Below are 56,703 nucleotides of genomic sequence, written 5' to 3'. Positions count from 1 at the left end.
GCGCGGCGGTCTTCCAGATGATGGGCTTGTGCCAGATGCTGCGGGATGGGGTCATCCCGCCCAACCGCAGCCTGGATTGCGTCGACGACGAGCTGGCCGGCGCGGCGCACTTCGTCTGGCTACGGGACACGCTGCGGCTCGGCGGGAAGTTCCCGCTGAAGGCCGGCATGTTGACCAGCCTCGGGTTCGGTCACGTGTCGGGTTTGGTGGCGCTGGTGCATCCGCAGGCGTTTATCGCCGCGCTGGACCCGGGTCAGCGGGCGGACTACCAGCGGCGTGCAGACGCGCGTCTGCTGGCCGGTCAGCGGCGTCTGGCGGCGGCGATCGCTGGCGGTGCGCCGATGTACGAGCGGCCACCGGACCGTCGCTTCGACCACCACGCGCCGGAGAAGCTGCAGGAGGCGGCGATGCTACTGAATCCGGCCGCCCGGCTGGGTGACGGCGAGGCCTACATCGGGATCGGTTAACGTGGCGACCCATGGGCATCGTCGGCGTGGGGATCGATCTCGTCTCCATCCCTGATTTCGCCGAGCAGGTCAGCCAACCGGGAACGGCGTTCTCGGCCACCTTCACCCCCGGTGAGCGTCGGGACGCCTCGGACAAGAGTTCGTCGGCGGCGCGTCACCTGGCGGCCCGGTGGGCCGCGAAGGAAGCGGTGATCAAGGCGTGGTCAGGATCGCGGTTTGCCCAGCGGCCGATGCTGCCCGAAGACATCCACCGCGATATCGAGGTGGTCACCGACATGTGGGGACGTCCGCGGGTCCGGCTCACCGGAGCCATCGCCAAGCATCTGGCGGATGTGACGATCCATGTATCGCTGACACACGAGGGGGACACTGCGGCCGCGGTGGCGATCCTCGAGACTGCCGATTAGCGCCGAACGTGGGCCTTATGGACGAATTCACGCCAGTTTTTATACCTAGCCCCCACACTCGGCGCTCGGGGACACCGGCGTGACTGACCTAGCCCAGCGTGTTCGCGAAGTGCTGCCGTCGGTGCGGCGCGACCTTGAGGACTTGGTGCGGATCGAATCGGTGTGGGCCGACCCCAGCCGGCGGAATGAGGTGCACCGCAGCGCGCAGGCGGTCTTAGACCTGTTGTCGCAGGCAGGTTTTGACGATGTGCGGATCGTCAGCGAGGGCGGCGCACCGGCCGTCATTGCTCGGTATCCGGCGCCACCGGGCGCGCCCACCGTGTTGCTGTATGCCCACCATGACGTCCAGCCGGAAGGTGACCGCGACCAGTGGGCGTCGCCACCTTTCGAGCCCACGGAACGCGATGGGCGACTCTACGGCCGCGGCAGCGCCGATGATAAAGCAGGCATCGCAACGCATTTGGCGGCGTTCCGGGCGCATGGCGGCCGACCGCCGGTGGGTGTGACGGTCTTCGTGGAGGGCGAAGAAGAATCCGGATCGCCGTCGCTGGGCAGGTTGCTGGCCGCGCACCGCGATGCGTTGGCTGCTGACGTGATCGTCATCGCCGACTCGGACAACTGGAGCACCGATGTCCCCGCGCTGACGGTGTCGCTGCGCGGCTTAGTCGATTGCGTCGTTGAGGTCGCCACACTTGACCACGGGCTGCATTCCGGCTTGTGGGGCGGCGTGGTGCCGGACGCGCTGAGCGCATTGGTGCGGCTGCTGGCTAGCCTGCACGACGACGACGGCAACGTGGCCGTGGCGGGTCTACATGAAAGTACTGCCGCCGACGTGAACTATCCGCCCGAGCGGGTCCGAGCTGACTCTGGCTTGTTGGGCGGAGTGTCAGAAATCGGCTCGGGTTCAGTGCCGCAGCGGCTATGGGCCAAACCGGCGATCACTGTGATCGGTATCGACACCACATCCGTTGCCGCAGCCTCGAACACGCTGATCCCGCGGGCCCGAGCCAAGATCAGCATGCGGGTCGCGCCGGGCGGTGACGCCGCGGCGCACCTGGACGCGTTGACCGCGCATCTGCAGCGGCATGCCCCGTGGGGCGCCCACGTCAACGTTATCCGCGGCGAGGTAGGCGAACCGTACGCCATCGAGGCCAGCGGCGGCGTTTATGACGCCGCACGGACGGCGTTCCGGCAGGCGTGGGGCGCTGATCCGATCGATATGGGGATGGGTGGCTCGATCCCGTTCATCGCCGAGTTCGCCGCTGCGTTCCCGCAGGCGAAGATCCTAGTCACCGGCGTCGAAGACCCCGCAACACAAGCACACAGCGTCAACGAGAGCTTGCATCTGGGTGTGCTGGAACGCGCGGCGGTCGCCGAAGCACTGCTGTTGGCTAACTTGGGCTGAGTAGCGTTTAGACCGACAAGTCGCGCCGAAGTTTGGCGACATGGCCCGTGGCCTTGACGTTGTACTGCGCGACCGCGATTCTGCCCTTGTCGTCGACCACAAATGTGGAACGGATCACACCCTGGACGGTCTTACCGTACATCTGCTTTTCGCCGTAGGCGCCCCAGGCCGACAGCACCTTGCGGTCGGGATCGGATAGCAGCGGAAACGTCAGCCGTTCGGCGTCACGGAATTTAGCCAGCTTGGTCGTTGGGTCGGGGGAGATCCCGACCACATCGAGCCCAGCATCGTTGAGGTCATGCAAATTGTCTCGAAAATCACATGCCTGTTTGGTGCATCCCGGTGTCAACGCCGCCGGGTAGAAATACACGACGACGCGCCGTCCCCGATAGTCGGCCAGCGAAACCGTCTTGCCGTCGGCGTCAGGCAGGCTGAACGCAGGCGCTTGGTCGCCGGGCGCCAGCCGTGTGGTCTCGGTCAACGTGGGTCCTTTCTGCTCACCGGCGCGATGGGATCAGGGCCAGCTGATCTAGGGTAGTGCCTCAGGTGCATCAGGCAGGACACCGGAGGACTTGGAGGACAGAGACGTGGCGGACCGGCATCCCGACACCATCAAGCAGGAGATCGACGTCGCCCGCGAACAGCTCGCGGCGACCGTCGACTCGCTTGCTGAGCGTGCCAACCCCCGCCGCCTCGCCGATGATCTCAAGGCCCGGGTGGTCGAGTTTGTGAAAAAGCCGGTGGTGATCGCCTCGCTGGTGGGGATCTCCTCGGTCGTCGTGGTCGTGCTGGTCCGCCGGATCAGGAATCGCTGAGTCAGGACGAAACTGGTTGCAGCGCAGGGGATTCCTTGACTGCACTGGCCCATGCCAGCGGGTTGAGTTTGCGGAAGGGGTCGCCTCCGCGGATCGCCAACAGCTCGCAGAGGACCATTTCGAGCGATTGTTGGGTGCTCTTCTTGACCGACGCCACCCAATCCTGTGTCGAGATGCGGGCCGGCATCCCCGTGTCGATCGGTTCCCCGAAACGCAGGTACATGCGTTGCGGACGCAGTATGAGGGTCGGGCCGATGCCGCGCATCAACGGCATCGCCATGTCGGCACGGCCGGTTAGTTTCGCGCTGATGGCTTGGCTGAGCCGACCCAACACACTGTCGCGGGTGACCACGCTCTTGTAGACGTCGTCGCCGCCGACCAGGCCTACCGGCACGATCGGATACTCGTTTTCCACCGCGATCCGGGCGAATCCAGCACGGCCATTCCAACTCAGCCGGTACTCCTCGCCCTTGAACTTCGCGATCTCGCGGCCCCCGCCGGGAAAGACCAGGATGGTTTCGTTGTGCCGCATGAGCTCTCGCGCCGTCTCCGGGGCGCCGACGACACCGCCGTAGGCGGTCATCAGGTCGCGGCCAAACCCCCGCTGCTGCCCGAACCGGCGATCAGCCAGCGGCCGCACCCGGACGCCGATCGCGCGACGCACGAAGTGGGGAATCAACAACACCTCGCCGCCGACAAACTGAGTGTGGTTGCCCACCAACAGGAACCGGCCATCGGCCGGCAACTTGTCCAGACCGCTCACATACGGGCGGGAAAGGTCGATGACGGGCGCAATCCCGTCGTGCATCTTGTCGAGTGCCCCGCGCAAGCTTTGGACACGGCGGGAATGGTTCATCACTGCATCGACATCGATTGGCTCGCTCACGGGATCCTCGCCTAGGCGTCAGGGTGGTGTGCCACCACCCTACCAAACGAACTAGTTCGTGCGGATATGCTTTTACAGTGCGAACCACGACCGAACTGCGCGACACGATCCTGAGCGCTGCGCGGTCGGAGTTCGCACAATATGGGCTGGCCGGGGCCCGGATCGACCGCATCGCCCGCGCTGCCGAGGCCAGCAAGGAGCGCCTTTACGCCCACTTCAAGGACAAGGAGGCGTTGTTCCGCAGTGTGGTCGCCGCCGACATGGCCGAGTTCTTCGCTGCGGTCACGCTGCGCCCGGACGCGGTAGCGGAGTTTGTCGGCGACATCTACGACCTGGCCTGCCGGCGACCCGAGCACCTGCGCATGATCACCTGGGCGAACCTGGAAGGCTTGGCGCTCGACCCCATCGAGGATCTGGAATCAATCCAGGCCCGCGACATCGGGGTTATCGAGGCCGCCCAGGCCGCGGGTCACGTCGATGCGGCCTGGCGTCCGATGGATCTGCTGGTGATCTTGTTCGGCGTCGGCTTGGCGTGGGCGCAGTCGCCGCATCCCGACGCCAGTACTTCCGATCCGACGATCATTGCCGCGCGCCGCACAGCCGCCGTAGCGGCAGCACGCCGCATCGTGGCACCCGCAACCTGAAAGATGGGTGCGCCGTCAGGGTTTCGAACCCCGGACCCGCTGATTAAGAGTCAGCTGCTCTACCAACTGAGCTAACGGCGCCTTGATCGACCCAGCGAAGAATCGACCCAGCCAAGGCACACTAACAGGCTCTGCGCTGTGAGGCGAAATCTCGCCGGTGAACCCGGTGCGAGCTTCCCGGCGCCGCCGCCTATCTGGCCCTAGACTACTGCCGAGTCTACAAGCTCAGCCTGAGTGCGAGGTGGGTGTGGGTGGAGGGAGGAGGTGAGATAAGGATGCGAAACGTGGCCGGTGCGGCCCGTCGGGTTCGGCTCAAAGCGTGGCGAGCGCGGCTAGCGTTGCTGATGATTCCGGTCGCTGTGTTCGCCGTCGCCTGCGGCGGGGGCGGCGGCACCGCACCGGTGAACGTCATCGGCGATAAGGGCACGCCATTTGCCGATCTGCTGGTCCCGAAGCTCACCGCCTCGGTGACCGACGGTGCCGTCGGTGTCACCGTGGATGCGCCAGTCACGGTGACCGTCGCTGACGGTGTGCTGGCGGCGGTCACCATGATCAACGACAACGGCCGGACGATTACTGGTCAACTTAGCCCCGACGGGCTGCGCTGGTCGACCACCGAGCCGCTGGGCTTCAACAGGCGCTACACGCTGAGTGCGAAGGCGCTCGGGCTAGGTGGGGCGGCGAACCGCCAGATGACCTTCCAAACCAGTTCTCCCGCGCACCTGACGATGCCTTACGTCAATCCAGGTGACGGCGAGGTGGTGGGCATCGGGGAGCCGGTGGCGATCCGGTTCGACGAGAACATCGCAAACCGCGCCGCCGCGCAGAAGGCCATCACCATCACCGCCAACCCGCCCGTTGAGGGTGCGTTCTACTGGCTGAATAACCGCGAAGTGCGTTGGCGTCCTGAGCATTTCTGGAAGTCGGGGACAGCTGTTGATGTGGCGGTCAACACGTACGGCGTCGACTTGGGCGACGGGATGTTCGGCGAGGACAACGTGAAGACACACTTCACCATCGGCGACGAGGTCGTCGCGACTGCTGACGACACCACCAAGATGCTGACCGTGCGGGTCAACGGTGAAGTGGTCAAGACCATGCCAACATCGATGGGCAAGGACAGCACCCCAACAGCCAACGGCATCTACATTGTCGGCGCGCGGTATAAGCACATCATCATGGACTCGTCGACCTACGGAGTTCCCGTCAACTCGCCCAACGGATATCGCACCAATGTCGATTGGGCTACGCAGCTGTCCTACAGCGGCGTCTACGTGCACTCCGCGCCGTGGTCGGTGGGCGCCCAAGGCCACACCAACACCAGCCACGGGTGTTTAAATGTGAGCCCGAGCAATGCGCAGTGGTTCTACGACCACGTCAAGCGCGGCGACATCGTCGAAATCGTCAACACGGTGGGAGGTACCCTGCCCGGCGCCGAGGGCCTCGGGGACTGGAACATTCCCTGGGCGCAGTGGAAGGCGGGCAACGCCAACACCTGACGCTCCGCGTCGCGATCTGACCTGTGGGGTGAGTGACGGGACTCGAACCCGCGACACCCAGGATCACAACCTGGTGCTCTACCAACTGAACTACACTCACCATGGCCGCCGGCCGGCCCTAGCAGGGTCAACGAGCGGCGCTGTTGATATTAACCGCTCGGACGCTCGTCGGCCGAATCGATATCTCCTGGCGTGGCGGGCGCGCCGGAAAGATCGGCGACTATTGCCGCGATTTCGCTGGTAGACGGCCCGGGCGGGGGCACAAAGGCGGTGCGGCGGTAGAACTGCAGCTCCCGGATGGATTCGTGAATGTCGGCCAGTGCCCGATGCGTGAGCCCTTTGGTCGGCTGGCCGAAATAAATGCGTGGGTACCAGCGCCGGCAGAGTTCTTTAATCGAGCTGACGTCGATCATCCGATAGTGCAGGAACGAGTCCAGAGTGGGCATGTCGCGGGCGATGAACGACCGATCGGTGGCGATCGAATTGCCCGCCAGCGGAGCCGTCTTCGGTTGCTTGACGTGGTCGTTGATGTAATCGAGCACTATCGTCTCGGCGGTCGCCAGGTCGACGACGGATGCCTCCACCTCGCTGATTAGTCCTGACCGCGAGTGCATCTCAGCGACCACGTCGATCATTGACGAGAGCGCGTCGCTGTCGGCGTGGATCACCACATCGACTCCGTCGCCGAGGATGTTCAGCTCGGCATCGGTGACTAGGGCTGCGATCTCGATCAACTTGTCCGAACCCAGATCCAGCCCGGTCATCTCGCAGTCAATCCACACTAATTCGTCGCGCACAGCGCTCTACAGTAGGCGCACGTGAGACCTGCCTCGGTCTCCCCCCGGCAAGTAGTGTGATGGTTTGCCGTACTGCATGGGGAATCACGGGGGACAGGGGGCACGATGAGCACCGAACCAGCGGCCAGCGTGCCGGCGATGCGGATCGCGAGCGGTTATGCCGTCGCAGGCCAGGCGCTGGAATTGGGGACCGTCGTCGTCGACGGCGAGGTCGATCCGACCGCGCAGATCCGCATTCCGCTGGCCACGATCAACAGGCACGGCCTCGTGGCCGGCGCGACCGGGACGGGTAAGACCAAGACGCTGCAGCTCATCGCGGAGCAGCTCAGCGTTGCGGGTGTGGCTGTGCTGATGGCCGACGTCAAGGGCGACCTGTCCGGTCTGGTCCGGGCGGGGGAGGCCAACGATAAGACCGCCGTGCGGGCTAAGGACACCGGGGACAACTGGGCACCGACCGGATTCCCAGTGGAGTTTTTGTCGCTCGGCACCGACGGAATTGGCGTGCCGGTGCGCGCTACCGTTGCCAGCTTCGGCCCGATTCTGTTATCAAAGGTGTTGGGGCTCAATGCTACTCAAGAATCGACGCTGGGTCTGATCTTCCATTGGGCCAAGGATAACGACCGTCAGTTGGTCACCCTCGACGATCTGCGTAGGGCCATCAGCCACCTGACCACCGACGAGGGCAAGGCCGACCTGAAATCCCTCGGCGGGGTGTCCTCGACCACGGCGGGCGTCATCCTGCGGGCGCTGGTCAATCTGGAAGCCGAGGGCGGAGATACGTTCTTCGGCGAGCCGAAGCTGGACCCGCAGGATCTGCTGCGCGTCGATGACCAAGGTCGCGGCATCATTTCGCTGCTCGAATTCAGCGGTCAATCGTTGCGTCCGGTCATCTTCTCCACCTTCCTGATGTGGGTGCTGGCCGATCTGTTCACCGTCCTGCCTGAGGTCGGCGATGTGGACAAGCCCAAGCTGGTCTTCTTTTTCGACGAGGCGCACCTGCTGTTCACCGACGCCTCGAAAGCGTTCCTCGAGCAGGTCGAGCTGACTGTAAAGCTGATTCGCTCCAAGGGCGTCGGGGTATTCTTTTGCACCCAGTTGCCCACGGACCTGCCCAACAATGTGCTGTCCCAGTTGGGTGCCCGTATCCAGCATGCCCTGCGGGCGTTCACCCCGGATGACCATAAGGCGCTGTCCAAGACTGTGCGCACCTATCCGAAAACCGATGTCTACGACTTGGAGTCGGCGTTAACGTCGTTGGGAATCGGTGAGGCCGTCGTCACGGTGCTGTCCGAGAAGGGCGCACCGACACCCGTCGCGTGGACGCGCATGCGGGTGCCGCGGTCGCTGATGGGCGCCATCGGCACCGACGAGATTGCCGCCGCGGCCAAATCCAGCTCGCTGCACGCCAAGTACGGCCAGACGATTCAGCGGCCATTGGAACCTCAAGTGCCCCAACCGAAAGGACCGCCGCAGCAGACGCCGCCGCGCGGGAAGTACGACCCCCTGCCTTGGCCGGACGAGATCGACGTGCCACCCATGCCCGCGCCCGCTACGCCGCAAGGCCCGGCCATTTGGGAACAAGTGCTGAAGAACCCGACCGTGAAGAGCGCCCTCATGACCGCTATACGCGAATTTATCCGCAGCCTGTTCGGGACCGGACGCCGCCGAAAGTAACGGCTACCCGCCGCCGAGCTTCTTGTAGAAGCTGCCCACGATCGGTGCGACGATGGCGCGTGGCGCGTACCCGCTCGCCACCGACATGGCTTTCGAGGTCAAGCCAGGGACAACGCGCATCTTGTTGCGCTCCAAAGCATCCAGCGACAGCCGCGCGGTGTGCTCCGTCGAGATCCAGAGGAAGTCAGGCACCAGCTTTTCGACGAGCGATGCTTCGGCGTCATCGGGCAGCTCGGTGCGCACCGGGCCCGGCGCCAGCAGCGTGACGTGCACACCGGAGCCGCGCAATTCACCGCGCAACGATTCGCTGAAGGTGTTCGCGAACGCCTTGGTGGCGGCATACGTGGCGTTGTAGGGGATCGGTGAATTGCCGGCAGCCGAGCCAGAAATCAATATCCCGCCGGCCTTACGCTCGATCATGCCCGGCAGTACCGCCAACGTAAGGTCGTGCACCGCTACGGCATTCAGCTGGACCTGAGCTTTTTCACCGGCCGGGTCGAGTGCAGAGACTGGGCCGAACGTTGCCGTGCCGGCGTTGGCGCACAGGATCGAGATGGGGCGCGCGGCCAGTTCGTCGGCCAGTTTCGTTCGTTCGGATGGGTCGGCGAGATCGACCGGTCGCACGTCGACCGCGACACGATATTTGTCGGTCAAACGGGCGGCCAGGTTGGTGAGCACGTCTTCGCGTCGCGCGGTGACGATTAGGCTGTGTCCACGCGCGGCAAGTTCGGTGGCTAGCGCTTCGCCGATGTTCTGTGAGGCTCCGGTCACAACGGCACGCGCGTCGGGGCTGGGGGCTGGTATCGGCATGCGCCAATGGTAGACACGCAGCGATCGCAAGCGCGGTGGAGCCGGGCGCAGCGGGTCGCTGCGTATCCGACCCTGCAGCGATCGCAAGCGCGGTGGAGCCGGGCGCAGCGGGTCGCTGCGTATCCGACTCACCCGTAGAGTGCCGGGCATGAGTCAGCCGGAGTCGGGCGCGGATACCTTGGTGCGATCTCGGGTTGCGGCGTGGGCGATGTGGGACTGCGGTTCGACCGGTCTTAACGCCATCGTGGCGACCTTCGTCTTCTCCGTCTACCTGACCAGCAGCGTGGGTGTGGGCATGCCCGGCGGTACCTCACCGGCGAGCTGGCTGGGTCGCGCGGGGGCTGTTGCTGGGTTGACCATCGCGGTGCTGGCACCGGCCATCGGCGTATGGGTGGAGTCCCCGCATCGGCGGCGGGTGACACTGGGCGTGCTGACTGGCCTCGCGGTAGCGCTGACCTGCGCGATGAGCTTGATCCGCGACCAACCTGGCTACCTTTGGGCCGGATTGGTGCTGTTGGCCGGAACAGCCGCATGCGGTGACCTGGCCAGCGTCCCGTACAACGCGATGCTGCGCCAGCTCTCGACGCCGGCGACAGCCGGCCGGATTTCCGGCTTGGGTTGGGCGTCGGGATATGTCGGCAGCGTCGTCTTGTTGCTGCTGATCTACCTGGGTTTCATTTCCGGCACCGGTGAGCTGCGCGGGCTGCTCCAGCTGCCCACCCATGACGGAATTTACGTACGCGCGGCGATGCTGTTGGCCGCGGCGTGGCTGGCGTTGTTGGCTCTGCCGCTGCTGTTAATGGCGCACCGACTGCCCTCGTTGGGCGAGGTGTCTCATCCGACGAGCATGCTGGGTGGCTACCGCAAGCTGTGGTCAGAGGTCTCCGCGGAATGGCGCCGCGACCGTAACCTGGTCTACTTCCTGGTGGCCAGCGCGCTCTTCCGGGACGGTTTGGCGGCGATGTTCGGCTTCGGCGCTGTGCTCGGTGTCAACGCCTACGGAATTTCACAAGCCAATGTGTTGGTGTTCGGTGTGGCCGCCAGCGTGGTGGCCGCTGTGGGGGCGGTGCTCGGCGGGTTCGTCGACCACCGGATTGGATCTAAACGAGTCATTGTGGGGTCACTGGTCGCGATTATCGTCACGGCGCTGACTTTGATGACGCTCTCCGGCCCGCTCGCCTTCTGGGTGTGCGGGTTGGCGCTGTGCCTGTTTATCGGACCGTCGCAGTCGTCGTCGCGCGCTCTGTTACTGCACATGGCGAAGCACGGTGGGGAAGGCGTGGCGTTCGGCCTCTACACGATGACGGGACGGGCGGCGTCGTTCGTGGCGCCGTGGCTTTTCTCGGTATTTGTCGACAGCTTCGGCGCCGTCCGGGCCGGCCTGGGTGGGATCTCAGTGGTGCTGCTGGCCGGGCTGCTGGGAATGCTGGTGGTCCGCGTCCCAATGCAGCGGGTCGCCGCTCGTCGAGCCTAGGGCGTCTTAGCGGGGGGCGTCGCAGATCGTCAGACCTACCCCGGTGTGCTGACGTACTTGAACTCCGGCCACCGTGACCGAGCAGGTGACATCGTGGCCGATGTTGACGATCGTGACGCTTGCCGGATGAACGGCTGACTTTGACAGGCTGACCTGTTTGCTCCACGGCAGCACCACGTTGAACTCGGTCTGGATGACGTCGCCGGTATCCATGTAGGTGACGCTAATGGCCCGGCCTTGGCCAGTGACGCTATAGACCACGTCCAGCATCGCGGACGGCCCGGTGGTCTGCGTGGGAGTACCAGGGCCGGTAGTCGATGGTGCCGGCCCGGCGGTGGGTGTGGGCGACGTCTCGGTGCTCGGGGTGGCCGAACTTGATTCCGGCATAGCGGGTAACGGCGGGACGACCGTCTGTGTTTTGATCGCGCCATTCGCGATGATCAGCGCAATGACCAGCCCGACTACCAGCACAACGGATGCGCCCGCCGCGACCCACAACAACCAGTGCGGTGATTTTGGCCCGTGCGGTGGTGGGGGACTCAGCCCCGCTGGAGGTATTCCGGTTGGTGGGGGCTGGTCTTGCTGCCAGTATGGCGGCAACTGTTGGGTCGGGTTCGACGTCCAGGGCGGAAGCGGAGCGCCGTACGCGGGCGCGTAGGGCGCTTGCTCGGCATAGGCCGGGTCGGTGAGCGGCGAGTATTGGCGACCCTGCGGCTCGATCGGTCCAGACCCAGGTAAACTGGGACCAAGCCACTCAGGTCGACGTGGATCGTTCATGTCCACCTCAACCTCATGGGATGCAGGGTACCTGGACCTGGCGTTCGACGTATGACAGCTGCTATCGACGTTGTCGCCGATATCGAGGTGGTACCCGAACCTTGGTTCAGTCGGTCACACGTTGGCACTGATCTGCGGCTGCTAGCGCGGCTACGGTCATCGCCCGCATGATGGTGCGGCACCGTTCCGCGCTGGCCGGCTTGGTGCGCGAATTATCCAGGGACTTCATGCTGTGCGGCGTCGAGTTCAGCAGACCAAATACCGCGTGCGCTGCCAACCGGGCGTTGGCTTCGGCAAGTTGGGGATTCAGCTGGCGCAGTACAGCCACCCATACCTCCACGTACTGTCGCTGAGCTTTGCGAACCTGTCGTTCGGCGACAGCGGGCAGGTAGGCAAGATCTCGGTCTTGAATACGGATCAAGTCGGGTTCGCCCAGTGCAAAGTCGAGGTGAAAATCGATGAGGCCGTCCAGCGCCGCGCTCGCATCACCGCTGCGGGCCGTCACGTCACGGGCGCCGGCCAGCAGTCGGGCGCTGATCCCGACCAGCAGCTCCACCAGCAGCGACTCCTTGTTGGGGAAGTGTCGGTAGATGGCCGGACCACTGACCCCCGCGGCGGCGCCGATGTCTTCTAGCCGCACCGCGAGGAAACCGCGTTGCGCGAAGAGCCGTTCGGCGGCGGACAGAAGTTGCAGGCGTCGGTCGGACTTCAGCTGGCTGCGGCGATTGGGTGTTTCGGGAGACCCGGGCTGGTCGTCGGGTGTGGACGCTGTCATGACGGCCTCCATCCGCAACTCGCGCTGGACACTTCGGTTAATCGTCACTAACGTAACATGAGTTATTGGCCATTAACTTTAAGGAATCGTGGCAGTAGCGATGGACTGCGATCCGCCGTCTCATGCCCCTTCTTATGACCGAGGTCCGAGCAAGCCTCGGCTGCTCGAGACAACCATCGGCGCCAACTTGGCCGATACGGCCGCTGAATACCCGCACAGGGATGCATTGGTTGACGTCTGGGCGGGGCGACGATGGTGTTACGCAGAACTGCTGGCCGCCGTACGCCGACTGGCGACGGGGCTGATGCGGGCGGGGATCCGGGTGGGTGATCGGGTCGGCATCTTGGCGCCGAACCGATGGGAGTGGGTGCTCGTCCAGTATGCGACCGCCGAGATTGGCGCGATCCTGGTGACCCTAAACCCTGCCTACCAGGCGCGCGAATTGGAGTACGCGCTAAGGCAGTCCGGGGTCGCGATGGTGATCGCCGCCCCCAATTTTAGGACCTCGGACTACGCCACGATGCTGGCCGAGGTGGCGCCGCAGTGCCCTGGCCTGTCCGACGTCGTGTTCATGGACAGCGAACGCTGGGACGAACTGGCCGGTGCGGAAATCGACCTCGCTGCGCTGGCGGCGATCGCGGCGACACTGCGAAACAGCGATCCCATCAACATCCAATACACCTCTGGCACTACGGGATACCCGAAAGCTGTCACGCTGAGCCACCGCAACATACTTAACAATGGCTATCTGGTGGGCGAGTTGCTCGAGTACACCGCGCTCGATCGGATCTGTATCCCGGTGCCCTTCTATCACTGCTTCGGCATGGTGATGGGGAATCTGGCGGCCACTAGCCACGGCGCCTGCATGGTGATCCCGGCGCCCGGCTTTGCCGCTGCGGCAACTCTGCAGGCGGTGCAGGCCGAGCGGTGTACGAGTCTCTACGGCGTACCAACGATGTTCATCGCCGAGCTGGGCCTGCCGGGGTTCGCTGACTACGAGCTGGGCAGTCTACGCACCGGGATCATGGCGGGTTCGCCATGTCCGGTTGAGGTGATGCGCAAGGTGATCGAGCGCATGCACATGCCGGGCGTCTCGATCTGCTATGGGATGACCGAGACTTCGCCAGTGTCCACGCAGACGCGGATGAACGACTCGCTGGCGCGGCGCGTTGGCACCGTCGGCCGGGCGGGTCCTCATCTGGAGATCAAGGTGGTGGATCCGGTGACCGGTGAGACGGTGCCCCGCGGCGTAGCCGGCGAGTTCTGCACGCGGGGCTATTCGGTAATGGCCGGGTATTGGAATGACCCGGAGAAGACCGCCGAGATGCTCGATGCGGATGGCTGGATGCACACCGGAGATTTGGCCACCATGGACGCGTGCGGGTACGTCGAGATCACCGGCCGGATCAAGGACATCGTCGTTCGAGGCGGTGAGAACATCTCGCCGCGCGAGATCGAGGAGTTCCTCTACACGCATCCCGATATCGTCGACGGCCACGTCATTGGGGTGCCCGACGAAAGGTATGGCGAGGAGCTTATGGCCGTGGTCAAGCTACGCCAAGGGGCCCCGGGTTTGACCATCGAGGCGTTGCGCGAGTTCTGCACGGGCCAGATCGCCAGGTTCAAGATCCCGCGCTATCTGTGGATCGTTGATGAGTTCCCGATGACCGTTACCGGCAAGGTCCGCAAGGCACAGATTCGCCAGCAGGCAATTGAGTACCTGCGTGGCCCAGGTTGAGTGTCGCCTTGCTGGACGCACCGCGGTGGCGATGGTATTCTCGCCCCAGTTAATGAGCATTAACTGAAACTCTGCATAGACCGCCCCGGCGGCGAGGAGGCTCTGCGGTAATGGACAAAGTGGTGGCTACCGCTGCGGAGGCGGTCGCGGACATCACCGACGGGTCGTCGCTGGCAGTAGGGGGATTCGGGCTCTGCGGCATTCCCGAAGCGCTCATTGCGGCGGTGGCTGACAGCGGGGTCCGTGACTTGGAAACGGTGTCGAACAACTGCGGTGTTGACGGCGTCGGTCTCGGACTTCTTTTGCAGCACAAGCGAATTCGCCGGACAATCTCGTCGTACGTGGGCGAGAATAGGGAGTTCGCCCGCCAATTCCTGTCCGGCGAACTTGAGGTGGAGCTGACCCCCCAGGGCACCCTGGCGGAGCGCCTGCGTGCCGGCGGGATGGGGATACCTGCTTTCTATACGCCGGCCGGTGTCGGCACTGAAGTCGCCAACGGCGGGCTGCCGTGGCGCTACGACGCCTCGGGTGCGGTGGCGGTGGTGTCGCCGGCCAAGGAGACCCGTGAGTTCGACGGTGCCACTTATGTTCTCGAGCGGGCAATCCGCACTGACTTTGCGCTGGTGCACGCTTGGAAGGGCGATCGACACGGCAACCTGGTGTATCGCGAGTCGGCCGCTAACTTCAACCCGGAATGCGCCGGTGCGGGGCGGATCACCATCGCTGAGGTCGAACACCTCGTCGAGGCCGGAGAGATCGACCCTGCCGCTGTGCACACGCCGGGCATCTACGTGCAGCGAGTCGTGCACGTGCCCAAGCCCATCAAGCGGATCGAGAAGGAGACGGTGCGGCAATGAGTTGGACCAGAGACGAGATGGCCGCCCGGGTGGCCGCGGAATTCGAGGACGGCCAATACGTCAACCTGGGCATCGGGATGCCCACGCTGATTCCGAATCATCTGCCCGACGGCGTGCACGTCGTCTTGCATTCGGAGAACGGGATCCTGGGTGTCGGCCCCTACCCTCGGCGCGAGGATGTCGACGCCGATCTGATCAACGCGGGCAAGGAGACGGTCACCACCCTGCCGGGGGCCGCGTTCTTCTCCTCGTCGTCCTCATTCGGAATCATCCGCGGTGGACACCTGGACGTCGCAGTGCTTGGGGCCATGCAAGTCTCGGCCACCGGCGACCTCGCCAACTGGATGATCCCGGGCAAGATGGTCAAGGGCATGGGCGGTGCGATGGACCTGGTGCACGGCGCCCGCACGGTGATTGTGATGATGGAGCACGCCGCCAAGGACGGCACCCCCAAGATCGTCGAGCGGTGCACCTTGCCGCTGACCGGCGCGCACTGCGTGAACCGCATCGTCACTGACCTCGCGGTCATCGACGTCTGCGACGACGGCCTGCACCTGATCGAGACCGCCCCCGACGTATCGGTCGACGAAGTCGTCGCGAAGACTCAACCGCCCCTGGTGTTTTCGGATCTGGTGGCCCAGTGACGACCATCGCTGCGCCGTCGTTCGCCGACGAGCACCGTCGGCTGGTGGCGGAGTTGAACGACAAGCTTGCCGCCGCGGCCCTGGGCGGTAACGAACGTGCGCGGGAACGCCACATCAGCCGCGGCAAGCTGCTGCCCCGCGAACGGGTGGACCGGCTGCTGGATCCGGGCAGCCCGTTTTTGGAGTTGGCTCCGCTGGCCGCGGGCGGCATGTACGGCGACGAGTCCCCAGGTGCGGGGATCATCACTGGGATCGGCCGGGTTTCTGGGCGCGAGTGCGTGGTCGTCGCCAACGACGCGACGGTCAAGGGCGGCACCTACTATCCAATGACGGTTAAGAAACACCTGCGGGCGCAGGAAGTCGCGCTGCAGAACCGGCTGCCGTGCATCTACCTGGTGGACTCCGGCGGCGCCTTCCTGCCACGCCAGGATGAGGTGTTCCCGGACCGCGAGCACTTCGGCCGGATCTTCTACAACCAGGCGACGATGAGCGCCCAAGGCATTCCCCAGGTGGCGGCGGTGCTCGGTTCGTGCACGGCGGGCGGGGCTTACGTGCCGGCGATGAGCGACGAGGCGGTCATCGTTCGCGAGCAGGGCACGATCTTTCTCGGTGGTCCGCCGCTGGTCAAGGCCGCCACCGGCGAGATCGTCTCTGCCGAGCAGCTCGGCGGCGGCGACCTGCATTCGCGGGTGTCCGGTGTCACCGACCACCTCGCCGACGACGACGAGGACGCGCTGCGGATCGTGCGTGCTATTGCGGCCACTTTCGGCCCGCGCGACCCCGCCCAATGGCAGGTGAGCCGTCCCGCTGAGCCCAAGCATGCACAGACCGAGCTCTACGATGTTGTCCCGCCGGATCCACGGGTGCCCTACGACGTGCGTGAGGTGATCGTGCGGCTGGTCGACGGCAGCGAATTCCAGGAATTCAAAGCCAAATACGGCAAGACGCTGGTGACCGCCTTCGCGCGCATCCACGGCCACCCGGTCGGAATCATCGCCAACAACGGCGTGCTGTTCAGCGAATCTGCGTTGAAGGGCGCGCATTTCATCGAGCTCTGCGACAAGCGCAAGATCCCGCTGCTGTTTCTGCAAAACATCGCCGGCTTCATGGTCGGCCGGGACTACGAGGCCGGCGGCATCGCTAAGCATGGCGCCAAGATGGTGACCGCCGTGGCCTGTGCCCGAGTGCCCAAGCTGACCGTCGTGATCGGCGGATCCTATGGCGCGGGCAACTACTCGATGTGCGGACGGGCATACTCGCCGCGTTTTCTGTGGATGTGGCCGAATGCGCGGATCTCGGTGATGGGTGGCGAGCAGGCCGCGTCTGTGCTGGCGACCGTGCGCGGCGAGCAACTCGCGGCGGCCGGCGCACCCTGGTCAGCCGACGAGGAGGAAGCCTTTAAAGCGCCCATTCGGGCGCAGTACGAGGACCAGGGCAACCCCTATTACTCGACCGCTCGCCTATGGGACGACGGCATCATCGACCCGGCCGACACCAGAACATTTGTGGGGCTTGCCCTTTCGGCGTGTTCCCACGCACCGCTGGAACCGGTCTGCTACGGCGTCTTCCGGATGTGACGGCGATGTTTGACACCGTGTTAGTGGCCAACCGCGGCGAGATTGCTGTTCGGGTGATCCGGACGCTGCGTCGGCTAGGTGTCCGATCGGTCGCCGTGTATAGCGATCCCGATGCCTGCGCCCGGCACGTGCTCGAGGCTGACGCCGCGGTAAGGTTAGGACCCGCCGCGGCGCGGGAAAGCTACCTCGACATCGGTCGCGTGATTGACGCCGCGGTGCGCAGCGGAGCCCAGGCGATTCACCCCGGCTACGGATTCCTTTCCGAGAATGCTGGTTTCGCCGCAGCCTGCGAACGTGCCGGGGTGGTGTTCGTCGGCCCACCGGCGCGCGCTATCGAGGTGATGGGGGACAAGATCGCCGCCAAGAACGCGGTCGCCGCTTTCGGGGTGCCGGTGGTGCCCGGGGTGGCCCGGCCCGGGCTCACCGACGACGAACTGGTCGCCGCCGCCGATGAGGTCGGCTATCCGGTATTGATCAAGCCATCCGCGGGCGGCGGGGGCAAGGGTATGCGGCTGGTGGCGGATCCGGCGCTGCTACCCGAGGCGCTGCTGGGCGCCCGGCGCGAGGCCGCGTCCTCGTTCGGCGACGACACACTGTTTCTGGAACGATTTATGTTGCAGCCCAGGCATATTGAGGTTCAAGTGTTGGCCGACAGCCACGCCAACGTGGTGCATCTCGGTGAGCGTGAATGCAGCCTGCAGCGGCGCCACCAGAAAGTCATCGAGGAGGCGCCGTCTCCGCTGCTGGACACCGCCACGCGCACGCAGATCGGTGCCGCGGCCTGCGACACCGCCCGCAGCGTCGACTATGTCGGCGCCGGCACGGTGGAGTTCATCGTCTCGGCTGACCGGCCTACCGAGTTTTTCTTCATGGAGATGAATACCCGCCTACAGGTGGAACATCCTGTTACTGAGGCGATCACCGGGCTGGACCTCGTCGAGTGGCAACTGCGGGTGGCGGCCGGTGAGAAGCTGTTGTTCGCGCAGGACGACGTCACGTTAAGCGGGCACGCCATCGAAGCACGGGTGTACGCCGAGGATCCCGGGCGGGGATTTCTGCCCACCGGTGGGCGGGTGCTGGATGTGCTCGAACCCTCGGGTACCGGTGTGCGGGTGGATTCTTCGCTGCTGCCCGGCACCGTCGTCGGCAGCGACTATGATCCGATGCTGAGCAAGGTGATCGCGCATGGGGTCGACCGCGATCAGGCGTTGGCGCGGCTCGACCGGGCGCTGGCTCGGACCGCGGTTCTGGGGGTGCAGACCAATCTGGAATTTCTCCGGTTTCTGCTCGCCGACGATCGGGTGCGTGCCGGAGATGTGGATACCGCCTTGCTGGACGAGCGGCTCGCTGACTTCGCGCCGCTGCCGGCGCCCGATGACGTGCTCGCCGCCGGCGGCTTATATCGGCAGTGGGTCTTGGCTCGGCGCGCCCGGGGCAACCCGTGGGACGCGCCGACCGGATGGCGCGTCGGGGGCGGCGCGGCGCCGGTGCGCACCGCGATGCAAACGGCGCTGCGCAGTGCGACAGTGTCGGTGTGTGGGCTGCCTGAGGCCGCCGCGGTCCAGGTTGGTGATGGCGAAATGCTGTCCGCGAGTGTGCAACTCGTGGGAGATCAGCTGCACGTGACACTGGACGGGCTGCGTCGGGAGTATCACTGGGCAGAGGCCGACCGGCATCTGTGGATCGCCGACGAGCGGGGAACGTGGCATCTGCGCGAGGCGGAGGAGCACAAGATCCACCGTGCGGCAGGTGTGCAGCAGGCCGAGGTCATCAGCCCTATGCCCGGCAACGTGATCGAGCTAAAGGTCACCTCGGGCTCGCACGTTTCTGAAGGAGACGTGGTGGTGGTCGTCGAAGCGATGAAGATGGAACACTCACTGGCCGCGCCGGTTTCGGGTCGCATTGAGGTGTCGGTGTCCGTCGGTGATCAGGTGATCGTCGACCAAGTGCTGGCCAGGGTAATCCCGGTCTCCGAAGAGCCCGCAGAGAGCAAGGATTAGAGGATCATGCCCACAACCATCACGGCAGGGGCACTGCCAAAGGAATACCTGGATCTTCGCGACACGGTGGCCGATTTCGCGCGAACCGTGGTCGCTCCGGTTTCAGCCAAACATGATGAGGAGCACAGCTTCCCGTACGAGGTCGTCGCCAAGATGGGTGAGATGGGACTGTTTGGGTTGCCGTTCCCCGAAGAGTACGGCGGCATGGGTGGCGACTATTTCGCACTGGCGGTGGCGCTCGAAGAGCTCGGCAAAGTTGACCAGTCGGTGGCGATCACGTTAGAAGCGGGGGCAAGTCTGGGGGCCATGCCGATCTACCGGTTCGGTACTGAAGAGCAGAAAAGCACGTGGCTGCCCGACCTAGTCGCCGGCCGGGCGTTGGCCGGCTTCGGGCTCACCGAACCGGGGTCCGGCTCGGAGGCCGGCGGCACCCGCACCACGGCCCGTCTGGACAACGGCGAATGGGTGATCAACGGCACCAAGCAGTTCATCACCAACTCCGGCACCGACATCACCTCGCTGGTCACGGTCACCGCGGTCACCGGAACCCGCGCGGACGGCCACAAAGAGATTTCGACGATCATCGTGCCAAGCGGAACAACGGGATTCACCGTCGAGCCGGCCTACAACAAGGTCGGCTGGAACGCCTCGGACACCCACCCCCTGACATTCGTCGACGTGCGCGTCCCGGAGGAGAATCTGCTGGGCCCGCGCGGGAGCGGGTATGCGAACTTCCTGTCCATCCTGGATGAAGGCCGCATCGCAATCGCCGCATTGGCTACCGGGGTGGCGCAGGGGTGCGTCGACGAGAGCGTCAAGTACGCCAAGGAGCGCCAGTCGTTCGGCCAGCCGATCGGCTCTTACCAGGCGATCAGCTTCAAGATCGCGCGGATGGAGGCACGTGCGCACGTTGCCCGCACCGCGTACTACGATGCGGCCGCAAAGATGTTGGCAGCCAAGCCGTTCAAGAAGGAGGCGGCGATCGCAAAGATGATCGCGTCGGAGGCGGCGATGGACAACGCCCGTGACGCAACCCAGATCCATGGCGGCTACGGTTTCATGAACGAGTATCCGGTAGCCCGTCATTACCGTGACAGCAAGATTCTCGAGATCGGTGAGGGCACCACTGAGGTGCAGTTGATGCTCATCGCGCGATCGCTGGGACTGCGGTGACCGCCCAGGAGCCGGCAAGCAAGTCAGTTGTTCAGCGGGGCTTGTGGTTCGAAGAGTTCGAGATTGGCACGACATACCTGCACCGACCCGGCCGCACGGTCACCGAAGCCGACAACGTGCTGTTCACCACGCTGACGATGAACACCCAGTCGCTGCATCTTGATGCGGCGTGGGCGGCCGAGCAGCCGGGCTTTCGGGGCCAGCGGCTGGTGAACTCAATGTTCACCCTCTCGACGCTGGTCGGGCTGTCGGTTGGGCAGCTGACGCTGGGCACCATCGTGGCCAACCTCGGCTTTTCCGAGGTGTCGTTCCCCAAGCCCGTCTTCCACGGCGACACTCTGTATGCCGAGACGGTATGCACCGGCAAACGCGAATCGAAGAGCCGGCCCGGCGAGGGCATCGTCACCCTCGAACACACCGCGCGCAACCAGCACGGCGACGTTGTCGCGCGGGCGGTGCGCACGACGCTCGTACAGCGGCGACCAGCGCAGGAGTCCCGATGAACTTGCGCGCCGCCGGTCCGGGATGGCTGTTCTGCCCGGCCGATCGACCCGAGCGGTTCGCCAAGGCCGCCGCCGCCGCCGATGTGGTGATCCTGGACCTCGAGGATGGCGTGGCGCAGGCTGAGAAAGCCGTCGCCCGCAAAGCGCTGCGGGACACTCCGCTCGACCCCGAGCGCACGGTGGTGCGGATCAACGCCGCCGGCGGCGATGAACAGGCCCGCGACCTGGACGCCCTGGCCGGTACGGCGTACTCAACAGTGATGCTGCCGAAGGCTGAGTCGGCGACCCAGGTGGTCGCACTCGCGCCGCGCGACGTTATCGCGCTGGTTGAGACGGCGCGGGGTGCGGTGCTGGCCGCCGAAATCGCCGCGGCCGACGGCACCGTCGGGATGATGTGGGGCGCCGAGGACCTCATCGCCACCCTGGGTGGCAGCTCCAGCCGGTGGGCCGGCGGCGGTTATCGGGATGTGGCCCGCCATGTCAGGTCGACGGTCTTGCTTGCGGCATCCGCGTTCGACCGGATCGCGCTCGACGCCGTGCATTTGGACATTCGCGACATTGACGGCCTGCGGGCCGAAGCTGACGACGCCGTGGCGGTGGGTTTCGATGCGACGGTGTGCATTCACCCCAGCCAGATCCCGGTGGTGCGCAAGGCCTATCGACCCAGCGAGGAGAAGCTGGCCTGGGCGCGACGGGTATTGGCAGCGGCCCAGACCGAGCGCGGGGTGTTCGCGTTCGAAGGGCAGATGGTAGATTCGCCGGTGCTCAAGCACGCGGAAATGCTGCTGCTGCGGGGCAATCCTGCCTTGGGGTGACGGTTGACCGCACTCGCGACACGTTCTGCACGTTGCCTCGGTGAGCCCGGTGTTCTCGGATTCGAGGGCATAATGGGCAGTGCGCGTTCGCGCTGACGAGGAGGTCAGTATGGCAGGCAGTTCCCTGATGCCTGGGATACCGATGACTGTCGACCTCGAGCCGGTGCAACTCGTCGGTCCGGATGGGATGCCGACGGCTGAACGCCGCTACACCGGAGATCTTCCCGCCGAAACATTGTGTTGGCTCTACGAGCTGATGGTGGTCACCCGAGAGCTCGACACCGAGTTTGTCAACCTGAAGCGCCAAGGTGAGTTGGCGCTGTTTGCGTCCTGTCGTGGTCAGGAAGCTGCGCAGGTGGGTGCTGCGGCCTGTCTGCGCAAGACTGACTGGCTGTTTCCCCAATACCGTGAGTTGGGGGTCTATCTCGTGCGCGGTATCCCGCCCTGGCATGTGGGCGCCGCCTGGCGCGGAACCTGGCACGGCGGGCTGGAATTCACCAAGAAATGTTGTGCCCCGATGTCAATTCCGATCGGCACGCAGACCCTGCATGCGGTCGGGGCGGCGATGGCCGCGCAACGGCTAGGCGAGGACTCCGTGACGGTGGCCTTCCTCGGCGACGGCGCCACCAGCGTAGGCGACGTGCACGAGGCGCTGAACTTCGCGGCGGTGTTCGGCGCGCCGTGCTTGTTCTATGTGCAGAACAACCAGTACGCGATTTCGGTACCGGTATCCAAGCAGACCGCCGCACCGTCTATCGCGCACAAGGCAATCGGCTACGGTATGCCCGGCATCCGGGTGGACGGCAACGATGTGCTGGCGTGCTACGCCGTGACGGCCGAAGCCGTCGCGCGGGCCCGCGCCGGCGACGGACCGACGTTGATTGAGGCGGTCACCTACCGGCTCGGGCCGCACACCACTTCCGATGACCCGACTCGGTACCGGAGCCAGGAGGAAGTCGATCATTGGCTCGCGCGGGACCCAATTCCGCGCTACCGCACTTACTTACAGGGCCGGGGCCTGTGGTCGGACCGTCTTGAGGAGCGGGTAGCCGCCCGGTCGAAGCGAATGCGGGCAGAACTGCGCGACGCGGTTTTCGATGCGCCGGATTTCGATATCGATGAGGTGTTCACCACGGTGTACACCGAAATCACACCGGAACTGCAGGCGCAGCGGCAACAGTTGCGAGCCGAACTGGACCGGACTGAGTGAGGAGACGGACATGACGTCGATCGCCGATCCTCCGGCGCGCTCGAGTGAAGCGCTCACGGTGGCAGTGGGTGATGCTGCGCTCGGTGCACAGTCGATGACCATGGTGGCCGCGCTCAACCGTGCGCTGCATGACGCAATGGCCGCCGACGACCGGGTGTTGGTATTCGGCGAGGACGTTTCCGCCGCGGGTGGGGTATTCCGAGTCACCGAGGGATTGGCCGAAACCTTCGGCGGGGAGCGCTGCTTCGACACACCGCTGGCCGAGTCCGCGCTGATCGGCATCGCCATCGGGCTCGCGCTGCGTGGCTTTGTCCCGGTGCCTGAGATCCAGTTCGACGGCTTTTCCTACCCGGCCTTCGATCAGGTGGTCAGCCATCTGGCGAAGTACCGGACCCGCACCCGCGGCGAGGTGAATATGCCGGTCACGGTCCGGATCCCGTCGTTCGGCGGCATCGGTGCGGCCGAACATCATTCGGACTCCACTGAAACCTACTGGGCGCACACCGCGGGCCTGAAAGTGGTGGCCCCGTCGTCACCCGCTGATGCTTATTGGCTGCTGCGGCACGCGATCGACTGCCCGGACCCGGTGATGTACTTAGAGCCCAAACGCCGCTACCAGGGGCGCGGAATGGTCGACACCAGCAAGCCCGAACCCCCGATCGGGCAGGCGATGGTGCGCCGGACCGGCACCGATGTAACCGTCATAACTTATGGCAACCTCGTCAGTACCGCGATCTCGATTGCGGAAGAGACTGAGCAGCAACGTGGTTGGAGTATCGAAGTTATCGATCTCCGGTCGCTGGTCCCGGTGGACTTCGATACCATCGCCGCCTCCATCCACCGGACCGGGCGCTGTGTAGTGATGCACGAAGGGCCGCGTAGCCTGGGCTACGGCGCCGGCTTGGCCGCGCGTATCCAGGAAGATATGTTTTACGAGCTGGAGGCTCCGGTGTTGCGTGCCTGCGGTTTTGACACTCCCTATCCGCCGGCGCGGTTGGAGAGGTTGTGGTTGCCGGGCCCCGACCGGCTGCTGGACTGCGTCGAGCGTACGTTGGAACAGCCGTGAGCGCAGATCTTGCTCACGAGCGCGTCAAGTCTTTCCGTGTCCCCGACCTCGGCGAGGGACTCGAAGAAGTGACCGTGACGTGTTGGAACGTCGCCGTCGGCGACGACGTCGAGCTTAACCAGACGCTGTGCACAGTGGAGACGGCCAAGGCCGAAGTTGAAATCCCCAGTCCTTACGCTGGCCGGATCGTTGAAAGGGACGGCGCCGAAGGCGATGTGCTCAAGGTGGGCGCGGTGCTGGTCCGGATCGACACTGCACCGTCGGACGGGCCGGCGCCGTCCGCGCCGCTCAATGGTGAGGCCGCGGTGCCCACCCTGGTCGGCTATGGCGCTGACGCGGCCATCGATGCCAGCAGACGGTCAACTCGACCACTCGCCGCCCCACCCGTGCGCAAGCTGGCCAAAGATCTGTCGGTCGATCTCGCTTCGCTGCAGCGCGGCGCCGGCGAGGTGATCACTCGCGCGGACGTGCTGGCGGCTGCTCATGCGTCGGGCATCGGGCCCGAGGTACGACCGGTGCTCGGGGTGCAGGCCCGGATGGCGGAGACGATGACGCTGTCCCACAGGGAAATCCCGGCCGCAAAAGTCAGCTTGGGCGTTGATTGCACCGAGCTGCTGCGGCTGCGCGACCGGTTCCGCTCGCTCGCGCCGGTGCCCGACCACAAGATCACCCCGTTCGTGCTGACGCTGCGGCTGCTGGTTATTGCGTTGATCCACAACACAATTCTCAACTCCACCTGGGTCGACTCGCCGGAAGGGCCGCATGTCCACATCCACCGTGGCGTGCATCTGGGGTTCGGTGTGGCCACCAGACGTGGGCTGCTGGTCCCGGTTATTACTAACGCCCAAAACAAGACAACCCGCGAACTCGCCTCCCGGACAGCTGAATTGATCGCCGGTGCGCGCGAAGGCACCCTGACGCCTGCCGAGCTGCGCGGCTCGACGTTCACCGTGTCGAACTTTGGGGCGCTGGGTGTGGACGACGGCGTGCCAGTGATCAACCACCCCGAAGCGGCCATTCTGGGCATCGGAGCAATTAAGCCACGCCCGGTGGCCGTCGGCGATGAGGTGGTGGTGCGTCCGACCGCAACGCTGACATGCGTGTTCGATCACCGCGTGGCCGACGGTGCCCAGGTGGCCCAATTCATCTGCGAGCTCCGCGACCTGATGCAGTCGCCTGAGACCGCGTTGTTAGACCTCTAGGCCACATTTCCGTCATCGTCCCCGTCGTTGTCTCCGGCATGCAGGAGTTTTTCGGGGTGCCAGTAGGTGTTGGTGCGGGGTTGGCCGTGGTCGAGGTGCGGGGGCGGGATCCACTCGGTGTCGCCGCGGGTGTTTTTGCGGGTGGTCCAGCCGCCGGGTTGCAGGAGGCGGTGTTGGGGGCCGCAGCCGAAGGTGAGGTTGTTGATGTCGGTGCTGCGGCAGGTGGCGTAGGGGATGGTGTGATGGACTTCGCAGTAGTAGCCGGGTACTGTGCAGCCCGGCGCGGAGCAGCCCCGCTCCTTGGCGTACAAGACGATTCGCTGCCCGGGGGAGGCGAGTCGTTTGGTGTGGTAGAGCGCCAGCGCCTTGCCCTTATCGAAAATCGCCAGATAGTGCCGGGCGTGGCGCGCTAGGCGGATCACATCACTCATGGGCAATAGGGTGTCGCCGCCGGTGAGGCCTTTGCCGGCGGCAGCCTCGAGCTCGGCCAGGGTGGTGGACACGATGATGGAGGCCGGTAGCCCATTGTGCTGGCCCAGTTTTCCCGAGCACAGCAGGGCACGCAACGCGGCAGTGAGGGCGTCGTGGTTGCGTTGGGCGGGGCTGCGGGTGTCTTTGTCGATGGCCTGTTGGCTGGGTGCGCCGTCCACACATGCGGTGTCATCGGTGGGGTTACACATGCCGGGCGCGGCCAGTTTGGCCAGCACGGCCTCCAGGGTGGCGCGGGCCTCGGGGGTCAGCCAGCCGTGCAGTGCCGTCATGCCGTCGGCTTGCTGGTTGCCTAAGGTTAAGCCGCGCCGCCGGGCCCGGTCGGTGTCGCTGTAGTGCCGTCGGGGTTGAGGCAGTCGGCGAGCCGATCGGCCAGCCCGGCCAGGTGTTCGGGCCGAAACTGGGAGCCCAGTTTCGCGAGATGCGCTTCGGCGTGTTCGTGGGTCGCCGTATCGACCCAGCCGGGCAACCCGTGGCAGAACTTCCGAATCACCGCCACCTGACCGGCGCCGAGCTTGCCCTGGCGTTGCGCTGCGGCGGTCGCGGCCAAGACGGGTGGCAACGGTTCACCGGTCAAGCCCCGACGCGGCCCCAGATCGGCGGCCTCCCGGATACGCCGGGCGGCTTCGGCGCGACTGATCAGCGTCCACTCGGCGATCGCATGCGAAAGCTTGCCGCCGAGCTCTTCGGGGGTGGCTTGGCGGGCAAGCTGATTGATCATTGGGTGTTCGACGGCAGGTATCCTGCGGCGCACCCGCTCACAGCGCTCCAACAACACCAACCACTCCCGGGCGCACAGCGCATCAAAATCCAGCGCGACCACACCATCAACGGCAGCATCCAACGCATCAAAGGCCGCCGTGATCGCCTCCCGATCAACCACACCGCCCGAGCTCATACTGTGACGCTATCGGAGGGGTATGACAAAAACACCGCCCAGAAACCACTGAAACTGGTGTGACGCAAGTGATTAAAGCCAACAGCTATCTGCGTTGTGCTGCGGCCAATCGGGCAGCGAACTCCGGCGATTGGACCGATTTCGCCTGCGGCCCAAGTTCTAAGCGCTTGGCGAGTTCATGTTGCTCGTTGTCGAGCGACCCTGGGGTGGCGGTGGCACGCATGGTGGCCTTGGTTGCCAACACAACCTCGCGTGGCGCGGCCGCGGGTCCCGCGGCCAGCTCGAGCGCCGCACCGACGGGATCGTCGGCCACGCTGAGCGCTAAGCCGTGGCGCACGGCGGATTCGGCGTCGAAACACATGCCGAACAGCAAGGCCGCCCGAGCGACCTGAGGTCCCACCGCACGATGCAGCATCCAGCTCGCACCCCCGCCAGGGTGCAGTCCCAGCTTCTGGAAGCGGGCGTCGAACAACGCGGCTGGCCCCGCGATGCGCACGTCGGCGGCCAATGCCAGGTTCAGGCCGGCGCCGACGGCTACGCCGTTGACAGCGGCGATGGTGGGCAGACTGCAGTTGCCGACCGCCATGAAGCCGTCGTAAAGCCGCAGCAGCCCGGGTGCGGTCGCGCCATCAATCCCGGCGCCTAGGGCGCTAAGGTCGGCGCCGGCGCAGAACGCCTTGCCTGCCCCGGTGACCACCACGGCGTGCACGTCGGGATCGGCTTCGGCGCGTTCCACCGCGGCGCGTAGCTGTGCCGACATTTCGTCGGTCACGGCATTGCGCCGATCGGGGTCGTTGACGGTGAGGAGCGCGACGCGATCGGCGATGCTGCACACGACGAGGTCGGATTTCGCCATCGGTATCTCCGCTTTGCCATTGCCGGACACAGGTCGCCAGGCTGTTCGGACACGTCAGTGTACTTGGCAAATGCGGTGATGGCGTCATAGGCGATCGGCAACGCCGGAAGGTGCCTTTTCTTAAGCCTTGATCGAGGCTACGAGCAGATCGTTGAGTAGCATGTTGGCGACGTCGCAAACGTCTTCTAGGTAGCGGCGGGCACCTTCACTGGGAGTGAGATCGTTTGGTGCCCAGCTTAGTTCGTGTCGTCCTCGGGTCAGGCCGACCAAGAGCTGGCGGCCGGCAAGGTTGTTTAATCGTAGGAAGTATCCGGCTCCGTCCGCGTGGCCGTGGATGTTCAGCTCGATGCCGGGATCCCCGACGAGTACATCGGCACTTAGCGCCCGATAGACCAAGTCGGACAAGGTCGATCCCGGGGAGGCATCGCCAGGATCGGGCAGGTGGTGTGCCAGCTCATCGCCTTCGGCGTCGACCCAGGCCGCGAATGCATCATCGTCGATGCCGAACCGGGCGCGGATGCCGTTAGCGCTGATTACGAAGGCCGGTGCATCGTCAGCCGCGCGGTGCACTGTAGTCGGCCGCCGATTGAGCTCCACGTCGGTGCCCTCCTCCCGGCGGTGGTCTGACTAACAGCGCGTACTCTCGATTAAAGCAAGCAATCTATAGCAGCATATTAAAGCAAGTGATCTATAGCAGCGGAATTAGCATGCGGAGTTGGATTTCGGTGAACCTGTTTTCCTATGACTGGCGCAGGACGCGTATGAGCAGGCGGGTCCTGCGCGGATTCGATACGACCGAGTTCGCCGACGTGCGCCGCCGCCGCGGCCTTAGTGTGGGCGAGTTGGCTCGCCTCGCCGACGTCGGCGTATCGACAATTCACGCCTGGGAAGCTGGCAGAAGCACCCCTCAAGTCGACCTACTCGCACGGGTGATGGAAATCCTCGACGCGCCGATCAGCCAGGTCGTGCCGATCGAGCCTGCTGAGCGTTACCCCGGGGACTGGCGCGTGCTCAAGGGATTCACCCAGCCCGAGCTTGCGGCGCAGGCAAAGATCTCCACGACCACCCTGCGCAGTATCGAACGGGCTGAATTTGCCCTTACCGACGCCAACGCCACCACCCTGGCCGCACTGCTTGGCATCACCGCCGACGAATACCGCGCCTCGTACTATTGCGCGCGCCATAGACCCCCGGGCACGCCTGCCTGAGTGGGCGCTGATCTGCCGACGCATCAGAACACGGCATCGACTGTCAGTGACCAGCCTGCGCAGCTCCGGCGGTCCCGGTGGTCACGGACAAGTCGCCGACACGTGCGCTAAAGGTGGCTCGCCACGAAAGTCGCGGCCTGACCGGGCATCCCGGACTGCTGATACGACAAGTGCGGCGCGGAGAACATCTCGTCATGCGAAGGCAGCGCCAAGGCCCCGCCCGGAGTGCAGATCGGGTCGTCGGGCGCGCACAAGTCGATGGCTTTAGCGCCATACCACGGGCTGATCGCGCTTATTGGTCCCCCCAGATATCTGCTCGTCGGATTCCCGAAGACGGCGACGGCAGCGACGTGTTCAGCCTCGTCCGCGGATAGCGTCGCGGCGTTAAAGCCCGCAACCGATGTTCGGGCGATGGTGATCAGATCTATCACCATCGCGCCTTGGGAATATCCGCCGAGCACCAGCTTGGTGTTGGGACAGGTAGCAACCATGGATTGAACATGAGCGTTCGCATCGCTGGCGCCCGTGGATGCAGACGGCGGCCAATCTTCGGTGGCGGGATAGTTGACGGGATACACCTCGACGGAGCGACCCTTAACCTGCGAGCGCAGTGAATCGACAAATGCCTGCCCGACCCCACCAACACCAGCTGGCTCGTTGGTGGCGCGGGCGAACGTCACCTCGACGTCCGGGCAGGGGGCAGCGGACGCGGGGGCGATAAGGGTTGATGCGCTTAGCAGGGTCGCCCCAGTTGTCACCACCGCGGCACCCAGCAAACGAGCGAATTGGCGTGCGTTCACGTCTCAATGCTGACACATCGCGACCGAAAGCGTACCGGCTAAGTCGCGCGACCTGCTTTCGCCGCCCGTGAGTGACGCTCCGCCCAATTTGAGCCAGGGCAGGCAGCTTGGGTGAGACGGCTCTCGTAGATGCGCTGTCAGTGTTGAGCTGAGCCAATCAGGACTCGCCGGGCGGATCGCCCTCTAGCCGGGCTACCGTGGTGGGATCGGGGCAGCCATGTGGACCATATAGGCCGGCATGCCTTGTTTTTGCCCCTGAAACTGCCGGAGGTTCTTTCCAATTGGCCAAGCCCCTTATGAGTCCGATGGTTGTTCAGTATCTGGTGGGTCTGTGCTGCGCAAAACGGGACCCTAACGCGGTCGCTATGACTGTTGGCGACATGGTGATGGACCCTGCCGCTGGCAAGGAACGTGATGGGGATGTCACGGTAAAGGTGGACGATCCGGAAAACGGGCGTTACGCCTTCAAGGCTTACGAGGTTAAGCACGAGTGCTCTTCTATCGACGTCGCAGAGGCCGAACAACTTTGCATAAAGCTTAAAGACATGGAGGGCGTTACTCATCGCGCGATAGTTTCGACGTCGGGCTATTCAGCTAGCGCGCAGTCGAAGGCTAAAAGCCATGGAGTTGAACTCTATCAACTGATCCCGTGGGATGGCCCGCTCGAAGAACAGTTCCCTGCCCTCGCACCAATGAAAGGGACTCTTCAAGAATACCCCGGCTCTATTACCGACACTGTGTCGTCTTCGTTGGCGGTGTAGACGGTGTGGGTAGTGGGATCGACGTCCACTGCAAAGGTGCTTTTGCCGATTCTGATTGCGCCGCTGACGGTGAGGTTTTTGGTGCCATCGATCACCGACAAGGTGCTGTCGTGGTTGGCGGTGTAGGCGGTATGGATAGTGGGATCGACGGTCACCCCGTAGGGACTGTTCCCAATGTGGATGGCGGCAGTGACGCGCTGGCTTTCAAGGTTGATCACGGACACGGTGCCCTCGGATTCGTTCGTGACGTAGGCGGTGTGGGTGGTGGGGTCGACGGCCACACCCCGCGGGTCGTGGCCGACGGGAATGGTGGCGGTGACGCTGAGGTTGTGGGTGTCGATCGCCGACAAGGTGCCATCGCTGCTGTTGGCGATGTAGGCGGTGTGGGTGGACGGGTCGACAGCCACACCATACGGGTTCTTGCCGACAGGGATGGTGGCGGTGACGCTGTGGCTGTCGAGGTTGATCACGGAGACGGTGTAGTCCCACATGTTGGCAACATAGGCTGCGTGGGTGCCATCATCGATCGCTACCCCCCACGGGTTAGTGCCGACTTTAACAGTGGCGGTAACGGCACCGCCGGCGGTGTCGATTACGGACACCGTGTCGTCGCGGTTGTTGGCGGTGACGGCGGTGTGGGCGGCGGGGTCGACTGCAATTCCCGTCGGGCCCTTGCCGACGCGGATGGTGCCAGTAACGGCGCGCCTGGCGATGTCGATCATTGACACCGTGCCATCCTGATAGTTGGCGGTGTAGACGGTGTGGCTACTGGGGACGACCGCTATTGCCTCGGGGCGTCTGCCGACGGTGATGGCGGCCACGATGCGTGCGATTGACGCCGTTGCCGGTTCGGGGACGGTGGCCAGGGGGTGGTGATGACGGTTGCTGAGCCAGCCGATAATCGCCGTGGTTGCAGCCAGGACGACGACCGTGGCAGTAGCGAGCAGGGCGATCCTGCGGTGTCGCGTGGTAGGTGGCTGTGCTGTTGTCGTGGTGGCAGCCGTGACAGTCGGATCCACTGCCACAGCAGGCTTGCTCATGGGAAACGTGTCGTTGTGGTGTGCCGGTAACGACTTGGTCGTCGTGGTGATGTTGGTCAGCGCCGCCGCCTGCTCTTCATCTGGCTCAATTGGTTGGTTGCGGAGGTGCGCGATGTGTCCCTGCGGCCAGCCCAAGGCCTCTTCGAGTTTGGCTCGGGTGGCGCGCCTTGGCCAGCGCCGCCCCTTTTCGAAGTCGATCAAGGAGCCGGCGCTCATAATGCCGCTTCTGGCCAGGTAGCGCTGCGGCAAGTCCAGTTCTTTGCGGCGCGCTGAGACGGCTGCCCCGGCGCGGGCGACACCAGGGTCCGTTTTCTCGGACTCGACGTCGTCGTTGTCGGCGGCAGTGTCTGGGTGCGGCTCAAAATTGTCCATGGTGAAGGTCACGCAATCCCGTGCGGATGTCCCGAATAGATCGTGGTGGGGCCCTTGATGGGGATCCGGCGTTGTCGGCTGCCGTCGATGAAGGTGCTGTCGCAGCGTTGGCCGATAGCGACCCATCCGGTCGGGGTGTGATCGAGGCGCATGCGGTTTCGCGAGAGCTGCTGGTAGTCGATATCTACGTGCGCGGTGGCATTGCGGCCAATGATGATCGGAGCTCGGTCTTGTTGCACGGTGTAGGTCTGATTGCCTATGTGAATGGCCAGGAAGGGGCGTTGAACGGCGGGCATCTGCATTGACCACTCACTCGAACGTTGCTGCACCACTGCTCCATCATAGGCAGCATAACCTCTTCGTTTGTGGCGATGTGCTTATGGAACAGACTTGAAGCAGTACGACTGAAGGTTGAAAGCTGCTTCTGGTCACGTGACCAGAAGCAGCTGGGGGTAGCTGGCTCGAAGATTAATCGAGCGCACCAGCGGTTTTACGATTGGCGGCGCGCTGTTCGAATGCTCCACCTCTCGGAAGCTGAAGCATTATTGATGCATAGTTGTTGCATCGCTGGTGGTTGTCTGTTTGAATCGGGTCCTGGCTAACGAGTCCAGTCGGAGCCTGGGCAGGTTCCGATGCAAACCTCATCCTGATGATCAGCCGCGAATAGGAGGGGGCAAGGTGATCCGTCAGCCCCGTGTACTGCTGGCTGGCGTTACCGGGGCTCCAATTGAGCGACTTCACGGAGCTCGTCGAGCGGGCATGGGCTGCCCGAACGTAAAAGAACAACGGGGGGCTTTGAGTTCAACGAGAAACTCGGACGCGGCAGATGACTACGCCGAGGATGTGCTTCGCTATCAGGCCGCTCTTATCGATCATGTCAGCGACGCCCTGATAGCTACCACATTCGACGGCATCGTCACGAGCTGGAATCCCGCCGCCGAGGCCGTTTACGGACTCTCCGGCGCACAAGCGCTGGCCCTGCCGGTCAGCAAAGCGGTCGGCGCCTCACTCGACCTATCAGCCGTCGTCAATGATGGTGGAGTTGTGCACACCACTCACTACACATCCGACGGTGAGGCCCTGGCGGTACGGGTATCTGTGGCGGCCATGGACAACGGATTTGTGCTCCTGTGTAGTGACCAGACAGCGATCCGTCGCGCCGAACAGCACTTCCAAACCGTCGTGAACTCACTGGAAGAAGGAATAGTCGCGATGGGTAGCGACGGCCGCATCGACTCAGTGAACCCCGCGGCCCTGCGCATCTTGGGCATCGATCATCCCGACGGCGTATATGAGTACGTTACGTGCGTCGAAACGTCTCCCCGCTGCGGATCTCACGAGCAAGCAATCGACTGCGGGCGGCGGTCGCTTTGCGCGCTGTTCCAGACACGTGAGCCCCAAACCGGCCACATTGTCTGCTTTGACCGCCCCGCCGATGGCCAACGGCGATGGCTGTCGGCAAACTGCAGACTGCTTAGCCCCGAGGATCCTCACGATTCGGCGGTCCTGTTCTCGATTGTCGATGTCACCACGCAACACAATGCGCGCGAAGAGCTGGCTTATGTAGCTGCCCACGATGCCCTAACCGGACTGCCCAACCACGCGCAGCTTGTCGCTAGCATCGGCAAGTACCTTCACTCAATCGACGAAAATACTTTGGGCGCGGTGCTCTTTATCGATTTGGACAACTTTAAGGCCATCAATGACACGCACGGCCACAGCGCAGGTAACCAGGTGTTGCAGGCAGTGGCGCAACAACTCCGGACTGTGCTGCGGTCGTCCGATATAGTCGCTCGGTTCGGTGGTGATGAGTTCGTCGCTCTAATCCTGGGCAAGATCACCGGTACTGAACTCGACAAACTCGCCAAGAGGATTCATACAGCGCTGGCCGAGCCGACCTGCCTCGCCGATGCCATGATCTCTCTGCGCGCGAGTATCGGCATCGTCGCGATCGAAGGCGACGACCCGCGCGACGGAGATCAGATTCTGCGCGACGCCGACACCGCGATGTATCAGGCGAAGCTCTCCGGCGGCGGAACCAGCTGCTACGACACCGAAGCGCCTCGCCAGCGAACTGGCTAAGCCGCGTCCTTCCCGCCGGGTGGAGTTCCCCACCCCTGATGTTTGAGCTTTACCCCCGGCACGACTCGAACGTGCGACTTAGGGATTAGAAGAGCATGCCAGCCCAGCCGGTTGAGGCGCCAAAAAAGGGGGGGCCTGAGCTGTCCATATATAGTCATTGGACACCACGCAATGTCACGGTGTCGCGGATTCACCGACCGAGCACCGACCACAGGCGGGCGTTGGTTTCCGGACTCGGAAACGAGGAAAGCCCTGGAATGGCTGGCAGGTTTTCGTCGCGCCCGTGCCGGCGCATCATCGAAGGTTGCAGGATTGCTGACCATTGTTATGCGGCTTGTTCCTTTACCGCAGCAGGCGGACCCGGATGGGTAGGTCGAGCTCCGACCACGCGCGGTCGGCGGTCAGTACCTCGGGGGGCGTGCTGCGCACCGTCAAGGCGAGGCAGCACCGATCACCCAACGACAACCCGCGTCCGCCGGCCAGGGACCGCATTGCCCCGGCCAATTCCGCGTCGGCTTCGGTCAACGGCTCAATCGTGACGCCGGCGGCGGCGAGCAATTCACGGACCCGGCTGACATCGAGGTCGGCGTCGACCATCTTGCCAATGACTTCCGCAAGGTTCGCTGCGCTTAGGGACGCAGAATTTAGTTCGGTTGCGACCAGGTCGGCGCCGGGCTCGTCGTGAACGAGAGCCAGCACTGCAGATGCATCCAGGATTGTCACTCGGCCTCAGCGGCTAGACGTCGGTCAGCAAGCAACTCCTCGACAAGTGAGCGATCCTTGGGAACTTCGGCTGCAAGGGCCCGTAGCTCAGTCACGGCGTCCTGTGGCCGTTCGAGCACCAGTCGCCGCCCAGTCACATGCAGGTGTAAGCGATCGCCGGGAGCCAGGCCCAACGCGGTTCGGATATCTGCCGGGATCACCAACCGACCTTGCTGGCCCAACATCAATGTGGCATCCATGTCCATATCGTGCCACGTATCGCATCAACGTGCCACAACGTGCGCTGCAGGATGACGTGCCCTGGGATGTCTGGGGTTGGTTTGTTTGACTTCTGGTCGCGACGTCCGTTGAAGGAGCCGTGTCCGTGACCACGCGTTACCCGGAGGAGTTCCGTACCAGATACTGACATCGATGCGGCACGGCATCACGGGATCTGTACCACACAATCGGATTGCGGTTCGTCAGCCCGTATCGCAGAGGGGGAATCGCTGCCTCTCCGAACCGATAATCACAGCAACTTGCGGAAGAACGTGGCCGACTCCTCGTAACCGATGGCAGCGTAAAAGCTGGCGGCTCGACGGGTCGCCAGCGACACATATGCGGCGCCCAGCGAGCGCGCCCAGTGCTCGACGCCCGACATCAACGCACGCCCGGCGCCGCGGTGACGTGCCCGTTGATCGACTATGAGTTCCTCGACCCAGGCGACCGGGCCGTTGGCGAACAACGTCGGGTGATGGCTGGTTAGCACATATCCGACCACGCCCTGGGTTGGTGAGTCGGCGACGAGCACCAAATTGCAGGGCGCAGCAAGCAACACGTCAAAGGACGTATCGAACACGAGCCGTTGGGGGACAAAGGAAGTCGCGAACTCCTGAGTCAACTGCCAGACGCGGTGACGATCGGCCGCTACGGCGCGACGAACGACGAGGTCGGACATACTGACTCCCCTTGAACTCTGTTTCATGGAGACTCGGGACATTGGCTTTCGACCAGGGGGTCGGTCCAGTGCAGCATAGAACCATGCTTCGAGGGCTCGACCTCCCTGTGCTGGTTGGCTTCTCGTGCGTTTCCTGGACGCAGTTACGCGACATCGATCGTGATCGTGAGGCGACGGCCGCACGCGCGCGCGAGGCGTTCCAGGAGGTCGACGGTTGGTGTTCGGGCGCCTGCCTCGATCGAGGCGATAGCCGATTGGGTCGTGCCCATGCGTCGCGCGAGTTCGGTCTGCGTCAGGCCGGCGGCTTCGCGGGCGCGATAGACCGTCTCAGCGAGGTCCATCGCCAGGCCGGCGGTCGCGTAGGCCTCGTCGAATGTGGCCCGATCCTCTGGGGGGAGTTCGGCGAGCAGTTGGTCTCGTCGCTGCTTGTAGTCGCTCATCTACTGCCTCCTCGGTGTCGCCGTAGCACATTCCGTGCCCGATGAATTTCCTTGCGTTCGTTGCTGCGTTGCTTGCGGAATGTGGTGAGGGTAATGATTCGCCGTTCGGGCTCGACCGTGTAGGTGATGCGTTGGTTCACCTGCTCGCATCGAAACCTCAACTCCCACAGCTCGTCGCCGAGTTTGCGGCTGTGTGGCATACGTAGCGCAAGGCCGCGGGCGACGAGCAGATCGAACGCTCGGAATGCCTGCGCCATACCCTTGGGTGATAGTGCGTCGAGCCACCGGTCGACCTCCTCGCTCAGTTCCACACGCCACAGCTGATCAGTCCGGTCCGCCACATCTTCGAACATAGCTTCTGCGCTATATATCGTCAATAGTATATCGCCTAGGCGTCGACAGTTTCGTACGTTTAGCGGGCTACACCGCCGCTAGTTGTCTGCCACGCTGCCGCGATCCAGGCATTGGACCTAGCGCAAGGCTCAGCGCAAATTTCGAAGGATGAAGGAGGGACCTGTCAGCCGCACAAGGGAAAAGAAACGTTGATTACATGCAGAGCTTGTTCATGGATAATGATGATTTATCCACCATTCAGCGAAATGCGATGCGGGACAGTGTGTTGCGAACCGCACCGGTGTGTTGGTGTTTGACGTCGCGTTCGCACAGTGTGGCACCGAACAGGTCGACTCCGTGTGAAGTTCGTCGTTCTCGAGTACGCGATTGGCGAGGCGGCGGTGTCAGGGGTCGAGTGCTTCTTTCTTACACTCGTTGCATTCGCTGGAAGTCACTGTGGTGATGCTAATTTGGCGTCGGCGCAGCTGTACCTGTAGTCGTGGAAGGACTCGTGGGTCGTTGAGCGCGATGTCTTGTTGATTGCCGTCAGCGTGCACGACTTCGACGTCGGCATCGCAGTCCCATAGTGCTAGTGCCTGGCCGCTGTTGTAGCCCGATCGGTAATGAATGCCGGTGATTTCGGGTCCAATGGGTTGGTTTTCGTAGATGGCGCGGGCCCACTGCTGTGTTAATGAGCGGGCTTCGTTGCCGTCGCCGAGGGCGGGCAGCGCGCCGATCGCCATGGCCGCGCCTTTTGCCGCAAGGTTGAACATCGCCAGGGTGGTGGTTGGGGCGATGATGGCAACCCGGTAGTTGGGACAGATCGCGGCGATGCCCGCGTCGCCGAATACTTCGCATGCCGAAGTCGCCAAGTCCTCGCCGACGTAAAGGATCCGTCGGCCCGTCATGTCAACGACCGGAGGATTTGCGGGGTGGTGATGGTCAAATCGCGCCGTTGGCCCGTAGCACCGGAAGCTGACGCCGTCGGGTGTGTACCTGCCTTTGTGATACACGCGACACCACCACCAGCGCACTGGGGGCTGCGGCGGGTTCCACCGCCAGACCCGACTCGCTCTGGGTAACGGGCGTGACGGTGGGCCGAGCTTTCTTACCACCCGGCCGCGGTCAGGTTGCGCACGACCTTGATGACCGATGCGCTGCCGCTCGCGATCGTTTCCTCGCGCGGGGTGCGCCCGTCGAATTCTGGGTTTGGTCGCATCATCCATCGCGACAGGCTCACGGGTCCGCCCGGAAAGGCCGCCTGTAGAACATTCAGATCGGGTAGCGTACCGGTGGTGTTGTCCGGGTCGAATTGCCAACGAGGCAGCCGCCATTCACGGCCCACCTTGATACCGACAAGCTTTCGTGATTCGAGTTTGTCGGTGACGCTTTGCGGGCTGATTCCCAGCAATTCGGCGGCTGCTTCCCTGCCTATGCTGTTCGCGGCGAGGTCGCGTCGTTGCGCGAACTGATTGGTGAGATCGGCAACGACTGCCTCGGCTGCGGTCACCGAGTCTGGCGCCGGCCCCCAGAAGCGCTCATCGAGGCCGTCGTCGGACGATACCGTCACCGCCTCCGCTAGCCGCGCAAGCTCGGATTCGTCGGCTTCGTTGACCAAAGCCTCCAACTCGGCGCGCAATCGAGACTTGTCATCGGAGCCGGGATCAACCGGTGACGGTGCTTCGTCGACCTTCTCGACCGCGACGATGGCCAGTCCGGCGTTCTGCAGCGCCCGCTCGAGTTGATCGCGTCCGGGGATGTCCCACGGCAGATTCTTCGGGAGTCGGCGAGTACCCCGGCTACCGAGATTCCAGCCATGTCTGCAGGTTACGCAAGATATGCTACTTACGCCAGCACGGGCCCTGGTTCGGCATGGTGGTCAGACTGGCGGTGCCGTTGAGTGCGCCGTGTCGTTTGTGCTGAAGGTTGGGAGTCGAGGTCTGGCGGCAGCGGATTGGGGAATGCGCCGGAATTAGCGGGCGACGACGCTGAACCACGCGGGTCTGTTACCAACGGATCTGGACGGCATCTCCGACTAGACGCCGCGGCGCGGTTGACTATCGCCAGCCAGGGTGCGTCATCTGATGCCAACCCATTACCGACCAAAGGCGCCGACCAGAACAAGCCAAGACCACGCGGCGGGTACCTGAAAACCATCGCTGACCTGCATCAACAGCGAGTGCCCCCGGCACGACTCGAACGTGCGACCTAGGGATTAGAAGGCCCTTGCTCTATCCACCTGAGCTACGGAGGCAATACGCAGGTCAGTCTATCCAATGGCAATCGTCGGTCGATTCCGCCCGCGCAACGCCCACGAGATGCCTTTCCTCGCCGCGGTTACCGGTGATGGTGTGTGCCTCGATACCCCGCTCGGGCCGGCGCCCGTCGCTGCGCGGTTCGCCCTATGCGGCGAGTGGACTGGCCGCGAGCTTTCCCCGCAAATCGTGACCGGTATGTGCAGTCACGGCTATCGCCTGTTGCTACGACGTGAGCTGCGCAGCGCGGATCACGTACGCGAAAACACGCCGACTACGGTGGCGACCCCGAGCGGTTCACGGCGTCGCCGATTTCGTACGCGCACACGAGGCGCCATCGTTCATGACGTGCGGCACGGCGAGAAGATCCGTTAGCTCGCGAGTGGACCGGTCGCCCCTGTCGGCATCCCCAGCCGGCTGAATCGAGTGGCGACTCCGCCGAGTCGCCCCAACCCGGCTGCCCATCACAAAGTTTCGTATGCCAGCATTCCAGCACCCGTCGGATGCGGGATCCGCACTTGTAATCGGCTTTCACCAGCGGGTGAACCCGACTAGCGTTGGATAGGCAATCGGGCGGGCGGGACTGAATGCGGGAGGCGTGATCGGCGGTGACAGCGTACTGGTGTGCGTGGGGTTGTGCTCATGGCTGACTCCGTCGAGGGCGTTGGACCGTCCGACGTGTTGGGACCGCTCGACTATCTGCTGCATCGGGGCGAGGCAAATCCACGGACCCGCGCCGGGATCATGGCGGTGGAGCTCTTGGACATCACGCCGGACTGGAATCGGTTCCGGAACCGGATCGAGGACATCTCCCGACGGGTGCTGCGGCTGCGGCAGAAGGTCGTCGTGCCCACATTGCCGACCGCCGCACCGCGCTGGGTGGTGGATCCCGACTTCGACCTGGACTTCCATGTGCGCCGGATGCGTGTTCCCGAACCAGGTACGTTGCGTGAGGTATTCGATCTCGCCGAAGTGATCCAGCAGTCACCGATGGACGTGTCGCGGCCGCTGTGGACGGCAACCCTGGTCGAGGGTCTGGCGGCCGGCAAGGCTGCGATGCTACTGCAGATCAGCCATGCGATCACCGACGGTGTCGGCAGTATCGAGATGTTCGCCGAAATGTATGACTTGGAACGAGATCCGCCAGCCAGACCTAGGCCCCCGCAACCCATTCCGCAGGATCTGTCGCGCAATGATTTGATGCGGCAGGGCATCAACCACTTGCCGGTCGCCCTGGTTGACGGCGTCGTGGGCGCGCTGTCTGGGGTGGTATCGGTGGCCGGGCGGGCAATTCTGCGACCCGCGTCGACTGTGTCGGGAGTCGTCGGCTACGCCTTGTCGGGGATCCGGGTGCTGAACCAGGCCGCCGAGCCGTCCCCGTTGCTGCGCCGGCGCAGCCTGGCCACCCGCACCGAGGCAATCGAGATCCGGCTCTCCGACCTGCATAAGGCCGCGAAAGCGGGCGGTGGATCGATCAACGACGCTTATCTGGCCGGCTTGGCCGGTGCCTTGCGCCGCTACCATGACGCACTTGGTGTGTCGATCAGCACGCTTCCGATGGCGGTGCCGGTGAACGTACGGGCCGAAGCCGATGCCGCTAGTGGCAACCGGTTCGTCGGCGTTAATCTGGCGGCACCGCTCGGTACCAAAGATCCCGCGGCCCGGATGCAGAAGATTCGTGCGCAGATGACGCAGCGCCGCGACGAGCCTGCAATGAACATCATCGGTTCCCTCGTACCGTTGATAACGGTATTGCCGGCACCGATGCTGGATTTGATCGTTGGCTCAGTGGTCGGCTCCGACGTGAATGCCAGTAATATTCCGTCCTACCCCGGGGACACCTACTTCGCGGGTGCAAAAGTCTTGCGGCAGTACGGTATTGGCCCGCGGCCCGGTGTGGCGATGATGGCGGTGTTAATGTCTCGAGGTGGGTTCTGCACGATCACTGTGCGCTACGATCGGGCTTCGGTGAAAAGCGAGGCGTTGTTCGCCCGGTGCCTGTTGGAGGGTTTCGACGAGGTCCTGGCGCTCGCCGGTGACCCAGCACCGCACGCGGTGCCGGCATCCTTTGCTGCGCGGTCCGCCGGTTCGCCGGCGGGATGGGTGTCGAGCTCATGAGTGCCGCCGACGAGAGCGGGACCCCCAAGTCCGCGCCGGAAATGCGCTTGCCCGGTTCGGTCGCCGAGATCCTCGCCAGTCCAGCTGGGCCCCAAGTCGGGGCGTTTTTCGACCTGGATGGGACGTTGGTTGCCGGCTTTACCGCGATCATCCTCACCCAGGAGCGTCTGCGACGCCGCGATATGGGTGTGGGAGAGCTGCTTTCGATGGTTCAGGCTGCTTTGAACCATACGCTCGGGCGGATCGAGTTCGAGGACCTTATCGGTAAGGCCGCGTCGTCGCTGGCCGGGCGAGTGATAGACGACTTAGAAGAGATCGGCGAGCGGATGTTCGTTCAGCGGATCGAGTCCCGGATCTACCCGGAGATGCGTGAGCTGGTGCGAGCGCACGTGACTCGCGGCCACACTGTGGTGCTCAGCTCGTCGGCGCTGACCATTCAGGTTAATCCGGTAGCCCGTTTTCTCGGGATCGCCAACATGCTCACCAATAAGTTCGAGACCAATGAAGACGGATTGTTGACCGGCGGCGTGGTCAAGCCGATCTTGTGGGGGCCTGGCAAAGCCGCTGCGGTACAGCGGTTTGCGGCCGAGCGCAACATCGACCTCAAAGACAGTTACTTCTACGCCGACGGTGACGAGGACGTCGCGCTGATGTACCTGGTCGGCAATCCACGGCCGACTAATCCCGAGGGCAAGATGGCCGCCGTTGCTAAGCGCCGCGGCTGGCCGATCTTGAAGTTCAACAGCCGTGGCGGCGTCGGCATCGGAGCGCAGTTGCGCACACTTGCCGGCCTGAGTTCGGTGTTCCCGCTGGTGGCCGGCGCGGTGGGAATCGGTGCGCTGACCCGTAGCCGGCGGCGGGGCGCCAACTTCTTCACCTCCGCCTTTCCCCAGTTGGTCCTCGCGGCCGCGGGGGTGCATCTCAATGTGATCGGGAACGAGAACCTGACCGCGCAACGTCCGGCCGTGTTTATCTATAACCACCGCAACCAGATTGATCCGCTCATCGCCGGTGTGCTGGTGCGCGACAACTGGATTGCGGTGGCCAAGAAGGAGTTGGCAAAGAACCCGATCATCCGCGCGCTCGGCAAATTAACCGACGGTGTGTTTATTGACCGGGACGATCCGGTCAGTGCGGTGGAGACGCTGCACGCGGTCGAAGACCGGGCCAGGAAGGGACTCTCGATTCTGATGGCCCCAGAAGGCACCCGGTACGACACCACCGAAGTCGGGCCCTTCAAGAAGGGGCCCTTCCGCATCGCGATGGCGGTCGGGATCCCGATCGTCCCGATCGTGTTCCGCAATGCGGAGATCGTCGCCGCTCGAAACTCCAACACAATCAATCCGGGCACGGTCGATGTCGCGGTGTTGCCGCCGATTCCAGTCGATGACTGGACTCTTGACACGTTGCCGGACCACATCGCCGAGGTGCGTCAGCTGTATCTGGACATTCTGGCCGACTGGCCGGTCGACGAACTGCCCAAGATCGGTTTGTATGCCCGGGCGACAAAGGCGGCGGCGAAAAAGGCGGAGCCAAAAAAAGGCGGCCGAGCCCCGGCCGCCAAGACCACCGCTAAGAAGACAGCGACCAAGGCCACGGCAGCCAAGACGGCGAAAAAGACTGCTACCAAGGCTGTTACCAAAAGGACGTCGACGACCACCGCGAAGACGCCGGCCAAGGCGAACCCGAAAGTGTCGAAGGTCGCTCCCCAAGACCTCGCCGTGAAACAGCCCAGAGAGCGGCCGTGACCGAACCGGCCGTAGAAATCAGCTCAGTCCTTACCGGTGAAGACACGCTGGTGCTAGCGTCCATGGACACTCCGGCGGAAATTGAGCTGGTCATGGATTGGCTGCGCCAGCAGCGTGCCCGCAACCCGGACACCAAGTTCGACGTGTTGAAGCTGCCTCCGCGCAACGCAGCGCCCGCGGCGCTGACAGCCCTTGCTGAGCAGCTCGAATCCGGCGAGGACCGGTCGGTTGTGCCGGTGCGTGTTTTCTGGGTGCCGCCCGCGGAGCGCAGCAAAGTGGCCAAGGTGGCCGGGTTATTGCCCGGCCGGGATCCCTACCATCCCAACCGACGCCAGCAGCGCCGCATCCTACGAACCGACGCCCGGCGCGCCCTGGTGATTGCCGGCGAGTCCGCTAAAGTGTCCGAACTCCGCCAGCACTGGCGCGACACCACTGTTGGAGAGAACAAGCGCGATTTCGCTCAGTTCGTTACCCGCCGCGCCATCTTGGCGATGGAACGCGCCGAGTACCGCATCCTCGGACCACAGTACAAGTCTCCGCGGCTGGTGAAGCCAGAGATCTTGGCGTCCACGCGGTTTCGCGCTGGCCTGGAAAAGATCTCGGGCGCAACCGTGGAAGAAGCCGGAAAGATGCTCGATGAACTTGCCACCGGGTGGAGCAGGGCGTCCGTCGACCTTGTTTCCGTGCTCGGCAGGATGCTCAGCCGCGGCTTCGAACCCGAGATCGACTACGACGAATATCAAGTCGCGGCGATGCGCGCGGCGTTGGAAGCTCATCCGGCGGTGCTGCTGTTCTCGCATCGGTCCTACATTGACGGCGCGGTGGTGCCGGTGGCGATGCAGGAGAATCGGCTACCACCGGTGCATGTGTTCGCCGGCATCAACCTGTCGTTCGGGTTGATGGGGCCGCTGTTACGCCGCTCCGGCGTCATCTTCATCCGTCGCAACATCGGCGACAACCCGCTCTACAAGTACGTCTTGCGTGAATATGTCGGCTACATCGTCGAGAAGCGTTTCAACCTGAGCTGGTCGATCGAGGGCACTCGATCGCGTACCGGCAAGATGCTGCCACCCAAACTCGGTTTGCTGAGCTATGTGGCCGACGCGTACCTGGACGGCCGCAGCGAAGACATCCTGTTGCAGCCGGTGTCGATCAGCTTCGATCAGTTGCACGAGACCGCCGAGTACGCCGCCTATGCTCGCGGCGGCGAAAAGACGCCCGAGGGCGTCGCCTGGCTGTACAACTTCATCAAGGCGCAGGGCGAACGCAACTACGGCAAGATCTATGTCCGTTTCCCGGAAGCGGTCTCGATGCGGCAGTACCTGGGCGCGCCGCACAGTGCATTGGTCCACGATCAGGACGCCAAACGGCTTGCGCTGCAGAAAATGTCGTTCGAAGTTGCGTGGCGGATTCTGCGTGCGACGCCGGTGACGGCGACGGCGTTGGTGTCCGCGTTGCTGCTGACCACTCGTGGGGTGGCCTTGACGCTCGATCAACTGCACCACACGTTGCAAGAATCACTGGATTATCTGGAACGCAAGCAGACTCCCGTGTCGACGAGTGCGCTGCGGCTACGTTCGCGCGACGGCGTGCGCGCTGCGGTTGACACATTGTCCAGCGGACATCCGGTCACTCGGGTTGATAGCGGTCGGGAGCCGGTGTGGTACATCGCACCCGGCAATGAACACGCCGCGGCGTTCTACCGCAACTCGGTGATACATGCCTTCCTGGAGACCTCGATCGTCGAACTGGCCTTGGCGCACGCCAGGCATGTCGAGGGCGACCGTATGGCGGTGTTCTGGGCGCAGGCGATGCGGCTGCGTGATCTGTTGAAATTCGATTTCTATTTCGCCGATTCGGCGGCGTTTCGCGCCAACATCGCCGAAGAAATCGCCTGGCACGAGAATTGGGAGGCGCGGGTATCCGGCGATGGTGATGAGATCGACGCGATGCTGCTGACCAAACGACCGTTGATCTCGGACGCGATGCTGCGGGTGTTTTTCGAGGCGTACGACATTGTCGCCGACGTGTTGCGCGATGCCCCGGCGAATATTGGCCAGCAGGAACTGACGGAGTTGGCGCTCGGGGTCGGACACCAGTACGTGGCACAGGGCCGGGTCCGCAGCAGCGAATCGGTGTCGACGCTGCTGTTCGCCACCGCGTACCAGGTCGCTGTCGATCAGAACCTGATAGCGCCCGCTCCGGATCTCGCTGAACGCCGGCTGGCTTTCCGACGGGAGCTGCGGAACATTCGGCGAGATTTCGACTACGTCGAACAGATCGCGCGCAGCCGGTTCATCGTCCGTGAGTTCAAATCGCGTTAGTGACGCTTGGACCGCTCGGTCGACTGATCCACAGTCGCGTGTCTTTCCACAGGGTCAGCGGGTGCGGGCCCGTGCTGTCCCTCGTTGTCGGTAGCGCCGCGCTGAATGGCCATCGGAAGGGCCAACGCGTCCCGGCCCAAAGACGACAACAGAGCAAGCAACGAAGGGAATGAGCCAGTGTTCGAAACGCCGTTAACCGTAGTCGGTCACATCGTCAACGACCTGCAACGCCGGAAGGTGGGCGGTCAGGAGGTGGTCAAGTTCCGGGTGGCCAGCAATTCTCGCCGTCGCACCGGTGATGGCGGCTGGGAACCCGGAAATTCGCTGTTCATCACCGTCAACTGTTGGGGAAGATTGGTCACCGGGGTCGGTGCCGCGTTGGGTAAGGGCGCACCGGTGATCGTGGTCGGCCACGTCTACACCAGCGAGTACGAGGACCGGGACGGCATACGCCGTTCGTCGTTGGAGATGCGGGCCACGTCGGTAGGTCCGGATCTGTCGCGGGTGATTGTGCGCATCGAGAAACCCGCGTACACCGGTCCGAACGGGGACTCCAGCCCCACGGCCGCCGGTGCTGTTACCGGAGCTCCCGACGGGGATCCCGCCGCCGGGGCCGATCCGAGCCCGGCCGGCGAAGCCGCTACTGGGCTCGACGCATTACCCATGTCGGCTTAGGGGCCGAATTGCGGCTGTGGCGTCGTGCCTAGGATGGTCGCGAATAACTCTGCAGACCAGAAAGGCAATACGGCGGCATGGCTGAGTTCATCTACACGATGAAGAAGGTCCGCAAGGCGCACGGTGACAAGGTAATCCTCGACGACGTTACGCTGAGCTTCTTCCCTGGAGCCAAGATCGGTGTCGTCGGCCCGAATGGTGCCGGTAAGTCGAGCGTCTTGCGGATCATGGCCGGTATGGACAAGCCGAACAACGGCGACGCGTTCCTGGCTACCGGCGCCAGTGTCGGCATTCTGCAGCAGGAGCCGCCGTTGAACGAGGAAAAAACGGTTCGCGGCAACGTGGAAGAGGGCTTGGGCGACATCAAGATCAAGCTTGACCGTTTCAACGAGGTCGCCGAATTAATGGCCACCGACTACTCCGACGAGTTGATGGAAGAGATGGGCCGGCTACAAGAGGAACTGGACCACGCCGACGCGTGGGACCTCGACTCGCAACTGGAGCAGGCCATGGACGCGCTGCGCTGCCCGCCGCCCGACGAACCGGTCACAAACCTGTCCGGTGGGGAGCGGCGTCGGGTGGCGCTGTGCAAGCTACTGCTGTCCAAACCCGACTTGTTGCTGCTCGACGAGCCGACTAACCATCTGGACGCCGAAAGCGTGCAGTGGCTCGAACAGCATCTCGCCAGCTACGCCGGCGCGATTTTAGCGGTCACCCACGACCGCTACTTCCTGGACAACGTCGCCGAATGGATCCTGGAACTGGATCGTGGCCGCGCATATCCCTACGAAGGCAACTACTCCACCTACCTTGAGAAAAAAGCTGAGCGACTGGCCGTACAGGGCCGCAAGGACGCCAAGCTACAAAAGCGATTGACCGACGAACTGGCCTGGGTCCGGTCCGGAGCCAAAGCCCGTCAAGCCAAAAGCAAGGCGCGTCTGCAGCGCTACGAGGAGATGGCTGCCGAGGCTGAAAAGACTCGTAAACTCGATTTCGAAGAAATTCAAATCCCAGTCGGACCACGCCTGGGCAACGTGGTGGTCGAGGTCGAACACCTCGACAAAGGCTACGACGGACGCACCCTAATCAAGGACCTGTCCTTCACCTTGCCCCGTAACGGCATTGTCGGGGTCATCGGCCCCAACGGGGTCGGCAAGACCACACTTTTCAAAACCATCGTGGGGCTCGAGCAGCCGGACAGCGGCACTGTCAAGGTTGGCGAGACCGTCAAGCTGAGCTACGTGGACCAGACCCGCGCCGGTATCGATCCGAAGAAGACCGTGTGGGAAGTGGTCTCAGACGGGCTGGACCACATCCAGGTCGGCCAGACCGAGGTCCCGTCGCGGGCCTATGTTTCGGCGTTCGGATTCAAGGGCCCCGATCAGCAGAAGCCAGCCGGGGTGCTCTCCGGTGGCGAGCGAAACCGGCTGAACCTTGCGTTGACGCTCAAGCAGGGCGGCAATCTCATCCTGCTGGACGAGCCGACCAACGACCTCGATGTCGAGACCCTGGGTTCGCTGGAGAACGCGCTGGTGAATTTCCCCGGTTGCGCGGTGGTGATTTCGCACGATCGCTGGTTCCTCGATCGCACGTGCACGCACATCCTGGCGTGGGAAGGCGACGACGACAACGAGGCGAAGTGGTTCTGGTTCGAGGGCAACTTTGGTGCCTACGAGGAAAACAAGGTGGAACGGCTCGGTGCCGAAGCCGCGCGTCCGCACCGGGTAACTCACCGCAAGTTGACGCGCGACTAATGTCAGCTTCGCCAGCGCTGGTATCCCGGGGGGTCGGAGTGAGTTGGGAGCAAACGGCATGACGATCGATCCCGGGGCTACGCACGTTGCTGAGCCATGGACAACGTTCACGCAGGGTGCGGACGTACCCGACTGGATCTCCAAGGCATACATCGACAGCTATCGTGGCCCGCACGGCGACACACGCGAAGCCCCGGAAACCAGTCGGGTCGACCCCGGCTCCTTGGTGACGCCGGCCATGCTCAGCGCGCACTATCGTCTCGGCCAGCGTCGGCCGACCGGTAGGAACTGTGTCTGCGTCTATCCAGCAGACGACCCCACAGGGTTTGGGCCCGCGCTGCAGGTCGTCACCGACCACGGCGGCATGCTGATGGATTCCATTACCGTGTTGCTGCACCGACTCGGGGTCACGTATACGGCCATGATGACCCCGGTGTTCGAGGTGCGTCGCAGCTCGACGGGGGAGTTGCTCAGCGTTGCACCTCAAGCCGCTGGCACCGCACGCAACCTCGGCGAAGCCTGGATCTACGTCCAGCTGGTGCCTTCCGTGGATAGTAAATCCCTCGCCGAGGTTGAACAGCTGTTGCCCAGGGTCCTGGTCGACGTTCAACGGGTTGCCGCTGACGCAGCAGCGTTGAGCGCCACCTTGAGCGGCCTGGCCGCGGACGTCGAAACCAACAAAGAAGGCCATTTTTCGGCCTCTGACCGTGACGATGTCGCGGCGCTGCTGCGCTGGCTGGGTAACGGAAATTTTCTGCTTTTGGGGTACCAGCGCTGCCGGGTGCATGACGGTCTGGTCTCCGGCGACGGGTCGAACGGCCTCGGCGTGCTGCGCGCCCGCACGGGTTCACGGCCGCGGCTGACCGACGATGACAAGCTGCTCGTCTTAGCGCAAGCCGCCGTCGGCAGCTATCTGCGCTACGGCGCATACCCGTATGCCATCGCGGTCCGCGAATACGACGATGGTGGGGACGGCGGCATTATTGAGCACCGCTTCGTCGGGCTTTTCACTGTCGCCGCTATGAACGCAGATGTCCTGGAGATCCCGTCGATCTCCAGCCGGGTTCGTGCGGCGCTTGCGCTGGCCGAAAGCGATCCCATTCATCCGAATCAGCTCTTGCTCGACGTCATCCAGACCGTCCCGCGCTCGGAGCTTTTCACGCTGAGCGCTGAACGGCTTTTCGCGATGGCCAAAGACGTGGTGGATCTGGGATCTGCGCGGCGCGCGTTGTTGTTCCTGCGCGCGGATCGGTTGCAGTACTTCGTCTCCTGCTTGGTTTATGTGCCCCGCGATCGCTACACCACAGGGGTGCGGCTGCAGATCGAGGACATCCTCGTTCGCGAATTCGGTGGTACACAAGTGGAATTCACTGCACGAGTTAGTGAATCACCTTGGGCACTAATGCATTTCATGGTCCGACTGTCGGAAGGCTCTGCGACCGGATCGGTTGACGTCTCGGACGACAACCGGATCCGGATCCAGGCGATGTTGAGCGAAGCCGCGCGGACATGGGCTGACCGGCTGATCGCCGCCGCGGCGGCTTTGTCTGAGGGTTCGGTCTCGCACGCCGACGCCGAGCACTACGCGGCCGCGTTCTCCGAGGCCTACAAACAAGCCGTCACCCCGGCCGACGCGATCGACCACATCGCCATCATCAAAGAGCTGGCCGATGATTCGGTCAAGCTGGTGTTCTTCGAGCGCAACGCGGATGGGTTCGCCCAGCTGACCTGGTTCTTGGGTGGGCGTAGCGCCTCGCTGAGCCAGCTGCTCCCGATGCTGCAAAGCATGGGCGTCGTCGTGCTCGAGGAGCGACCGTTCACCGTCACCCGGCCCGACGGCTTGCCGGTATGGATCTATCAGTTCAAGATCTCACCGCATCCGACAATCCCGCTGGCGTCGACAGCGGACGAACGGGCGGCTACCGCAAAACGATTCGCCGATGCAGTTACCGCGATCTGGCAGGGTCGTGTTGAGATCGACCGGTTCAACGAGCTGGTGATGCGTGCACGGTTAACCTGGCAGCAGGTCGTGCTCCTGCGTGCCTACGCGAAGTACTTACGGCAGGCGGGGTTCAACTACAGTCAGTCCTACATCGAATCGGTGCTTAATGAGCACCCCTCCACGGCTCGATCACTGGTCGCATTGTTCGAAGCGCTCTTCGATCCCAGCCCGCCGGGTTCGTCTACGAGCCGCGATGCGCAAGCGGCTGCCGCCGCCGTCGCTGCGGACATCGATGCCTTGGTGAGCCTGGACACCGACCGCATCCTTCGTGCCTATGCATCCCTGGTTCAGGCCACCCTGCGAACCAATTACTTTGTGACACACGAAAGTTCGGCTCGCAGCAAGGATGTGCTCGCCCTCAAACTCAATGCCCAGCTGGTCGACGAGCTGCCGCTGCCGCGCCCCAAGTTCGAGATCTTCGTGTATTCGCCCCGGGTCGAGGGTGTGCACCTGAGGTTCGGTGCGGTGGCGCGTGGCGGGCTGCGCTGGTCGGACCGCCGCGACGACTTCCGCACCGAGATTCTGGGTCTAGTCAAGGCGCAGGCGGTCAAGAACGCCGTTATCGTGCCGGTCGGCGCCAAGGGCGGGTTCGTGCTCAAGCGGCCGCCGCTGCCCACCGGCGACGCCGCCGCCGACCGCGACGCGACGAGGGCCGAAGGCGTTGCCTGCTACCAGCTGTTTATCTCCGGGCTGCTCGACATCACTGACAACGTCGACCACGCCACCGGAAAAGTTAGCGCGCCGCCCCAGGTGGTGCGGCGTGACGGTGACGACGCCTATTTGGTGGTGGCTGCGGACAAAGGCACCGCCACCTTCTCCGACATCGCCAACGATGTCGCCAAGTCCTACGGGTTCTGGCTGGGTGACGCCTTCGCCTCCGGTGGATCGGTGGGCTATGACCACAAGGCCATGGGCATTACTGCCAAAGGTGCGTGGGAGGCCGTCAAACGACACTTCCGGGAGATGGGGGTGGACACCCAGAACGAGGACTTCACCGTTGTGGGCATTGGCGACATGAGCGGCGACGTGTTCGGTAACGGCATGCTGCTGAGCAAGCACATTAGGCTGATCGCCGCCTTCGATCATCGGCACGTTTTCCTCGACCCAGACCCCGATGCCGCGGTTTCGTGGGCCGAACGACAGCGGATGTTCGATCTGCCGCGGTCCAGCTGGGACGACTACAACAAGTCGTTGATCAGCGAGGGCGGCGGCGTGTACAGCCGCGATCAGAAAGCCATCCCGGTCAGTCCGCAAGTCCGCGCTGCCCTCGGCATCGACGGTGACGTCACCGAAATGGCCCCACCCAACTTGATCCGGGCGATTCTGCAGGCACCGGTGGATTTGCTGTTCAACGGCGGCATTGGCACTTACATCAAAGCTGAAGCTGAATCCGTTGCCGACGTCGGTGATCGCGCGAACGATCCGGTGCGAGTCAACGCAAATCAGGTGCGCGCCAAGGTTATCGGCGAAGGTGGCAACCTCGGGGTTACCGCGTTGGGCCGCGTCGAGTTCGATCTGTCCGGCGGACGGATCAATACCGACGCGTTGGACAACTCTGCCGGCGTGGACTGCTCCGACCACGAGGTCAACATCAAGATCCTGATCGACTCGCTGGTCACCGCCGGCAAGGTCAGGGCCGAGGAGCGTAAACACCTGTTGGAGTCGATGACCGACGAGGTCGCGCGGCTGGTGCTCACCGATAACGAGGACCAGAACGACTTGATCGGCACCAGCCGCGCCAACGCGGCTGGCATGCTCTCCGTGCACGCGATGCAGATCAAGTACTTGGTGGATGAACGCGGAGTCAACCGCGAACTGGAAGCGTTGCCGTCGGAGAAGGAGATTGCGCGGCGATCCGAGGCCGGCATCGGCCTTACCTCCCCCGAGCTCTCGACGCTGATGGCACACGTCAAGCTGGCACTCAAAGAGCAGATGTTGGCCACCGAACTGCCGGATCAGGATGTCTTCGCGTCAAGGCTGCCGCGATACTTCCCGAAACCGCTGCGCGATCGTTTCACCCCGGAAATCCGCTCGCACCAGCTGCGCCGCGAAATCGTCACCACCATGCTGATTAACGATCTGGTGGACACCGCCGGCATCAGCTATGCCTTCCGGATCACCGAGGATGTCGGTGTCGGGCCGATTGACGCGGTACGCACCTATGTCGCCACCGACGCCATCTTCGGTGTGGATGACGTGTGGCGGCGCATCCGCGCGGCGAACTTGCCGGTCGCGCTGTCGGATCGGATGACGTTGGATACCCGTCGGCTGATCGACCGCGCTGGACGGTGGCTACTCAACTATCGGCCGCAGCCGTTGGCCGTCGGCGCCGAGATCAACCGATTTGCGGCGAAGGTTCAGGCGCTAACGCCGCGAATGTCAGAATGGTTGCGCGGTGACGACAAGGCCATCGTCGAACAGGACGCCGCGGAATTCGCGGCGCAGGGTGCGCCCGAAGACTTGGCTTACCGGGTCGCGGTCGGGCTGTACCGCTACAGTCTGCTTGACATCATCGACATCGCCGACATCACCGAGATCGACACTGCCGAGGTCGCAGACACCTATTTCTCCTTAATGGACCGGCTGGGCACCGACGGATTGCTCACGGCGGTGTCCGAGCTACCCCGAAAGGATCGCTGGCATTCGTTGGCGCGCTTGGCGATTCGTGACGACATCTATGCTTCGCTGCGGTCGTTGTGTTTCGATGTGCTAGCCGTCGGGGAGCCAGACGAAAGCGGCGAAGAGAAGATCGCCGAGTGGGAACACATCAGCGCTTCCCGGGTGGAACGGGCACGCCGGACGCTCACCGAGATCCATGCCAGCGGCGAGAAGGATCTCGCGACGTTGTCGGTCGCGGCACGGCAGATCCGCCGCATGACTCGCACCAGTGGACGCGGGTCGTCGGGGTGAGTGTTGCGGGGTTCGTTGCCGCCGTGCCGGTCCGGTGGTCGGACATCGACATGTATCAGCACATCAACCACGCGACGATGGTCACGATTCTCGAAGAGGCGCGTGTTCCGTTTCTCAGAGACGCTTTTGGTGCCGATATCACGTCCACTGGTTTGCTGATCGCCGACGTCCGGGTCACTTACAAGGGTCAGCTGCGACTGACCGATTCGCCATTGCAGGTGACGATATGGGTGCAGCGGCTGCGTGCGGTGGATTTCACGCTCGGCTACGAGGTGCGGTCGGTCAACGCTGATCCCGAGTCCAAACCTGCCGTTATCGCCGAGTCGCAGCTGGCCGCGTTCCACATCGACGAGCAGCGGTTGGTGCGACTCTCTCCGCACCACCGGGAGTATCTGCAACGGTGGCAGCGATAACTGAGCGGGGACTGTGGCTGGGCCCAGAAGCTAGGGCCGCCCACCGCGCGGACCTGGCCACGTTCGTCGATCACGCGATACGGCTCGACCAGGCTGCGGTTATCCGACTCCGCGCGCGATCTGCCGGGTTGCTGACGGCATGGGTGGCAACCGGTTTCGACGTGCTAGCCAGCCGCGTGGTGGTCGCCAAGGTACAGCCCAACGATTTGTCGGTCGGCGCAAACGAATTGGCGCGCGGCCTGTCCGCAATGGATGCCTCGGGCTATGTTGATCCGGGCTTCTCGATGGACTCAGCGTGGCGCGGTGCGTTGCCTCCGGAATCCGGCTTCATTCATCTCGACGACGTACCGGCCCGGGTGATGCTGGACCTGGCGCAGCGTGGCGCGCGACTCGCTAAGGAACACAGCAGTTCCCATGGTCCGCCGATTTCCCTGCTCGACCAGGACGTCATTCAAGTCAGCTCTGGAGACGTCAGTGTGGGGCTACCCATGCGCTGTGTGTTCGCTTTGACGGCAATGGGTTTCCTGCCGCAGTCACCGGAGGCGATCGACGCCGACGAAATGATTCGGGTCCGCATCCTCCCTGCATGGTTGCGGCTGGACGCCCGGTTCGGCTCGGTGTATCGACGCCGCGGCCATCCGGCGCTGGTTTTGCGTTAGTGCGCTGAAACCAGCCAGGCCGCGGCGTCTGGCGGCAATTGGCCGCCTACCAGTGGAGCGCTGGCAAGCATGAGTTCCCCCGCCGGCAGCTCCATCGCACGGTCGCTGGCATTCAAGGCGCACACCAGCCCGCCGCCACGGCGCCGGAATATCAGCGCATCGCGTGGCGCGGTCAGCCACTCTATTCCGCTCCCATCGAATTCAGCTCGCTCCCTGCGTAACTCGAGCATTTGGTGGAAGAACGACAATGTCGAATCGGCGTCGGTGCGTTGTTTTTCGACGGTCAGCGCCGCCCAGTCGGTAGGTATTGGCAACCAAGTGTCGGCAGACGCGGAGAATCCGAACGGGGGAGCGACGCCTGACCAGGGAATCGGAACCCGACACCGGTCGCGGCCACGTTCGGTATGTCCCGAGCGCTCCCACGTCGGGTCCTGCAGCGCCGCGTCAGGCAGGTCCACGTCGGGCAACCCCAGTTCCTGACCGTTGTAGATGAACACCGCGCCCGGTAGCGCAAGCATCAGCATGGCCATGGCCCGCGCCCGGCGCAGTCCTTTATCGCCGCCGCCATAGCGGGTGACTTCCCGGCCTACGTCGTGATTGGCCAGCGTCCAGGTCGGGATCGCGTTTTCGATTGACGTGGCCGTCAGTGAGTTCTGCACCGCGTCGTGGATGGCGGCAGCGTCGAAGTCGGCTTGCGCCAGGCGGAAATTGAAGCCGAGATGCAGTTCGTCGGACCGCAGATATTCGGCCCACCGGGCGTTGTCGGTAACCCACACCTCGCCGACGGTCACCGCGCCGGGATAGTCGTTGACGACCGTGCGGATGTTGCGGTGAATCGCGTGCACGCTCGGGTGGTTGAAGCGCGGGTCGTCGTCGGTATGGTGCAACACCCTGATCTCGTTTACCTGCGAGTCCGGCAGGCCGGGCGGCTTGGCCATCCCGTGCGCCACATCGATGCGGAAGCCATCCACGCCGCGTTCCAGCCAGAAGCGCAGCGTTTTCTCGAAGTCGTCGAAGACATCTGGGTGATCCCAGTTCAGATCGGGCTGCTCAGCATCGAAGAGGTGCAGATACCACTGGCCGGGGGTGCCGTCGGGTTCGTCCACCCGCGTCCAGGCCGGCCCGCCGAACACCGACTCCCAGTTGTTCGGCGGCAGCAGCCCGTCGGGGCCGGCGCCGTCGCGAAAGAAATAGCGATCGCGAGTGGCGCTGCCGGGGGCGGCGGCCAGCGCCGCCTGAAACCAAGGATGCGCCGAACTGGTGTGATTGGGCACCACGTCCATGGTGACCTTGATGCCGCGCTGGTGTGCTGCGGCGATCAGCCGCTCGAAAGCGGCCAGCCCGCCGAACAACGGGTCGATGTCACGAGGATCGGCGACGTCGTAGCCATGGTCGGCCATCGGCGAGACGGTGATGGGGTTGATCCAAAGCGCGTCGACACCGAGCAATTCCAGGTACCCCAGCCGGGCCGTCAAGCCGTCCAGGTCGCCCACCCCGTCGCCGTTGCTGTCGGCGAACGACCGCGGATAGACCTGGTAGAACACTGCGGTCGACCACCACGGCTGGGTCTCATGGCCCGACATCAAAACGCGGAGTTCACGAGGGAGTGGGCGGCCATCTCCAAGTAGCCGAGCAACTCCCGACGGTGCTCGTCGTCGAGGGTATGCGAATCGATGGAGGCGACGGCGGTGTGCATGCACCGCAGCCAGGCGTCGCGCTCGATGGCAGTGATCCGGAAAGGGGCGTGACGCATCCGCAACCGCGGATGGCCGCGCTGGTCTGAGTACGTTCGCGGGCCACCCCAGTACTGCTCGAGGAACATACGCAATCGTTCTTCGGCGCCGGCCAGGTCGTCTGCGGGATACAGCTCACGCAGTATCTCGTCTTCGGGCACCTGCGCATAAAAGCGCGACACGATCGCATTGAAGGTCTCGGCCCCGCCGATAGCGTCGTAGAAGGACTGCTGCACCTGATCCATCCCCTCCATTGTGGTGCATCGCCCGGGTGGTAAGCGGAGGCGGGCTTGAGCTGGTAGGTGGCTCCTGGTGTTCATCAGATCGACACGGCATACACCTGGCGATTGGCGTGCGGTCGGCGGCGAATCATGGTGGACTGTTCCGCGGAGGATTTATGGCGCAGCGCAAGAATCGCCGCAGCCACCGCAGTTCCGGGGCCGCGGCAACCCTGACCGGGTCTGCGAGTCCCTCATGCCTGCACAGTGTCGATATCCACCCGCCCACCCGTCACGAGAGTGGATCGATCTGGAGTCGTCGGCGGGTGTTGCTGCTGAACTCCACCTACGAGCCGCTCACCGCGTTGCCGATGCGGCGGGCGATCGTCATGGTGATCTGCGGCAAGGCCGACGTCGTGCACGTCGATCCGGCCGGTCCGGTCATCCATTCGGCGACCAGATCGATCACGGTGCCGTCGGTGATCCGGTTGCGATCCTACGTCCGGGTACCGTACCGAGCCCGTGTCCCGATGACCCGCGCCGCGCTGATGCACCGCGACCGCTTTTGCTGTGCCTATTGCGGGGCCAAGGCCGATACCGTCGACCACGTGGTGCCACGCAGCCGCGGTGGCGGCCACTCCTGGGAGAACTGTGTCGCGTGTTGTTCGACATGCAACCACCGCAAGGGCGACAAGCTGCTCACCGAACTTGGCTGGGTACTGCGCCGGGCGCCGGTGCCGCCGACGGGTCAGCATTGGCGGCTATTGTCCACGGTCAAGGAACTGGACCCGGCGTGGGCTCGATACCTCGGTGAGGGCGCCGCCTGAATGGGATACGGTTTGCGTCGTGAGCATTCTGCAAATCCACCTCTACTTCGTCGGCATCCCGTTATTGCTGGTGGTCGTGCTGGCAGTGCTGATCCTGTCGCGTAAAGGACCCCATCCCGCGACCTATAAATTGGGCGAGCGGTGGACGCATCCGCCCATCCTGTGGGCTGCCACCGACGAGGTTGTCGGCAGCGATACTGGGGCGCACGGGGGCCATGGAGCATCAGAGTTCACAGTCGGAGGTGGCGCCAGTGGTACGTGGTGATGTTGCAACGATCGAGCCCACCGAACTGCCCAAGGGTTGGGTGATCACTACCAGCGGACGGGTCTCCGGGGTTACCGAGCCCGGGGACCTGTCGGTGCACTACCCGTTTCCGATCAAAGACCTCGTCGCCCTGGACGACGCGTTGAAATACGGCTCTCGGGCCTCTCATGCACGGTTCGCCGTTTACCTGGGTGACCTGGGCAGTGACACCGCTGCCCAGGCTCGCGAGATCCTGGCCCAGGTGCCGACGCCGAACAACGCGGTGCTGGTCGCCGTGTCACCCGACCAGTGCGCCATCGAGGTGGTCTACGGCTCGCAGGTCCGGGGTCGTGGCGCCGAGTCGGCGGCACCTCTGGGCGTCGCGGCGGCTTCTTCGGCCTGCAAACAAGGGAACCTGATCGATGGGCTGATCAGCGCGATCCGTGTGCTCAGTGCGGGGATCTCCCCGGCCTAGCGCGTTTGCCCAGAATTCGCGAGCGTGCGCAGATGTACAGCCCACGCGGCGTGTCGTTGTGCAGACTACGCACGCTCGCCGGGGGAGCTTAGTCAGCGCTGTCGAACTTGCGGGCTCGCAGCGCGCGCTTCACCGCGGCTTGGCCCTCCAGCACCAGGCGGCGCAAGGCCGGTGGTACCCCTAGTGGCCCCGCC

At 63.9% G+C, this 56,703-nt stretch carries 54 protein-coding genes, 3 tRNA genes and 2 pseudogenes (2 of these 59 running past the window's edge); 34 read left to right on the top strand and 25 right to left on the bottom strand.

Features of this window, described 5'->3' with window-relative positions:
* The 3 genes and pseudogenes from B586_RS13805 to B586_RS13795 all read left to right on the top strand — a co-directional run.
* Window positions 1-467 (top strand): annotated as a pseudogene (locus B586_RS13805) (fatty acid synthase subunit beta domain-containing protein) (it extends 8,814 nt beyond the left edge of the window).
* Between the two features lie 11 nt (window positions 468-478).
* On the top strand, window positions 479-874 hold the full coding sequence (gene acpS / locus B586_RS13800) for a holo-ACP synthase AcpS (protein ID WP_047316629.1): 396 nt from the start codon (window positions 479-481) through the stop codon (window positions 872-874).
* Between the two features lie 79 nt (window positions 875-953).
* The gene (locus tag B586_RS13795) at window positions 954-2,279 is read left to right on the top strand and encodes a dipeptidase (RefSeq protein WP_047316630.1); all 1,326 of its coding nucleotides are present in this window, start codon (window positions 954-956) and stop codon (window positions 2,277-2,279) included.
* A 7-nt stretch (window positions 2,280-2,286) separates the two neighbouring features.
* Here the strand turns inward: B586_RS13795 and bcp are convergent, their stop codons facing one another.
* Window positions 2,287-2,760, bottom strand: a complete 474-nt coding sequence (gene bcp / locus B586_RS13790; protein ID WP_047316631.1) for a thioredoxin-dependent thiol peroxidase — start codon at window positions 2,758-2,760, stop codon at window positions 2,287-2,289.
* Between the two features lie 106 nt (window positions 2,761-2,866).
* On the opposite strand from bcp, the gene B586_RS13785 reads away from it, so the two are divergent.
* Window positions 2,867-3,094, top strand: a complete 228-nt coding sequence (locus B586_RS13785) for a DUF3618 domain-containing protein (protein ID WP_054879656.1) — start codon at window positions 2,867-2,869, stop codon at window positions 3,092-3,094.
* A 1-nt stretch (window position 3,095) separates the two neighbouring features.
* On the opposite strand, the gene B586_RS13780 is transcribed toward B586_RS13785, so the two are convergent.
* Window positions 3,096-3,950 carry a lysophospholipid acyltransferase family protein gene (locus tag B586_RS13780; RefSeq protein WP_054879657.1) on the bottom strand — a complete coding sequence of 285 codons (855 nt, stop codon included), beginning with the start codon at window positions 3,948-3,950 and terminating at the stop codon, window positions 3,096-3,098.
* Window positions 3,951-4,057: 107 nt separating this feature from the next.
* Here B586_RS13780 and B586_RS13775 point away from each other — a divergent pair, with 107 nt between their 5' ends.
* Window positions 4,058-4,624 (top strand): TetR/AcrR family transcriptional regulator, encoded by a 567-nt coding sequence (locus B586_RS13775; RefSeq protein ID WP_054879658.1) that lies wholly within the window; start codon window positions 4,058-4,060, stop codon window positions 4,622-4,624.
* An 8-nt stretch (window positions 4,625-4,632) separates the two neighbouring features.
* Here B586_RS13775 and B586_RS13770 read toward each other — a convergent pair.
* A tRNA-Lys gene (locus tag B586_RS13770) sits at window positions 4,633-4,705 on the bottom strand.
* A 194-nt stretch (window positions 4,706-4,899) separates the two neighbouring features.
* On the opposite strand from B586_RS13770, the gene B586_RS13765 reads away from it, so the two are divergent.
* Complete coding sequence (locus B586_RS13765) at window positions 4,900-6,123, top strand: L,D-transpeptidase (protein WP_054879659.1); 1,224 nt, start codon at window positions 4,900-4,902, stop codon at window positions 6,121-6,123.
* Window positions 6,124-6,147: 24 nt separating this feature from the next.
* Here B586_RS13765 and B586_RS13760 read toward each other — a convergent pair.
* Both B586_RS13760 and orn read right to left on the bottom strand, forming a co-directional pair.
* Window positions 6,148-6,223 (bottom strand) — tRNA-His (locus tag B586_RS13760).
* A 49-nt stretch (window positions 6,224-6,272) separates the two neighbouring features.
* The gene (orn, locus tag B586_RS13755) at window positions 6,273-6,920 is read right to left on the bottom strand and encodes an oligoribonuclease (RefSeq protein ID WP_047316633.1); all 648 of its coding nucleotides are present in this window, start codon (window positions 6,918-6,920) and stop codon (window positions 6,273-6,275) included.
* A gap of 105 nt (window positions 6,921-7,025) precedes the next feature.
* Here orn and B586_RS13750 point away from each other — a divergent pair, with 105 nt between their 5' ends.
* Window positions 7,026-8,594 carry a helicase HerA-like domain-containing protein gene (locus B586_RS13750; protein ID WP_054879660.1) on the top strand — a complete coding sequence of 523 codons (1,569 nt, stop codon included), beginning with the start codon at window positions 7,026-7,028 and terminating at the stop codon, window positions 8,592-8,594.
* Between the two features lie 3 nt (window positions 8,595-8,597).
* On the opposite strand, the gene cmrA is transcribed toward B586_RS13750, so the two are convergent.
* Window positions 8,598-9,404, bottom strand: a complete 807-nt coding sequence (gene cmrA / locus B586_RS13745) for a mycolate reductase (protein ID WP_054880905.1) — start codon at window positions 9,402-9,404, stop codon at window positions 8,598-8,600.
* A 148-nt stretch (window positions 9,405-9,552) separates the two neighbouring features.
* On the opposite strand from cmrA, the gene B586_RS13740 reads away from it, so the two are divergent.
* Complete coding sequence (locus tag B586_RS13740; RefSeq protein ID WP_054879661.1) at window positions 9,553-10,878, top strand: MFS transporter; 1,326 nt, start codon at window positions 9,553-9,555, stop codon at window positions 10,876-10,878.
* Between the two features lie 6 nt (window positions 10,879-10,884).
* Here B586_RS13740 and B586_RS13735 read toward each other — a convergent pair whose 3' ends face one another.
* Together B586_RS13735 and B586_RS13730 are read right to left on the bottom strand one after the other, a co-directional pair.
* On the bottom strand, window positions 10,885-11,655 hold the full coding sequence (locus tag B586_RS13735; protein ID WP_054880906.1) for an MmpS family transport accessory protein: 771 nt from the start codon (window positions 11,653-11,655) through the stop codon (window positions 10,885-10,887).
* Between the two features lie 106 nt (window positions 11,656-11,761).
* A complete protein-coding gene (locus B586_RS13730) occupies window positions 11,762-12,430 on the bottom strand; it encodes an SACE_7040 family transcriptional regulator (RefSeq protein WP_047316650.1) in 669 nt (222 codons plus the stop codon).
* A gap of 100 nt (window positions 12,431-12,530) precedes the next feature.
* On the opposite strand from B586_RS13730, the gene B586_RS13725 reads away from it, so the two are divergent.
* From B586_RS13725 to B586_RS13675, 11 genes are all read left to right on the top strand, one after another.
* Window positions 12,531-14,168 (top strand): AMP-binding protein, encoded by a 1,638-nt coding sequence (locus B586_RS13725; RefSeq protein WP_054879662.1) that lies wholly within the window; start codon window positions 12,531-12,533, stop codon window positions 14,166-14,168.
* Window positions 14,169-14,278: 110 nt separating this feature from the next.
* Window positions 14,279-15,025: a CoA transferase subunit A gene (locus B586_RS13720; RefSeq protein ID WP_054879663.1), complete on the top strand. Its 747-nt coding sequence runs from the start codon at window positions 14,279-14,281 to the stop codon at window positions 15,023-15,025.
* The gene (locus B586_RS13715; RefSeq protein ID WP_054879664.1) at window positions 15,022-15,669 is read left to right on the top strand and encodes a 3-oxoacid CoA-transferase subunit B; all 648 of its coding nucleotides are present in this window, start codon (window positions 15,022-15,024) and stop codon (window positions 15,667-15,669) included. The genes B586_RS13720 and B586_RS13715 overlap by 4 nt, the downstream gene beginning before the upstream one ends.
* The gene (locus tag B586_RS13710; protein ID WP_156166332.1) at window positions 15,666-17,246 is read left to right on the top strand and encodes a carboxyl transferase domain-containing protein; all 1,581 of its coding nucleotides are present in this window, start codon (window positions 15,666-15,668) and stop codon (window positions 17,244-17,246) included. The genes B586_RS13715 and B586_RS13710 overlap by 4 nt, the downstream gene beginning before the upstream one ends.
* 5 nt (window positions 17,247-17,251) lie before the next feature.
* Entirely contained in the window at window positions 17,252-19,246 is a 1,995-nt protein-coding gene (locus B586_RS13705) for an acetyl-CoA carboxylase biotin carboxylase subunit (protein WP_054880907.1), read from the top strand.
* A 6-nt stretch (window positions 19,247-19,252) separates the two neighbouring features.
* Window positions 19,253-20,419 (top strand): acyl-CoA dehydrogenase family protein, encoded by a 1,167-nt coding sequence (locus B586_RS13700; protein ID WP_047316640.1) that lies wholly within the window; start codon window positions 19,253-19,255, stop codon window positions 20,417-20,419.
* The gene (locus B586_RS13695; RefSeq protein WP_264067798.1) at window positions 20,401-20,922 is read left to right on the top strand and encodes a MaoC family dehydratase; all 522 of its coding nucleotides are present in this window, start codon (window positions 20,401-20,403) and stop codon (window positions 20,920-20,922) included. The genes B586_RS13700 and B586_RS13695 overlap by 19 nt, the downstream gene beginning before the upstream one ends.
* Window positions 20,919-21,737: an HpcH/HpaI aldolase/citrate lyase family protein gene (locus tag B586_RS13690; RefSeq protein WP_054879666.1), complete on the top strand. Its 819-nt coding sequence runs from the start codon at window positions 20,919-20,921 to the stop codon at window positions 21,735-21,737. The genes B586_RS13695 and B586_RS13690 overlap by 4 nt, the downstream gene beginning before the upstream one ends.
* Before the next feature lie 109 nt (window positions 21,738-21,846).
* Window positions 21,847-22,947 carry a pyruvate dehydrogenase (acetyl-transferring) E1 component subunit alpha gene (pdhA, locus tag B586_RS13685; protein ID WP_047316653.1) on the top strand — a complete coding sequence of 367 codons (1,101 nt, stop codon included), beginning with the start codon at window positions 21,847-21,849 and terminating at the stop codon, window positions 22,945-22,947.
* A gap of 10 nt (window positions 22,948-22,957) precedes the next feature.
* The gene (gene bkdB, locus B586_RS13680; protein ID WP_054879667.1) at window positions 22,958-24,013 is read left to right on the top strand and encodes a 3-methyl-2-oxobutanoate dehydrogenase subunit beta; all 1,056 of its coding nucleotides are present in this window, start codon (window positions 22,958-22,960) and stop codon (window positions 24,011-24,013) included.
* On the top strand, window positions 24,010-25,215 hold the full coding sequence (locus B586_RS13675; protein ID WP_054879668.1) for a dihydrolipoamide acetyltransferase family protein: 1,206 nt from the start codon (window positions 24,010-24,012) through the stop codon (window positions 25,213-25,215). Before bkdB ends, B586_RS13675 begins: the two co-directional genes overlap by 4 nt.
* On the opposite strand, the pseudogene B586_RS13670 reads toward B586_RS13675, so the two are convergent.
* The 3 genes and pseudogenes from B586_RS13670 to B586_RS13660 all read right to left on the bottom strand — a co-directional run bounded on the left by B586_RS13670 (window position 25,212) and on the right by B586_RS13660 (window position 28,055).
* Window positions 25,212-26,425: pseudogene (locus B586_RS13670) on the bottom strand (HNH endonuclease signature motif containing protein). The gene B586_RS13675 and the pseudogene B586_RS13670 sit on opposite strands and share 4 nt — an antisense overlap.
* A gap of 262 nt (window positions 26,426-26,687) precedes the next feature.
* A complete protein-coding gene (locus tag B586_RS13665) occupies window positions 26,688-27,458 on the bottom strand; it encodes an enoyl-CoA hydratase (protein WP_054880908.1) in 771 nt (256 codons plus the stop codon).
* Between the two features lie 120 nt (window positions 27,459-27,578).
* A complete protein-coding gene (locus B586_RS13660) occupies window positions 27,579-28,055 on the bottom strand; it encodes a hypothetical protein (protein ID WP_236971293.1) in 477 nt (158 codons plus the stop codon).
* Between the two features lie 164 nt (window positions 28,056-28,219).
* On the opposite strand from B586_RS13660, the gene B586_RS13655 reads away from it, so the two are divergent.
* Window positions 28,220-28,666, top strand: coding sequence for a helix-turn-helix domain-containing protein (locus B586_RS13655; protein ID WP_047315763.1), 447 nt, complete (start codon window positions 28,220-28,222; stop codon window positions 28,664-28,666).
* 107 nt (window positions 28,667-28,773) lie between these two features.
* Here the strand turns inward: B586_RS13655 and B586_RS13650 are convergent, their stop codons facing one another.
* Window positions 28,774-29,466 (bottom strand): cutinase family protein, encoded by a 693-nt coding sequence (locus B586_RS13650; protein WP_211141496.1) that lies wholly within the window; start codon window positions 29,464-29,466, stop codon window positions 28,774-28,776.
* 365 nt (window positions 29,467-29,831) lie between these two features.
* Here B586_RS13650 and B586_RS20985 point away from each other — a divergent pair, with 365 nt between their 5' ends.
* Complete coding sequence (locus B586_RS20985) at window positions 29,832-30,227, top strand: restriction endonuclease (protein ID WP_168162544.1); 396 nt, start codon at window positions 29,832-29,834, stop codon at window positions 30,225-30,227.
* On the opposite strand, the gene B586_RS13645 is transcribed toward B586_RS20985, so the two are convergent.
* Window positions 30,173-31,639: a hypothetical protein gene (locus tag B586_RS13645; protein ID WP_168162543.1), complete on the bottom strand. Its 1,467-nt coding sequence runs from the start codon at window positions 31,637-31,639 to the stop codon at window positions 30,173-30,175. The two genes, B586_RS20985 and B586_RS13645, sit on opposite strands and share 55 nt — an antisense overlap.
* Window positions 31,640-31,647: 8 nt before the next feature.
* Entirely contained in the window at window positions 31,648-31,968 is a 321-nt protein-coding gene (locus tag B586_RS21440) for an FHA domain-containing protein (RefSeq protein ID WP_168162542.1), read from the bottom strand.
* Between the two features lie 466 nt (window positions 31,969-32,434).
* On the opposite strand from B586_RS21440, the gene B586_RS13635 reads away from it, so the two are divergent.
* Window positions 32,435-33,721 (top strand): sensor domain-containing diguanylate cyclase, encoded by a 1,287-nt coding sequence (locus B586_RS13635; protein ID WP_168162541.1) that lies wholly within the window; start codon window positions 32,435-32,437, stop codon window positions 33,719-33,721.
* 342 nt (window positions 33,722-34,063) lie between these two features.
* On the opposite strand, the gene B586_RS13630 is transcribed toward B586_RS13635, so the two are convergent.
* The 8 genes from B586_RS13630 to B586_RS13595 all read right to left on the bottom strand — a co-directional run bounded on the left by B586_RS13630 (window position 34,064) and on the right by B586_RS13595 (window position 38,408).
* Window positions 34,064-34,444, bottom strand: a complete 381-nt coding sequence (locus B586_RS13630) for a type II toxin-antitoxin system VapC family toxin (protein ID WP_054879672.1) — start codon at window positions 34,442-34,444, stop codon at window positions 34,064-34,066.
* On the bottom strand, window positions 34,441-34,683 hold the full coding sequence (locus B586_RS13625) for an AbrB/MazE/SpoVT family DNA-binding domain-containing protein (protein WP_211141494.1): 243 nt from the start codon (window positions 34,681-34,683) through the stop codon (window positions 34,441-34,443). The genes B586_RS13630 and B586_RS13625 overlap by 4 nt, the downstream gene beginning before the upstream one ends.
* 269 nt (window positions 34,684-34,952) lie before the next feature.
* Window positions 34,953-35,381, bottom strand: a complete 429-nt coding sequence (locus tag B586_RS13620; protein ID WP_054879673.1) for a GNAT family N-acetyltransferase — start codon at window positions 35,379-35,381, stop codon at window positions 34,953-34,955.
* A gap of 143 nt (window positions 35,382-35,524) precedes the next feature.
* Complete coding sequence (locus tag B586_RS13615; RefSeq protein WP_047315757.1) at window positions 35,525-35,821, bottom strand: helix-turn-helix domain-containing protein; 297 nt, start codon at window positions 35,819-35,821, stop codon at window positions 35,525-35,527.
* A complete protein-coding gene (locus tag B586_RS13610) occupies window positions 35,818-36,162 on the bottom strand; it encodes a type II toxin-antitoxin system RelE/ParE family toxin (protein WP_236971292.1) in 345 nt (114 codons plus the stop codon). Before B586_RS13610 ends, B586_RS13615 begins: the two co-directional genes overlap by 4 nt.
* 396 nt (window positions 36,163-36,558) lie before the next feature.
* On the bottom strand, window positions 36,559-37,380 hold the full coding sequence (locus B586_RS13605; protein WP_236971290.1) for an RES family NAD+ phosphorylase: 822 nt from the start codon (window positions 37,378-37,380) through the stop codon (window positions 36,559-36,561).
* Window positions 37,263-37,793: an antitoxin Xre/MbcA/ParS toxin-binding domain-containing protein gene (locus tag B586_RS13600; protein ID WP_168162540.1), complete on the bottom strand. Its 531-nt coding sequence runs from the start codon at window positions 37,791-37,793 to the stop codon at window positions 37,263-37,265. Before B586_RS13600 ends, B586_RS13605 begins: the two co-directional genes overlap by 118 nt.
* A 541-nt stretch (window positions 37,794-38,334) precedes the next feature.
* A tRNA-Arg gene (locus B586_RS13595) sits at window positions 38,335-38,408 on the bottom strand.
* 22 nt (window positions 38,409-38,430) lie between these two features.
* Here B586_RS13595 and B586_RS13590 point away from each other — a divergent pair.
* The 9 genes from B586_RS13590 (at window position 38,431) to B586_RS13550 (ending at window position 53,012) form a co-directional block, all read left to right on the top strand.
* Window positions 38,431-38,784: a hypothetical protein gene (locus tag B586_RS13590; protein WP_054879677.1), complete on the top strand. Its 354-nt coding sequence runs from the start codon at window positions 38,431-38,433 to the stop codon at window positions 38,782-38,784.
* A gap of 267 nt (window positions 38,785-39,051) precedes the next feature.
* A complete protein-coding gene (locus B586_RS13585) occupies window positions 39,052-40,527 on the top strand; it encodes a wax ester/triacylglycerol synthase family O-acyltransferase (protein WP_054880911.1) in 1,476 nt (491 codons plus the stop codon).
* Window positions 40,524-42,275 carry an HAD-IB family hydrolase/lysophospholipid acyltransferase family protein gene (locus B586_RS13580; protein WP_054880912.1) on the top strand — a complete coding sequence of 584 codons (1,752 nt, stop codon included), beginning with the start codon at window positions 40,524-40,526 and terminating at the stop codon, window positions 42,273-42,275. Before B586_RS13585 ends, B586_RS13580 begins: the two co-directional genes overlap by 4 nt.
* A complete protein-coding gene (locus tag B586_RS13575; protein WP_054879678.1) occupies window positions 42,272-44,599 on the top strand; it encodes a glycerol-3-phosphate 1-O-acyltransferase in 2,328 nt (775 codons plus the stop codon). Before B586_RS13580 ends, B586_RS13575 begins: the two co-directional genes overlap by 4 nt.
* Window positions 44,600-44,704: 105 nt before the next feature.
* Window positions 44,705-45,274: a single-stranded DNA-binding protein gene (locus B586_RS13570; RefSeq protein ID WP_257720465.1), complete on the top strand. Its 570-nt coding sequence runs from the start codon at window positions 44,705-44,707 to the stop codon at window positions 45,272-45,274.
* A 77-nt stretch (window positions 45,275-45,351) separates the two neighbouring features.
* Window positions 45,352-47,028: an energy-dependent translational throttle protein EttA gene (ettA, locus tag B586_RS13565; RefSeq protein WP_047315734.1), complete on the top strand. Its 1,677-nt coding sequence runs from the start codon at window positions 45,352-45,354 to the stop codon at window positions 47,026-47,028.
* A gap of 58 nt (window positions 47,029-47,086) precedes the next feature.
* Window positions 47,087-51,940, top strand: coding sequence for an NAD-glutamate dehydrogenase (locus tag B586_RS13560; protein WP_054879679.1), 4,854 nt, complete (start codon window positions 47,087-47,089; stop codon window positions 51,938-51,940).
* Entirely contained in the window at window positions 51,937-52,353 is a 417-nt protein-coding gene (locus tag B586_RS13555) for an acyl-CoA thioesterase (protein WP_047315732.1), read from the top strand. The genes B586_RS13560 and B586_RS13555 overlap by 4 nt, the downstream gene beginning before the upstream one ends.
* Window positions 52,350-53,012: a DUF8010 domain-containing protein gene (locus B586_RS13550; protein WP_156166339.1), complete on the top strand. Its 663-nt coding sequence runs from the start codon at window positions 52,350-52,352 to the stop codon at window positions 53,010-53,012. The genes B586_RS13555 and B586_RS13550 overlap by 4 nt, the downstream gene beginning before the upstream one ends.
* Here the strand turns inward: B586_RS13550 and B586_RS13545 are convergent.
* Window positions 53,009-54,595 (bottom strand): glycoside hydrolase family 13 protein, encoded by a 1,587-nt coding sequence (locus B586_RS13545; RefSeq protein WP_054879680.1) that lies wholly within the window; start codon window positions 54,593-54,595, stop codon window positions 53,009-53,011. The two genes, B586_RS13550 and B586_RS13545, sit on opposite strands and share 4 nt — an antisense overlap.
* Window positions 54,595-54,981, bottom strand: coding sequence for a group 2 truncated hemoglobin GlbO (gene glbO, locus B586_RS13540; protein WP_156406893.1), 387 nt, complete (start codon window positions 54,979-54,981; stop codon window positions 54,595-54,597). The genes B586_RS13545 and glbO overlap by 1 nt, the downstream gene beginning before the upstream one ends.
* Before the next feature lie 161 nt (window positions 54,982-55,142).
* Between glbO and B586_RS13535 the strand changes: the two genes are divergently transcribed.
* The 3 genes from B586_RS13535 to B586_RS13525 are packed head-to-tail and all read left to right on the top strand — an operon-like array spanning window position 55,143 to window position 56,509.
* Window positions 55,143-55,790: an HNH endonuclease gene (locus B586_RS13535; RefSeq protein WP_047315770.1), complete on the top strand. Its 648-nt coding sequence runs from the start codon at window positions 55,143-55,145 to the stop codon at window positions 55,788-55,790.
* Between the two features lie 28 nt (window positions 55,791-55,818).
* Entirely contained in the window at window positions 55,819-56,055 is a 237-nt protein-coding gene (gene ctaJ / locus B586_RS13530) for an aa3-type cytochrome oxidase subunit CtaJ (RefSeq protein WP_047315769.1), read from the top strand.
* Window positions 56,042-56,509, top strand: coding sequence for a DUF5130 domain-containing protein (locus tag B586_RS13525; protein WP_047315768.1), 468 nt, complete (start codon window positions 56,042-56,044; stop codon window positions 56,507-56,509). Before ctaJ ends, B586_RS13525 begins: the two co-directional genes overlap by 14 nt.
* An 88-nt stretch (window positions 56,510-56,597) precedes the next feature.
* On the opposite strand, the gene pepN is transcribed toward B586_RS13525, so the two are convergent.
* Window positions 56,598-56,703: the end of an aminopeptidase N gene (pepN, locus tag B586_RS13520; RefSeq protein ID WP_054879682.1), read on the bottom strand. It continues 2,498 nt past the right edge of the window; only the last 106 of its 2,604 coding nucleotides appear in the window; its start codon lies off the right edge, out of view; its stop codon occupies window positions 56,598-56,600.

The sequence above is a fragment of the Mycobacterium haemophilum DSM 44634 genome, from assembly GCF_000340435.2.
Classification (GTDB): Bacteria; Actinomycetota; Actinomycetes; order Mycobacteriales; family Mycobacteriaceae; genus Mycobacterium; species Mycobacterium haemophilum.
This window is presented reverse-complemented; position numbering and strand designations above follow the sequence as displayed.

Excerpts from the sequence above, each read along its gene's own strand:
- acpS (WP_047316629.1), top strand. The coding sequence starts at position 479 with ATGGGCATCGTCGGCGTGGGGATCGATCTCGTCTCCATCCCTGATTTC.
- B586_RS13780 (WP_054879657.1), bottom strand. The coding sequence starts at position 3,950 with ATGAACCATTCCCGCCGTGTCCAAAGCTTGCGCGGGGCACTCGACAAG.
- B586_RS13765 (WP_054879659.1), top strand. The coding sequence starts at position 4,900 with ATGCGAAACGTGGCCGGTGCGGCCCGTCGGGTTCGGCTCAAAGCGTGG.
- B586_RS13750 (WP_054879660.1), top strand. The coding sequence starts at position 7,026 with ATGAGCACCGAACCAGCGGCCAGCGTGCCGGCGATGCGGATCGCGAGC.
- cmrA (WP_054880905.1), bottom strand. The coding sequence starts at position 9,404 with ATGCCGATACCAGCCCCCAGCCCCGACGCGCGTGCCGTTGTGACCGGA.
- B586_RS13740 (WP_054879661.1), top strand. The coding sequence starts at position 9,553 with ATGAGTCAGCCGGAGTCGGGCGCGGATACCTTGGTGCGATCTCGGGTT.
- B586_RS13735 (WP_054880906.1), bottom strand. The coding sequence starts at position 11,655 with ATGAACGATCCACGTCGACCTGAGTGGCTTGGTCCCAGTTTACCTGGG.
- B586_RS13730 (WP_047316650.1), bottom strand. The coding sequence starts at position 12,430 with ATGACAGCGTCCACACCCGACGACCAGCCCGGGTCTCCCGAAACACCC.
- B586_RS13725 (WP_054879662.1), top strand. The coding sequence starts at position 12,531 with ATGGACTGCGATCCGCCGTCTCATGCCCCTTCTTATGACCGAGGTCCG.
- B586_RS13720 (WP_054879663.1), top strand. The coding sequence starts at position 14,279 with ATGGACAAAGTGGTGGCTACCGCTGCGGAGGCGGTCGCGGACATCACC.
- B586_RS13715 (WP_054879664.1), top strand. The coding sequence starts at position 15,022 with ATGAGTTGGACCAGAGACGAGATGGCCGCCCGGGTGGCCGCGGAATTC.
- B586_RS13705 (WP_054880907.1), top strand. The coding sequence starts at position 17,252 with ATGTTTGACACCGTGTTAGTGGCCAACCGCGGCGAGATTGCTGTTCGG.
- B586_RS13700 (WP_047316640.1), top strand. The coding sequence starts at position 19,253 with ATGCCCACAACCATCACGGCAGGGGCACTGCCAAAGGAATACCTGGAT.
- B586_RS13690 (WP_054879666.1), top strand. The coding sequence starts at position 20,919 with ATGAACTTGCGCGCCGCCGGTCCGGGATGGCTGTTCTGCCCGGCCGAT.
- pdhA (WP_047316653.1), top strand. The coding sequence starts at position 21,847 with ATGGCAGGCAGTTCCCTGATGCCTGGGATACCGATGACTGTCGACCTC.
- bkdB (WP_054879667.1), top strand. The coding sequence starts at position 22,958 with ATGACGTCGATCGCCGATCCTCCGGCGCGCTCGAGTGAAGCGCTCACG.
- B586_RS13665 (WP_054880908.1), bottom strand. The coding sequence starts at position 27,458 with ATGGCGAAATCCGACCTCGTCGTGTGCAGCATCGCCGATCGCGTCGCG.
- B586_RS13655 (WP_047315763.1), top strand. The coding sequence starts at position 28,220 with ATGAGCAGGCGGGTCCTGCGCGGATTCGATACGACCGAGTTCGCCGAC.
- B586_RS20985 (WP_168162544.1), top strand. The coding sequence starts at position 29,832 with ATGACTGTTGGCGACATGGTGATGGACCCTGCCGCTGGCAAGGAACGT.
- B586_RS13645 (WP_168162543.1), bottom strand. The coding sequence starts at position 31,639 with ATGGACAATTTTGAGCCGCACCCAGACACTGCCGCCGACAACGACGAC.
- B586_RS13625 (WP_211141494.1), bottom strand. The coding sequence starts at position 34,683 with ATGGATGCCACATTGATGTTGGGCCAGCAAGGTCGGTTGGTGATCCCG.
- B586_RS13620 (WP_054879673.1), bottom strand. The coding sequence starts at position 35,381 with ATGTCCGACCTCGTCGTTCGTCGCGCCGTAGCGGCCGATCGTCACCGC.
- B586_RS13615 (WP_047315757.1), bottom strand. The coding sequence starts at position 35,821 with ATGAGCGACTACAAGCAGCGACGAGACCAACTGCTCGCCGAACTCCCC.
- B586_RS13605 (WP_236971290.1), bottom strand. The coding sequence starts at position 37,380 with ATGGATGATGCGACCAAACCCAGAATTCGACGGGCGCACCCCGCGCGA.
- B586_RS13590 (WP_054879677.1), top strand. The coding sequence starts at position 38,431 with ATGGCAATCGTCGGTCGATTCCGCCCGCGCAACGCCCACGAGATGCCT.
- B586_RS13585 (WP_054880911.1), top strand. The coding sequence starts at position 39,052 with ATGGCTGACTCCGTCGAGGGCGTTGGACCGTCCGACGTGTTGGGACCG.
- B586_RS13580 (WP_054880912.1), top strand. The coding sequence starts at position 40,524 with ATGAGTGCCGCCGACGAGAGCGGGACCCCCAAGTCCGCGCCGGAAATG.
- B586_RS13570 (WP_257720465.1), top strand. The coding sequence starts at position 44,705 with ATGGCCATCGGAAGGGCCAACGCGTCCCGGCCCAAAGACGACAACAGA.
- ettA (WP_047315734.1), top strand. The coding sequence starts at position 45,352 with ATGGCTGAGTTCATCTACACGATGAAGAAGGTCCGCAAGGCGCACGGT.
- B586_RS13560 (WP_054879679.1), top strand. The coding sequence starts at position 47,087 with ATGACGATCGATCCCGGGGCTACGCACGTTGCTGAGCCATGGACAACG.
- B586_RS13545 (WP_054879680.1), bottom strand. The coding sequence starts at position 54,595 with ATGTCGGGCCATGAGACCCAGCCGTGGTGGTCGACCGCAGTGTTCTAC.
- B586_RS13535 (WP_047315770.1), top strand. The coding sequence starts at position 55,143 with ATGGCGCAGCGCAAGAATCGCCGCAGCCACCGCAGTTCCGGGGCCGCG.